At 60.9% G+C, this 57671-nt stretch carries 52 protein-coding genes (1 of these 52 only partly in view); 25 read left to right on the top strand and 27 right to left on the bottom strand.

Annotated features, from left to right (window positions below; genetic code table 11):
* The 3 genes in view from GGR39_RS09955 to GGR39_RS09945 are tightly spaced (at most 25 nt apart) and all read right to left on the bottom strand, a layout consistent with a single transcriptional unit that may run on beyond the window.
* Positions 1-1312, bottom strand: the 5' portion of a protein-coding gene (locus tag GGR39_RS09955; protein ID WP_183616984.1) for an NAD(P)(+) transhydrogenase (Re/Si-specific) subunit beta. 86 nt of this gene lie to the left of the window's left edge; only the first 1312 of its 1398 coding nucleotides appear in the window; it begins with the start codon at positions 1310-1312; the stop codon falls past the left edge of the window.
* Between the two features lie 4 nt (positions 1313-1316).
* Positions 1317-1607, bottom strand: coding sequence for an NAD(P) transhydrogenase subunit alpha part 2 (locus GGR39_RS09950; RefSeq protein ID WP_058736647.1), 291 nt, complete (start codon positions 1605-1607; stop codon positions 1317-1319).
* A 25-nt stretch (positions 1608-1632) separates the two neighbouring features.
* A complete protein-coding gene (locus GGR39_RS09945; RefSeq protein WP_183617117.1) occupies positions 1633-2775 on the bottom strand; it encodes a Re/Si-specific NAD(P)(+) transhydrogenase subunit alpha in 1143 nt (380 codons plus the stop codon).
* Positions 2776-3010: 235 nt separating this feature from the next.
* On the opposite strand from GGR39_RS09945, the gene GGR39_RS09940 reads away from it, so the two are divergent.
* Together GGR39_RS09940 and GGR39_RS09935 are read left to right on the top strand one after the other, a co-directional pair.
* Positions 3011-3706, top strand: coding sequence for a FadR/GntR family transcriptional regulator (locus tag GGR39_RS09940; RefSeq protein ID WP_058736646.1), 696 nt, complete (start codon positions 3011-3013; stop codon positions 3704-3706).
* Entirely contained in the window at positions 3627-4658 is a 1032-nt protein-coding gene (locus GGR39_RS09935; RefSeq protein ID WP_183616983.1) for an enoyl-CoA hydratase/isomerase family protein, read from the top strand. The genes GGR39_RS09940 and GGR39_RS09935 overlap by 80 nt, the downstream gene beginning before the upstream one ends.
* Positions 4659-4957: 299 nt before the next feature.
* On the opposite strand, the gene GGR39_RS09930 is transcribed toward GGR39_RS09935, so the two are convergent.
* The 4 genes from GGR39_RS09930 to GGR39_RS09915 form a co-directional block, all read right to left on the bottom strand.
* The gene (locus GGR39_RS09930; protein WP_183616982.1) at positions 4958-5269 is read right to left on the bottom strand and encodes a hypothetical protein; all 312 of its coding nucleotides are present in this window, start codon (positions 5267-5269) and stop codon (positions 4958-4960) included.
* A gap of 328 nt (positions 5270-5597) precedes the next feature.
* Entirely contained in the window at positions 5598-6032 is a 435-nt protein-coding gene (locus tag GGR39_RS09925; protein ID WP_343055851.1) for a hypothetical protein, read from the bottom strand.
* A 494-nt stretch (positions 6033-6526) separates the two neighbouring features.
* Complete coding sequence (locus GGR39_RS09920; protein WP_183616980.1) at positions 6527-7315, bottom strand: enoyl-CoA hydratase/isomerase family protein; 789 nt, start codon at positions 7313-7315, stop codon at positions 6527-6529.
* Positions 7312-8073, bottom strand: a complete 762-nt coding sequence (locus tag GGR39_RS09915; RefSeq protein WP_183617116.1) for an SDR family NAD(P)-dependent oxidoreductase — start codon at positions 8071-8073, stop codon at positions 7312-7314. The genes GGR39_RS09920 and GGR39_RS09915 overlap by 4 nt, the downstream gene beginning before the upstream one ends.
* 330 nt (positions 8074-8403) lie before the next feature.
* Between GGR39_RS09915 and GGR39_RS09910 the strand changes: the two genes are divergently transcribed.
* Both GGR39_RS09910 and GGR39_RS09905 read left to right on the top strand, forming a co-directional pair.
* Positions 8404-9198 carry an SDR family NAD(P)-dependent oxidoreductase gene (locus tag GGR39_RS09910; RefSeq protein ID WP_221226066.1) on the top strand — a complete coding sequence of 265 codons (795 nt, stop codon included), beginning with the start codon at positions 8404-8406 and terminating at the stop codon, positions 9196-9198.
* Positions 9195-10166, top strand: a complete 972-nt coding sequence (locus GGR39_RS09905) for a zinc-binding dehydrogenase (protein ID WP_183616979.1) — start codon at positions 9195-9197, stop codon at positions 10164-10166. The genes GGR39_RS09910 and GGR39_RS09905 overlap by 4 nt, the downstream gene beginning before the upstream one ends.
* 39 nt (positions 10167-10205) lie before the next feature.
* On the opposite strand, the gene GGR39_RS09900 is transcribed toward GGR39_RS09905, so the two are convergent.
* Positions 10206-12464: a molybdopterin-containing oxidoreductase family protein gene (locus tag GGR39_RS09900; RefSeq protein ID WP_221226065.1), complete on the bottom strand. Its 2259-nt coding sequence runs from the start codon at positions 12462-12464 to the stop codon at positions 10206-10208.
* 275 nt (positions 12465-12739) lie between these two features.
* Between GGR39_RS09900 and GGR39_RS09895 the strand changes: the two genes are divergently transcribed.
* Positions 12740-13639: an NADP-dependent oxidoreductase gene (locus tag GGR39_RS09895; protein WP_183616978.1), complete on the top strand. Its 900-nt coding sequence runs from the start codon at positions 12740-12742 to the stop codon at positions 13637-13639.
* A 98-nt stretch (positions 13640-13737) separates the two neighbouring features.
* Here GGR39_RS09895 and GGR39_RS09890 read toward each other — a convergent pair whose 3' ends face one another.
* From GGR39_RS09890 to cysD, 3 genes are read right to left on the bottom strand one after another with little or no spacing between them, the layout of a single operon-like run.
* Entirely contained in the window at positions 13738-14517 is a 780-nt protein-coding gene (locus tag GGR39_RS09890; protein ID WP_246388604.1) for a 3'(2'),5'-bisphosphate nucleotidase CysQ, read from the bottom strand.
* On the bottom strand, positions 14514-16430 hold the full coding sequence (gene cysN, locus GGR39_RS09885) for a sulfate adenylyltransferase subunit CysN (protein ID WP_183616977.1): 1917 nt from the start codon (positions 16428-16430) through the stop codon (positions 14514-14516). Before cysN ends, GGR39_RS09890 begins: the two co-directional genes overlap by 4 nt.
* Complete coding sequence (gene cysD / locus GGR39_RS09880) at positions 16430-17350, bottom strand: sulfate adenylyltransferase subunit CysD (RefSeq protein WP_058736636.1); 921 nt, start codon at positions 17348-17350, stop codon at positions 16430-16432. The genes cysN and cysD overlap by 1 nt, the downstream gene beginning before the upstream one ends.
* 85 nt (positions 17351-17435) lie before the next feature.
* Between cysD and GGR39_RS09875 the strand changes: the two genes are divergently transcribed.
* Entirely contained in the window at positions 17436-18524 is a 1089-nt protein-coding gene (locus tag GGR39_RS09875) for a helix-turn-helix transcriptional regulator (RefSeq protein ID WP_183616976.1), read from the top strand.
* A gap of 17 nt (positions 18525-18541) precedes the next feature.
* On the opposite strand, the gene GGR39_RS09870 is transcribed toward GGR39_RS09875, so the two are convergent.
* Positions 18542-19477: an LLM class F420-dependent oxidoreductase gene (locus GGR39_RS09870; protein ID WP_183616975.1), complete on the bottom strand. Its 936-nt coding sequence runs from the start codon at positions 19475-19477 to the stop codon at positions 18542-18544.
* A 151-nt stretch (positions 19478-19628) separates the two neighbouring features.
* Positions 19629-20477: an enoyl-CoA hydratase-related protein gene (locus tag GGR39_RS09865; RefSeq protein ID WP_058736633.1), complete on the bottom strand. Its 849-nt coding sequence runs from the start codon at positions 20475-20477 to the stop codon at positions 19629-19631.
* Positions 20478-20731: 254 nt separating this feature from the next.
* Here GGR39_RS09865 and GGR39_RS09860 point away from each other — a divergent pair, with 254 nt between their 5' ends.
* Positions 20732-21535, top strand: coding sequence for an SDR family NAD(P)-dependent oxidoreductase (locus tag GGR39_RS09860; protein ID WP_343055850.1), 804 nt, complete (start codon positions 20732-20734; stop codon positions 21533-21535).
* A gap of 213 nt (positions 21536-21748) precedes the next feature.
* Here the strand turns inward: GGR39_RS09860 and GGR39_RS09855 are convergent, their stop codons facing one another.
* From GGR39_RS09855 to GGR39_RS09840, 4 genes are all read right to left on the bottom strand, one after another.
* Positions 21749-22498 (bottom strand): UTRA domain-containing protein, encoded by a 750-nt coding sequence (locus tag GGR39_RS09855; RefSeq protein ID WP_183616974.1) that lies wholly within the window; start codon positions 22496-22498, stop codon positions 21749-21751.
* Positions 22499-23095: 597 nt separating this feature from the next.
* Positions 23096-25525, bottom strand: a complete 2430-nt coding sequence (locus GGR39_RS09850) for a TonB-dependent receptor (RefSeq protein ID WP_183616973.1) — start codon at positions 25523-25525, stop codon at positions 23096-23098.
* Between the two features lie 295 nt (positions 25526-25820).
* A complete protein-coding gene (locus tag GGR39_RS09845; protein ID WP_183616972.1) occupies positions 25821-26579 on the bottom strand; it encodes an SDR family NAD(P)-dependent oxidoreductase in 759 nt (252 codons plus the stop codon).
* A 65-nt stretch (positions 26580-26644) separates the two neighbouring features.
* On the bottom strand, positions 26645-27604 hold the full coding sequence (locus GGR39_RS09840) for a sulfotransferase (protein WP_221226064.1): 960 nt from the start codon (positions 27602-27604) through the stop codon (positions 26645-26647).
* On the opposite strand from GGR39_RS09840, the gene GGR39_RS17085 reads away from it, so the two are divergent.
* Positions 27593-27862 (top strand): hypothetical protein, encoded by a 270-nt coding sequence (locus GGR39_RS17085; RefSeq protein WP_221226063.1) that lies wholly within the window; start codon positions 27593-27595, stop codon positions 27860-27862. The two genes, GGR39_RS09840 and GGR39_RS17085, sit on opposite strands and share 12 nt — an antisense overlap.
* Before the next feature lie 184 nt (positions 27863-28046).
* On the top strand, positions 28047-29237 hold the full coding sequence (locus tag GGR39_RS09835; RefSeq protein ID WP_246388602.1) for a DUF1214 domain-containing protein: 1191 nt from the start codon (positions 28047-28049) through the stop codon (positions 29235-29237).
* 28 nt (positions 29238-29265) lie between these two features.
* Here GGR39_RS09835 and GGR39_RS09830 read toward each other — a convergent pair whose 3' ends face one another.
* Entirely contained in the window at positions 29266-30477 is a 1212-nt protein-coding gene (locus tag GGR39_RS09830; RefSeq protein ID WP_183616970.1) for an MFS transporter, read from the bottom strand.
* A 253-nt stretch (positions 30478-30730) separates the two neighbouring features.
* Between GGR39_RS09830 and GGR39_RS09825 the strand changes: the two genes are divergently transcribed.
* Positions 30731-31054, top strand: a complete 324-nt coding sequence (locus GGR39_RS09825) for a putative antibiotic biosynthesis monooxygenase (RefSeq protein WP_183616969.1) — start codon at positions 30731-30733, stop codon at positions 31052-31054.
* A gap of 551 nt (positions 31055-31605) precedes the next feature.
* On the opposite strand, the gene GGR39_RS09820 is transcribed toward GGR39_RS09825, so the two are convergent.
* On the bottom strand, positions 31606-32580 hold the full coding sequence (locus GGR39_RS09820) for an alpha/beta hydrolase (protein WP_183616968.1): 975 nt from the start codon (positions 32578-32580) through the stop codon (positions 31606-31608).
* 112 nt (positions 32581-32692) lie between these two features.
* Here GGR39_RS09820 and GGR39_RS09815 point away from each other — a divergent pair, with 112 nt between their 5' ends.
* Positions 32693-33490: an SDR family NAD(P)-dependent oxidoreductase gene (locus GGR39_RS09815; protein WP_183616967.1), complete on the top strand. Its 798-nt coding sequence runs from the start codon at positions 32693-32695 to the stop codon at positions 33488-33490.
* On the top strand, positions 33487-34161 hold the full coding sequence (locus GGR39_RS09810) for an SDR family NAD(P)-dependent oxidoreductase (protein ID WP_183616966.1): 675 nt from the start codon (positions 33487-33489) through the stop codon (positions 34159-34161). Before GGR39_RS09815 ends, GGR39_RS09810 begins: the two co-directional genes overlap by 4 nt.
* A gap of 5 nt (positions 34162-34166) precedes the next feature.
* Here GGR39_RS09810 and GGR39_RS09805 read toward each other — a convergent pair whose 3' ends face one another.
* Positions 34167-35123, bottom strand: a complete 957-nt coding sequence (locus tag GGR39_RS09805; RefSeq protein WP_183616965.1) for an SDR family NAD(P)-dependent oxidoreductase — start codon at positions 35121-35123, stop codon at positions 34167-34169.
* Between the two features lie 210 nt (positions 35124-35333).
* Between GGR39_RS09805 and GGR39_RS09800 the strand changes: the two genes are divergently transcribed.
* Positions 35334-37454: a 3-hydroxyacyl-CoA dehydrogenase NAD-binding domain-containing protein gene (locus GGR39_RS09800; RefSeq protein WP_183616964.1), complete on the top strand. Its 2121-nt coding sequence runs from the start codon at positions 35334-35336 to the stop codon at positions 37452-37454.
* Positions 37455-37623: 169 nt separating this feature from the next.
* Positions 37624-38394, top strand: coding sequence for an enoyl-CoA hydratase/isomerase family protein (locus GGR39_RS09795; protein ID WP_183616963.1), 771 nt, complete (start codon positions 37624-37626; stop codon positions 38392-38394).
* Positions 38395-38444: 50 nt separating this feature from the next.
* Here the strand turns inward: GGR39_RS09795 and GGR39_RS09790 are convergent, their stop codons facing one another.
* From GGR39_RS09790 to GGR39_RS09770, 5 genes are all read right to left on the bottom strand, one after another.
* Positions 38445-39875, bottom strand: coding sequence for an aromatic ring-hydroxylating oxygenase subunit alpha (locus tag GGR39_RS09790; protein ID WP_183616962.1), 1431 nt, complete (start codon positions 39873-39875; stop codon positions 38445-38447).
* 26 nt (positions 39876-39901) lie between these two features.
* Positions 39902-41059 carry a serine hydrolase domain-containing protein gene (locus GGR39_RS09785; protein WP_183616961.1) on the bottom strand — a complete coding sequence of 386 codons (1158 nt, stop codon included), beginning with the start codon at positions 41057-41059 and terminating at the stop codon, positions 39902-39904.
* Positions 41060-41351: 292 nt separating this feature from the next.
* A complete protein-coding gene (locus GGR39_RS09780) occupies positions 41352-43079 on the bottom strand; it encodes an FAD-binding protein (RefSeq protein WP_221226062.1) in 1728 nt (575 codons plus the stop codon).
* Positions 43080-43334: 255 nt separating this feature from the next.
* Positions 43335-44063, bottom strand: coding sequence for an enoyl-CoA hydratase-related protein (locus GGR39_RS09775; protein WP_183616959.1), 729 nt, complete (start codon positions 44061-44063; stop codon positions 43335-43337).
* Positions 44060-45160 (bottom strand): epoxide hydrolase family protein, encoded by a 1101-nt coding sequence (locus tag GGR39_RS09770; RefSeq protein ID WP_183616958.1) that lies wholly within the window; start codon positions 45158-45160, stop codon positions 44060-44062. The genes GGR39_RS09775 and GGR39_RS09770 overlap by 4 nt, the downstream gene beginning before the upstream one ends.
* 145 nt (positions 45161-45305) lie before the next feature.
* On the opposite strand from GGR39_RS09770, the gene GGR39_RS09765 reads away from it, so the two are divergent.
* The 5 genes from GGR39_RS09765 (at position 45306) to GGR39_RS09745 (ending at position 48772) form a co-directional block, all read left to right on the top strand.
* Positions 45306-45527 (top strand): hypothetical protein, encoded by a 222-nt coding sequence (locus tag GGR39_RS09765; RefSeq protein WP_183616957.1) that lies wholly within the window; start codon positions 45306-45308, stop codon positions 45525-45527.
* 140 nt (positions 45528-45667) lie between these two features.
* Positions 45668-46429, top strand: a complete 762-nt coding sequence (locus GGR39_RS09760) for an SDR family NAD(P)-dependent oxidoreductase (protein ID WP_058736617.1) — start codon at positions 45668-45670, stop codon at positions 46427-46429.
* A gap of 30 nt (positions 46430-46459) precedes the next feature.
* Complete coding sequence (locus GGR39_RS09755; protein WP_183616956.1) at positions 46460-47626, top strand: oxidoreductase; 1167 nt, start codon at positions 46460-46462, stop codon at positions 47624-47626.
* 110 nt (positions 47627-47736) lie between these two features.
* Positions 47737-48321 carry a nuclear transport factor 2 family protein gene (locus GGR39_RS09750; RefSeq protein ID WP_058736615.1) on the top strand — a complete coding sequence of 195 codons (585 nt, stop codon included), beginning with the start codon at positions 47737-47739 and terminating at the stop codon, positions 48319-48321.
* A 28-nt stretch (positions 48322-48349) separates the two neighbouring features.
* The gene (locus GGR39_RS09745; protein WP_058736614.1) at positions 48350-48772 is read left to right on the top strand and encodes a carboxymuconolactone decarboxylase family protein; all 423 of its coding nucleotides are present in this window, start codon (positions 48350-48352) and stop codon (positions 48770-48772) included.
* Between the two features lie 59 nt (positions 48773-48831).
* Here GGR39_RS09745 and GGR39_RS09740 read toward each other — a convergent pair whose 3' ends face one another.
* Positions 48832-49500 (bottom strand): TetR/AcrR family transcriptional regulator, encoded by a 669-nt coding sequence (locus GGR39_RS09740; RefSeq protein WP_183616955.1) that lies wholly within the window; start codon positions 49498-49500, stop codon positions 48832-48834.
* Positions 49501-49953: 453 nt separating this feature from the next.
* On the opposite strand from GGR39_RS09740, the gene GGR39_RS09735 reads away from it, so the two are divergent.
* From GGR39_RS09735 to GGR39_RS09710, 6 genes are all read left to right on the top strand, one after another.
* Entirely contained in the window at positions 49954-50718 is a 765-nt protein-coding gene (locus GGR39_RS09735; RefSeq protein ID WP_183616954.1) for an SDR family NAD(P)-dependent oxidoreductase, read from the top strand.
* A gap of 127 nt (positions 50719-50845) precedes the next feature.
* Positions 50846-51232: a Zn-ribbon domain-containing OB-fold protein gene (locus tag GGR39_RS09730; RefSeq protein WP_058736611.1), complete on the top strand. Its 387-nt coding sequence runs from the start codon at positions 50846-50848 to the stop codon at positions 51230-51232.
* Complete coding sequence (locus GGR39_RS09725) at positions 51229-52377, top strand: acetyl-CoA acetyltransferase (protein ID WP_183616953.1); 1149 nt, start codon at positions 51229-51231, stop codon at positions 52375-52377. Before GGR39_RS09730 ends, GGR39_RS09725 begins: the two co-directional genes overlap by 4 nt.
* 73 nt (positions 52378-52450) lie before the next feature.
* Positions 52451-53650 (top strand): acyl-CoA dehydrogenase family protein, encoded by a 1200-nt coding sequence (locus GGR39_RS09720; protein WP_058736609.1) that lies wholly within the window; start codon positions 52451-52453, stop codon positions 53648-53650.
* A 24-nt stretch (positions 53651-53674) separates the two neighbouring features.
* The gene (locus GGR39_RS09715; protein ID WP_183616952.1) at positions 53675-54775 is read left to right on the top strand and encodes an acyl-CoA dehydrogenase family protein; all 1101 of its coding nucleotides are present in this window, start codon (positions 53675-53677) and stop codon (positions 54773-54775) included.
* A complete protein-coding gene (locus tag GGR39_RS09710; RefSeq protein WP_183616951.1) occupies positions 54772-55734 on the top strand; it encodes an alpha/beta fold hydrolase in 963 nt (320 codons plus the stop codon). The genes GGR39_RS09715 and GGR39_RS09710 overlap by 4 nt, the downstream gene beginning before the upstream one ends.
* Positions 55735-55779: 45 nt before the next feature.
* Here GGR39_RS09710 and GGR39_RS09705 read toward each other — a convergent pair whose 3' ends face one another.
* Positions 55780-57351 carry an AMP-binding protein gene (locus GGR39_RS09705; RefSeq protein WP_183616950.1) on the bottom strand — a complete coding sequence of 524 codons (1572 nt, stop codon included), beginning with the start codon at positions 57349-57351 and terminating at the stop codon, positions 55780-55782.
* Positions 57352-57671 lie beyond the last annotated feature (320 nt).

Below are 57671 nucleotides of genomic sequence, written 5' to 3'. Positions count from 1 at the left end.
TATTGGCGTTGAAGTAGATGGGGTTGTCGACACCTGCGAAACCGGCGCTCATCGACCGCTTGATGACGAACACCGAGCGAGCGCGGTCAGCCTCGATGATGGGCATGCCGGCAATGCCGCTGCTGGGGTCATCGCGCGCAGCCGGATTGATCGTATCGTTCGCGCCGATGATCAGAGCCACGTCGGTCTGCGGCATATCAGGATTGACGTCATCCAGCTCCACCAGCTGCTCATAAGGTACATTAGCTTCTGCCAGCAGGACATTCATATGGCCCGGCATGCGGCCAGCCACGGGGTGGATTGCGAACTTCACATCCACACCCTTTTTGGTGAGTGCCTGATAAAGTTCGCTGACTTTATGCTGGGCCTGGCTGACCGCCATGCCGTATCCAGGGATGATCACGACGGTGCTGGCGTTCTCCATCTGCAGCGCCGCTTCCTCGGCGGAGGCGGAGCGGACGACACGATCGTCCTTGCCGCTCACAGCACCCGCCGCCACCGCTCCGAAGCCGCCGAACATGACGTTAGCAAAGCTGCGGTTCATCGCCTTGCACATGATCAAGGCCAGGATGAAGCCCGAGGCGCCATCCAGCGCACCCGCCACGATCAGCAGCTTGTTACCCAGTGCAAAGCCCATCGCCGATGCGGCAAGGCCGGCATAGCTGTTGAGCAGTGCGATGACGGTGGGCATGTCCGCACCGCCGATCGGGATGACCAGCAGAACGCCGAAGAGCAAGGCGATGGCGACGAAGATGGGGAACAGCCAGGTCTGCGTGGGATCCATCGTCAGCATCACGGCGATAGCGATGCCGGTGAGGGCAACTGCCCCGTTGACGATCCTCTGCCCGGGAAAGACCACGGCCTTGGAAGGAAGCAGGCCCTGAAGTTTGGCAAAGGCCACGACCGATGCGGTGCAGGTCAGGAAGCCCAGGATCATCTCGAACATCAGCGCGCCCATCACGAACGTGCCGGCGAACTGGGGCTGCGCATGCTTGTAGTACTCGGCCGCGCCGATCAGGCCGACGGCCAGAGCGCCGAAAGCATGGCTGATCGCTGTCCGCTGCGGGATCGCCGTCATCGGCATGAGCAACGCCATCGGGATACCGACAGCCGCACCGGCGACCATCGCCAGCACGATCAGGTCATAGCTGACGATATCATGGTGGATCAGGGCACCGATGATGGCGATCGCCATACCCGCTTCACCGGCGCGCACACCCCGGCGCGCGGTGGACGGGTGGCTCATCCACATCAGGGAGAGGATGAAGAGTGCGGAGGCCGCGATGGCGGCGAAGGGAACGAACATGTCCATCAGATCAGCCCTCCTTCCGCTTGAACATCTTGAGCATGCGGTCCGTGATCATGAAGCCAGACACCAGGTTCACCGTGGCGCAGAACACGGCGATCGTGCCCAGCGTCTTGGCGAGGGGCGTGGCGCCCTCCTCACCCGTGATGTGGATCGCCCCGACGATCACCACCGCCGCGATCGCATTGGTCAGGCTCATCAACGGCGAGTGTAGCAGCGGCGAAACCTTTTTGATCAGTTGCAGGCCAAGAAAAGCCGCCAGAATGAAAACGAAGACATAATCGGGATTGAGAGCGGTCATGGTTATGTTCCCCCCGGAGATCAGATCAGGCGGCTTCCACCTGGGCGAAGCGCGAATGGACGATGCGTCCCTCACGCGTCAGGGTGACGGCTTCCACCAGCGGATCATCGGTCGGCATTGCCAGCACCTTGTCCGCCTTGTTCCAGAATGCCTCGATGAAGTTGTAGCAGTTGCGCGCGAACAGGTTTGAAGCGTCCGCCGCCAGGCGCGATGCGCCATCGGCCAGGCCGATGATCAGCACGCCATGCCGTTCCACGACCTCGCCCAAGATAACGCCTTCGACATTGCCGCCGTTCTCTGCGGCCAGATCGACGATGACGCTGCCCTTCTTCATCGTGGCAATCTGCGCATCGCTGACAAGTCGGGGTGCAGGCCGGCCGGGGATCAGCGCCGTGGTGACGACGATGTCCTGCGTCGCGATATGACCAGAGACAAGCGCAGCCTGGCGCTCAAGGTAGGCCGGGCTCATCTCGCCGGCATAGCCGCCCGCCGCCTTGGTGATTTCGTCGCCTTCGCGCACGTCTTCGAAAATGGCCTTGGCGCCCAGAGATTGAATCTGCTCGCGCACTTCGGGGCGAACGTCAGTGGCGGAAACGATCGCACCAAGCCGACGTGCGGTGGCGATCGCCTGCAGCCCGGCGACACCCACGCCCATCACGAAAGCCTTGGCGGCGGGGATGGAACCTGCGGCGGTCGTCATCATCGGCAGGCAGCGGTTAAGCTCCGTCGCGGCGCGCACCACGGCATGATACCCGGCGAGGTTCGCCTGGCTGGAAAGGATGTCCATCGATTGCGCTCGGGTGATGCGCGGCAGTAATTCCAGGGCCATCGCCTCGATGCCGCGTTCAGCGTACGCGGACAAGCGCTGAGGATCGGCATAAGGAGCCAGGCCGCCAATGATCCTGGTGCCGGCCTTGATGCCGGCTAGCGCATCCGGAGCGGGCGGGCGGGCGGCCAGGATGATGTCAGACTGGCTGATCACGGTCTTTCGGTCGGCGATGATAACGCCTTGCGCAGCGTAAGCGGCATCGTCGAAGCCCGCGGACAAACCGGCACCGCTTTCTACCGCGATGTCGATCCCCAGCTTGGCAAACCGCGTGGCTGCTGCGGGAGCCATCGCGACACGATGCTCACCCGGTGCCAATTCCTTTAGAACTCCGATTTTCAAGGGCATTCACCCCTCCCCGTCAGAAAACTACGACCCTTGCGTCGAGTCATTTCGGGGAACGTCATAATCCAATGAAGAGATTAAATGCACTGGTATTTTTGCCATTACCACCCATTCACGGATGCGATGGCGGAAACTGATCTAATAACACGCACATTATAGGAACTTGTGATCGAGCGGTGCCCCAACGCAAAAATACGGCTATGAGCCTGGTCGAACGAGATGAAAGGTATCGATGAGCGTTCAAAAACGCACTTCCCGCGAAAGCCTGGTCAATGGGGCGGTCGCGAAACTGCGCGAGATGATTGTGGCTCAGCCGCCGGAGGCGCAGATCGGTTCTTTGCCCGATCTGGCGAAAATCCTGGGCGTGGGTGTCGTGACCGTGCAGCAGGCGGCTCGTGTTCTAGAGCATGAAGGATTCCTTCAAGTCCGTCGTGGACCGGGCGGTGGCTATTACGGCACCCGCCCCGGCGCGGAAGGTTTGAGCCGGGCAATCTCGGGATTCCTCTCGCTTCACCACTCGGACTATCCAGAGGCGATTGACATCATCACGCTTCTGGATTGCGAGCTGATGGCCGCTGCCGCGCGCACGCCGGACGAAAAGGCGCGTCGAGAACTGACGAGTTTGATCAAGACGCTAGACGATCGCAACACGCCCGCGCAACGCGGCGCGTTCGATCAAAGCATGTTGGACATCCTTTACCTCATGGTAGACCGTCCGTTGATGGAATTGCTTTCCCGCATGGCGGTCCACCACTATGCGGAATATCCACGCGGCCCGTTGTATGGTGGCTCTGAGGGTAAGCAGCGCTGGCGGCGTGAGCGCCGCGGGATCATCTCGGCCATTCTCGATGGCGATCCGGAGCGCGCCCGTTTCGAAGCGCAACGCCGTCGACGTGAAATTATGCGCAAGCTGGATGCCGGCCTTTAATCGCATCGTCGGTGCTCGCGGAACCATCCGTCCTCGCCCGTGGGATCACGCCTATGATGAATTGGAGGCTACTGGATTGAATGTTTCCAGCAATGCTGGAAGGACGTGCGCCACTCATTTCCTCTCGCAATATCACGCAGGAACACCCATGACTGAAAACTCGGACGATGAAGGCCTGAAGATCGAAGTCAAGGACGGCATCGCCATCTTGACGCTGGATACGCCCTCGATGCGCAACTCCATCCCAAACGACCTTGCGGCCGAGTACACCCGTTTCTTCAAAGAGGCCAATACCCGGCAAGACGTGCGCTCGATCCTGATCCGCAGCAGCGGTGATCGCGATTTCTGTCTGGGTGGTGCTGCGGGCAAGAACCCGCCGCCACTTGCCAACAATCCCATCGACTACCGTTTCACTTCCACGCCCCATATCGAAATGTTCAAGGCAATGTGGGAGCTGGAAAGGCCCGTAGTCAGTGCGGTGCAAGGTACTGTGGCGGGTGTGGGTTGGCTGCTGGCGTTGCTGGCCGATATGGTCGTGGCGGCCAAGGGGAGCCGCTGGACCCACGTCTTCATCAAGCGCGGCATGATCCCCCACGCGGGCGATGCATTCTACTTGCCGCGCATCATTCCATTCCACCGCTTGAACGAGATTGCGCTTCTGGGCGATGCCGTCACAGCTGAGACATTGAGCAACTGGGGCCTTATCAATCGCCTGGTTGAGCGAGAAGACTTAGAAGAGACAGCGATGGATTTGGCGCGCAAACTTGCCGATCAGCCCACCCGTGCAATCGGCTTGGCCAAGCGCCACTATCGCCGCTCGCTGGAGGCGGATTGGAATACGGTGCTGCGTGAGGAAATGACCGGCCAAGCGTTGTATTCCACTTCAACCGATCGCAACGAGATTATAGCGGCTGGTCGGGAAGGCCGCAAACCCACACTGACCGGCAATTGATCAGCGCCTGCGCGCGGCCCGCCGCGCGCACGTCGATCGTATATGATATAGGCGGCTTCGGGTTCGGCTGATCAAGCGGCGCCTAGAAGGAACACCGGCATAGTTCGTCCCGGCTCCACTTTGCCACCATTTCAGGCGTCGCGATCCCGTCGACTGGCTGGACGAGCTATCGCCCGCCGGTCGAGTGTTGGACCGCTCAAATGTGAAAAGCCCGCCAAGCGTAACGCTGGCGGGCTTTCGTATAATCTCGCCCTGCGGCGATCTGTTGGCGCCCGGAAGTCTTGTTCCGGGCTGCCCAATCAGAGCTTGTTGACGTCTGCCGTGGTCAAGCTGGTCACCAGGACCTTCTCGGAAGGCGTGAGCGTCGAAGCCGGGATCATCACGAAGCGACCACGATAGATGATCTGTACCGATGCGGGCTGGCCCGATGCATCGTTGATCACGCGATCGATCGAACCCACGCGGCCGCCGTTGGAGGTCTTAACCAGCACGCGCGGCTTGATGACTGCGGTGGCGGCAGCGGTCGCGGTGGGCGAGGAAGCAGGCACTTCAGCGGCGACGGCGGCAGTGCTCAGCGAGAAGACAGCGGCGGTGAGAATCAGATGCTTCATGGTGAAAATCCACTTCAAATTGGGCTGGTCCGCAAAGCGGCACCGGATGACCGTTATGCCGCATCTGCGAATTAATCTCGCAAATGCCATAACTACTCACCAAGTCAAGGATTATGCGGGGGCTGAAAAAGGCGGACACTTCTTTGTCGAACCGAACGCGGTTTTGTAGCGCCAGATTATTCCAATTCGTCAGCCTTTTAATCCCCGTATCTCATAAGCTAAACGAGAATTCTGCGGCCACACCGGGGGGTTCCACGGCGACGTCAAACACGCGAAAATTAGCCGTCTCGCCATGATTTCCCGTCGAATCAACTAAGCTGATCGATATCTAGGCAGGAAGGCCGCCACGTCCCTGCAGGATCGCGCTGGCCTCTGCGGTCAGTGTGTAGACTGCCTCCCGTTGCGCGCCACGATTGTGGTGATCCACCCGAAAGCCTTGATAATGCCGCCTCAGCAGACCGGCTCGCACCAGATCGGAAACGGCGGTGCTCACGTTGCAGCGACCGGACTTGCGCACATGATCGCGTGTCGCCTGCTCGATCGTGGCGTCCGCGGCTGCCGCGTCTTCGGGCAGTTTGCCGTCCGACTTCAACTGCTCGCGGACCTTGGCGATGACGGCTTGCCGGCGCTGATCGCGGTGCGCCAGAGGCAGCAATGCATCACACAGCCAGTCGCGGATGGATACTCGTTCACCCGGCGTATCGACATACGGCCCTGCGCTACCATCCGACCGCGCAATCTCGGCGATCAGATGCAACACCATGAAGGCGTACCGAGGTCGCCGCGAGTGCGCCGCGATCCGCTCGATGGCCACTGCCTGGCTTGGTGGTGCTGCAGGCGCGGACCTGGGAACTGGCACCGCGGCTACCTTCGCGAAGAGATCCATTTGTTGGAACATTGGGTGAATCTAGCAGGCTCGGGCGAGATGTGAATCCCTTCCGAGCACAGGGCGTCCCCTTTTTCAGCCCTGAAACTTTAGCAGGGGCAGCACGGTGTCGACTGCGTTAGCCGCGCAAGCTCTACCGTTACCGATCAACTTCAGCGCCATCGACCCCAGCCGAGTTTCGCCGCTGAAACTTAACCCGAAAATTTGGTAAAGTTTCACGGTTGAAATCTGCCTCTAGACCGGGATTGCCTCTGCTGGAATGTCTTCCGTAAATCGCAGAGGGCCCTGTCAGCGCCCTAGGCAGGGCACGTGTTTCCACTCTCCCGGCTCGCTCAGCCAGAAGACGCCCTGAACTTCGGGATGAACAGAGATTAGACGCCGCTAAAGTCAGGTTTGCGGCGATCGAGGAAGGCGCTGACCCCCTCTTTGGCCTCCCCAGCGGCTCCTGCCTGAGAAATGGCCACTACTTCCTGCGCGAGATGCGCCACCAGATCATTGGCGCTGCCCGCCATTAGCAAGGACCGGCTCGTTCCGATCGCGCGCACCGGCATGGACGCCAGGCGGCTCGCAAGCGCCGCGCCTTCCGCTTCGATATCGTCGGTCGATATCACGCGCGTCGCCAATCCAATCGCGACCGCCTCCGTGGCGGTAATCCGTTCGTTGCCGATCACCATCCGCTGCGCTTGCCGCATCCCGACGAGCTTGGGCAACAGCCAGCTCATCCCGCCGTCGGGCGTCAGGCCAATGCCCCCATAAGCGGCGGTGAAGTGCGCCTTGTCTGTGCACAGCACGTAGTCGCCCATGATCGCCAGGCTCAATCCGTACCCCGCCGCCGGGCCATGGACGAGGGTGATCATCGGCTTAGGCATCGTGAGGAAAATCCCGGCCGCTTCGTTGGCCGCCCCAGCCAGCTTGCTCAGGAAGCCGGACAAGTCATCGCCTGCGCCGGAGAAGCCAGAGATGTCTCCGCCTCCGCAGAACAACTTGCCACGGGCGCGAACAACGACGCAGCGGATCGCGGCATCGTCCCTGCACTGACCTGCCACATCTACGAGGCCGTTGGCCAGCTCCTGATTCAGCGTGTTCCCGCTGTCCGGCCGATTGAGCGTGATCGTGGCGATCCCATCCTCGATCGCGAAAAGAATAGGAGCCTCGCTCATCGCGGAGCCATCCGGATTGCGCCATCCAGACGGATGACTTCACCATTCAGCATCGGATTGGTCACGATTGCCTCAACCAGTTGCGCATATTCATCGGGCCTGCCCAATCGACTGGGATGCGGCACTTGGGCCCCCAACGCGTCCTGCACGGCTTGCGGAAAGCCCTCCATCATCGGCGTCAGGAACAGGCCCGGTGCGATAGTCATCACCCGGATCTTGTGCTGGGCAAGGTCCCGCGCAATCGGCAGGGTCATACCGACAACACCGCCTTTTGAAGCACTGTAGGCGGCTTGCCCGATCTGCCCATCGAACGCTGCAGCGGATGCTGTATTGATGATCACACCGCGTTCCCCTTCTTCCTCGTCGAGCGTCGCGGTCCGCGCCGCGAACTTCGCTATGACATTGAAGGTGCCGATCAGGTTGATCGCGATCGTGCGGCTGAAGGCATCAAGCGCGTGCGGTGCATTGCCCTTGCCAACGGTCCTGATCGCAGGCGCTACGCCGGCACAGTTCACCAGGATGCGCGCAACGCCATGCGCTTGTTCGGCTCGGTCCAGCGCAGCCGCCACGCTGGCATCGTCGACCACATCAACCCGGACATAACGCCCGCCAATCTCGGCAGCCACGGCCCTCCCCGCCTCGTCGTTGAGATCAAAGATCGCCACTTTCGCGCCACCGGCCGCCAGCCGCTGCGCGGTCGCTCGGCCCAGGCCCGAGGCGCCCCCCGTGACGATCGCCGCTTGCCCTGCAATTTTCACGTCCGTCTCCCGCCAAGGATCGCGCCCGGCATTTGACGGCGTGGGCTGCGAGTGGTCAGCGCGTGGGTTAAGTTTCATCCTTGATAGTGTCAACAAACCCCGGGGCTGGTCTTATCCCGCTTATCGAGAGCGGGCGTGAAACGGACACCCACGGTGCGATATCATGACGGGATGAAGTCGAGAGGAGCATTGGTGATTAACCCTCTCAAATAACTAAAAAGGATCCCAACGTCGAAAAACGCCTCAATATCGTGTAGGCGCTGCTGCGGCTGTCGGATTGCACACGACGATCAGCTCGGTCATCCTGCTTTAAACGATAAGGTGCGGCAGATGGGCAGTATCGATCTTTTTCGGTTGAACGACCGGGTGGCGATCGTGACCGGAGCATCACGCGGTCTTGGCCGGGCGATCGCATTGGGATTCGCCGAAGCAGGTGCGTATGTCGTCCTTTGCGCGCGCGATCGAGCGAGGCTGGAAAGCGTGGCGGAGGAGATACGCGGCAAAGGCGGAAGCGCCAGCATCATCAGCTTCGATCTTGCCGACCACCAAGCTGTCGAAAACGCCATTCCCGCGATCGTCGCAGGGCATGGCCGGGTCGATATTCTGGTGAACAACGGCGGCATCAGCGAGTGGAGTGCCTTTACCGAGTCGACTACCGAGCGATGGCAGACCGTTTTCGATACGAACGTGAAGGCGATGTATGTGCTTTCGCGCGAGGCGGCAAAACCGATGATCGCGCAGGGGAAAGGGCGGATCATCAACTTCGGTTCCTACGTTTCCACCATCGGGCGTGAACGGCTTGCCGCCTATACCGCCAGCAAGCACGCCGTCGCCGGTCTCACCAAATCGATCGCGGGAGAACTGGGCCGCCACAACGTGACCTGCAATGCCATCGCGCCCGGCTTTTTTGATACCGACATGGCCGCTCCCACCGTTGCCGATCCGGAGCGCGCGCGCGTATTCCGGTCGGCTATCGCGATGGGAAGGTTCGGCGATCCTTGCGAGATTGTCGGAGCGGCGATCTTCCTCGCCTCCGACGCGGCGTCCTATGTCACGGGTCAGATTCTTCATGTCGATGGCGGCGTTGCCAATGCCCTGTCGCTGCCCGTCTCGGTGACCCAATGAAGGCAATCCTTGGGGACGGCGATGGCGGCGTCGTGATCCGCGACGTCGCGGATGCGCCGGCGCCTGGCGCAGGGGAAGTGCGCGTGACGATGGCGCTGGCCCCCGTCAATCCGGCAGATCGGATGCTTGTTGCCGGGGCATATTCACTCGCGGTCGCGCACGACGAGATCGTCGGTGCTGAAGGGGTAGGACGGGTCGACACGGTGGGCCACGAGGTGGCGGGCCTACTCCCGGGAGACCGCGTGATCTGCCTTGATCGCGGAAACTGGACGCAGCAGCGTACGATTGCAGCCGATCGTGTGATCCGCGTGCCGGATGCCTTGGCCGATCCATTGGCAGCCGTGCTGCGCATCAATCCGCCAACGGCCGAGCGCATGCTGGGCAAAGGCGATCTCCATCCCGGCGATTGGGTGATCCTCAACGGTGCGGCATCAATGGTGGGTCGGTTGACAGTGGTGCTGGCACGCGAACGTGGCGTGCGCACCTTGTGCCTCGTGCGGGATGTCGGCGCGGCTGCGCCGGTGCTGTCCAATCTCGGCGCCGATGCGATCATCGCGGATGACGGCGAAGTGCCGCAGCGCGCTGCCGCGATTATCGGCGAAGCTGGCGCCAGGTTGGCGCTGGACTGCGTGGCGGGAGAAGCGTCGGGGCGGTTGGCCGCCTGCCTGGGCCATTCCGGTCTACTGATGGTCTATGGCAACCTTTCCGGCCAAGCCTGCGCCATCCCCTCCAGCCTGCTCACCGGGCGCGGTGTCAAAGTGCGGGGGTTCAGTTTGCGGCCAGACGAAGGCCGGGCCGCTCGTGCAGAGCTGCAACCGATGTTCGCGCGTTTGGCGCAACTTCTGGCAGACAATCCTGCCATCGTTCCCCCGCACACCGTGTATCCTGCCGCTCGGATCGCTTTCGCTCTTGATCACCCCGGGCCGGGACGCGCGCTGATAGCGTTAGACCGCGCGGCATGGACCTGAGTGACCCGCGCGCCGATAGACAGCGGGTTGAAGCGGCCTCTACAAGGCGACCGGAGAATTAACCCTGCGGATGTTGCAGCGAAGGCCGCGCAGGGGTTGATCACCAGAAAAGCTTGAGAGGCGCGGGTCCGTGGGCGTGATCATGTTGGCATTGGCCTCCATCGCGCCTGACAAATCCCTGCCCGGTCCTCGCTTGGGATCCCACCAGTAACCCGCCAGGTTCACCACGCCGGGGCGCACCGCATCCGTCAGCGCCGCCTTTTGCCGGATGGAGCCTTCGGGCCGCAGGATCTCCAGCCAGTCGCCCTCCGCCACGCCGAATTCCGCAGCCGTGTCAGGATGCATTTCCACCAGCGGCTCCGGATGGCGCGCGCTCATCTTGCGCGAATGGCGCATCGTCGATCCCATGAATTCCAGCACGCGGCTGCCGGTCAACATCTGGAGCGGATAAGCCTCGGGATCATCGACATCGGGCCGGGCGTAGGGCGGGCCGGTATAGACCGGGGTGGGCTCAATCCCGAACTTCGCGAACATGCTGGGCACCAGTTCCACCTTGCCGGAAGCGGTGGCGAAGCCCTGCTGGCGATACCTCTGGTACGTGCGGCCTTCCGGCAGGAAGCTGTTCTGCTCGGCCTCCGTCCATTGCTTGTGCGTCATGCCGCTGGGTTCCAGAAAGCGATCCAGCATCGCCGTCACATCCTCGGGCCACTCTGCCGGATCGAGCAGACGGCGGCCCAGCCCAGACCACAGATCGTAATCGTCGCGTCGCTCGTATCGCGGGCTCACGGTGCGCTGGCCAGTGTTGAACATGCGGGTAAAGCCCCAGCGCATCGCCATTTCGTGGCGCTCCAGGAAATCGGCGGCGGGCAGGATGTAATCGGCCAGCTGCGCCGTGGGCGTCTGCCAGTGATCCATCACCACCAGCAATTCCAGTTCGTCGCTGGTGAACGCCTCTTGCGCAAGCTTTGCGCCACCATAGTTCATCAGCGGTTCGCCATTCTGGACGATGATGGCGCGCACGCGATAGGGGTCGCCCTCCAGAACGGCGCGGTAGAGGTGGGGCTGGCTGGCGAAAAGCATGTATTGCGCGGCGTAGTGGCCATCGGGCTTCACGTTCGCCATCGCCTCGCGAAAGGCGGCATAGCCTTTGACCGATGAGATCGGAATATCGTGCGCGTTCACGTTATCGCGCTGGCGGACGGGGTGGTCGATCAGCTTGCCGAAGTCGATCAGGTCCCAATAAGCCAGGGTGCGATAAGGATCATCCTCGAAGGTCTCGCCGCCCAGGACATCGAGGTTGCCGGTAATGGCGCGTAGGATCGCCTGCCCCAGCAAGGCGGAACGCGATGCACCCTCCCCGATCTGGGTCGCCGCGACGCCGAACGAAAGCCGCGCCGGCTTGCTGGTGGCATATGTCCGCGCTGCCGCCACGATCAGTTCGGCGGGAATACCGGTGACTTCGCTGGTACGCTCCGGCGTCCACTCCGCAGCGATGTCGCGCACTTGGTCGAAAGCGAGGCACCAGTCTTCGACGAATTGTTTGTCGTACAGCTCTTTGGCGATGATCGTTTGGATCATGCCCAATGCCAAGGCACCATCCGTGCGGGGCTTGATCTGCAGATGCATGTCGGCGATCGCAGCGGTCTTGGTGCGCCTTGGATCGATGACGATCAGCTTCATCGCGCCATCCGCCACCGCCTTTCGCAACGGCCCCCACCCCATCGGGTTGCTTTCCGCGGGGTTTCCTCCCCACACGATCAGGCATTGCGTGATGCCCGGGATCGGCGGCACCGTGATCGTGTCCCAACCATAGACCGAGCATTCGGTGACGATCGGCCCCGCCCCGCAATTGCGGCCACAGTTGATGAAGTTGGGCGTGCCCCATTGCGTGATGAAGCGCCAGGTGGCCCAGTCACGCGAATGCTGCGTGCCGCCCAGCGTCGCCAAGGCTTCCGGCCCTTCGCGCTCCCGGATGTCGGACAGCTTCGCGGCGATCTCGTCCATCGCCTGCTCCCACCCGATCCGTTCCCACTGACCGTCTCCGCGCTTGCCCACCCGCTTCATGACGAAATTGACGCGATCGGGATGCTCATGGATTTCGATCGCGGCGCTGCCCTTCGGACAGAGTTTGCCTTGGTTTACCGGGTTGCCGGGATCGCCATGGAAGCGCACGGGGCGGTCATCCTCGACCTCGACGAGCATGCCGCAGTTCGTTGGACAAAGCCCGCACAGCGTGCGCTTGGTCGATCCGCCGAACTGCAGCCGGCCCGTCGCTCTTTCCGCCTCGGCCATGCTCATCCTCTCGATTGCTTAATCTTGGCCACAGATCATGCGCCTGGCCATGACCACGTGGCAAGAACGCACTAAAACCGTCCCATGTTTAGGATCACCAAACGTGTAAGTGCGCGATATTGTTTACAGGTGACCCCAACTCGCTGCGTCATCTACGGCAGGGAATGCGCGTGAGACGCTTGACCGATAGTCCGTGTTCGCCCACATTTTCAGCTGTGTTCAGGCGATCCGCCTGTCCTTCTTCCGCTCATCCCCGATAGACCGACAGGAATGATGCCATCATGCGTGCAGTAGCGATCAATCAGTACGGTGGCCCCGACGTTCTGGAGCTAACCGACCTACCCATGCCGCAAGTTGCCGACGGGCAGGTCCTGATTGCGGTGAGGGCAGCCGCCGTCAATCCGGCTGACGGCAAATGGCGCGCCGGGATGTTCGAACAAATCGCTCCGGTGCCGATGCCGCACGTCTTGGGCTATGACGTCGCCGGCACGATCGAGGCTGGCAGTGGCTTTGTGGAAGGAACGCGCGTGGTCGCCATGCTCAATACCTTCACCAAGGGGGGCTACGCCGAGTTCGCCGCAGTGAACGCCAGCGACGTGGCGACCATTCCAGACGACATGAGCTTCGAAACGGCCGCCGCACTGCCCACCGCAAGCCTCACTGGTGTCCAGCTCGTCGACAAGGCCGTGAACGCGCAGGCGGGGGATCGGATACTGATCACCGGCGCTTTGGGTGCTGTTGGCAGTGTCGCGGTGTGGGCGGCGCTGGAACGCGGCGCACATGTCATCGCCGGTGTCCGCGAAGGCAGGGCTGATGACGCAAAAACGATCGGCGCTTTGGAAACGGCAATCATTGGCAAGGACTGGCCAGGTGAGCCGTTCGACCATATCATCGACACGGTGGGCGGCCCGGGCGTTGCGGTGCTGGCCAAGCATCTGAAGCCCGGCGGTAAATTCATTACCGCAGCCACCGACCCGATCCCGTCAGACGGTTTGCCGGTTCAACCCGAATTCTTTGGCGTCAGTCCGAGCGGAGATGACCTAGCCCGCATCGTAGGGGCGGTGTCGACCGGCAAGCTTGCGATCGCGATCGCGAAAACCCTGCCCTTGTCAGCAGCGGCCAAAGCCCAGGCGATCGTTGATGCCGGGGGAACTGGTGGCAAGGTGATCTTGACGCCCTGATACCAGACATCGGCGACACAAAATGCAGCGCGGTCGTTCGAATCACGATCGCGAAAAAGCGGGGATAGGCAATTCCACCTCTCCCCGCTTTTCAAAATTTAGGCGTCAGCCTTGGTTTCGGCGTTGAAGGCGCGCAGCGCGTTCATCACCAGATCCACATGTTCTTTCCGGCAGATCAACAGATCCGGCAGATAGACGTCAGACTGATTGTACACCAGCGGCGAGCCGTCGATGCGCGAACAGTGCAGGCCGTGGGCTGCGGCCACGGCGACGGGCGCCATGCTGTCCCACTCGTACTGCCCGCCGGAGTGGAGGTAGATATCCGCTTCACCCAGGATAACCGCCATCGCCTTGGCACCGGCTGATCCCATCGGCACCAGTTCCGCATCGATACGCTCAGCAACGCCGGTCGCTTCCGCGGCCGGACGCGTGCGGCTGACGACCATGCGCAGTTTCTCCGGCGCTGCCGGAATGGACTGCGGCTCATCCGTGCGCAGAACACGACCCGCACCCGGTAGCGCCACCGCACCGATCACCGCTTCACCGTCGATCGCCAAACCGACATGGACAGCCCAGTCGGCCCGCTCTTCGCCGTATTCGCGCGTGCCGTCCACCGGATCGACGATCCACACGCGGCTCTTTTCGAGCCGCGCCGGATTGTCTTTTTCCTCTTCGGACAGCAGACCATCCTCCGGACGAGCACAGCGCAAGGCATGGACCAGAAACTGGTTGGCGGTCTGATCGCCCGCCTTGCCCAGCGCCTTGGCGGGGAACACGCCGGAGGCGCGAACCTCCAGCAGGATCCGCCCCGCGACCTCGGCCAGATGCGCCGCCAGAGCAGCATCGCTCATCGCGGCGGTATCGATCGGGCCGCTCATGGGATTAGCCTCTTCACGATCTCTTCAGCCGCTTCCTCGGCGGTCATCGAGGTGGTGTCGACGCGGATTTCCGGATCTTCTGGCGCTTCATAAGGACTATCGATCCCGGTGAAGTTCTTCAGATCACCCGCACGTGCCTTGGCATAGAGCCCCTTCACGTCCCGCGCTTCGGCATCGGCCAGCGGCGTGTCGATGTGGACCTCGATGAACTCACCCGGCTTCATCATCTGGCGCACCATCTCTCGCTCCGAACGGAACGGCGAGATGAAGGCGGTGATGACGATGAGACCCGCGTCGGTCATCAGCTTTGCCACCTCACCTACGCGGCGGATGTTCTCCACGCGGTCGGCATCGGTGAAACCGAGGTCCTTGTTCAGCCCGTGGCGCACGTTGTCGCCGTCGAGAAGGAAGGTGTGGCGGTTCATGCGCGCCAGCTTCTTCTCGACTAAGTTGGCGATCGTCGACTTGCCCGCACCCGAAAGCCCGGTGAACCACAACACCGCGGGGCGCTGGTTCTTCAGACCCGCATGGAACTCACGGCTGACGTCGGTGGCCTGCCAGTGCACGTTCTGTGCCCGGCGCAGCGAGAAGTGCAGCATGCCCGCAGCGACAGTGGCGTTCGTGATCTTGTCGATCAGGATGAAGCCACCCAGCGTGCGGTTCTTCTCGTAAGGCTCGAACACGATCTGCTTGTCGGTCGACAGGTTGGCGACGCCGATCGCGTTGAGATCCAGCGTCTTGGCCGCCAGGTGCTCCATCGTGTTGACGTTGACCTGGTACTTGGGCGCCTGGACAGTCGCGGTGACCATCTGCGTGCCCAGCTTCAGCCAGTACGAACGACCCGGCAGCATCTCTTCGTCGGCGAGCCACACGATGGTGGATTCGAACTGGTCCGCCACCTGCGGCGGATTGCCGGAAGAGGCGATGACATCGCCGCGCGAACAGTCGACTTCGTCTGCAAAGCACAGCGTGACCGACTGACCGGCCGCCGCCTGCTGCAGATCACCATCCAGCGTGACGATGCGGCTGATCGTGCTGGTCTTGCCCGAGGGCAGGACGCGGATAGCATCGCCGACCTTGACTACGCCGGTCGCGATCTGACCGGAGAAGCCCCGGAAATCCAGATTCGGACGATTGACCCACTGCACAGCCATGCGGAAGGGCTTTTCCTGGTCCGAAACCTGATCGACCTCGACATCCTCAAGATGCTGGATCAGCGCCGGCCCCTTGTACCAAGGCGTATTTTCGCTCGGCCCCGTGATGTTGTCACCCTTGAATCCCGAAATGGGGATCGGAGTGAACTGCTTGATGCCGATCGAATGCGCGAACTCGGTGTAGTCCTTGAGGATGCCGTCGTAGACCGCTTGATCGTAATCGACCAGGTCCATCTTGTTGATGGCAAGGACGATGTTCTTGATGCCGATCAGGTGCGCCAGATAGCTGTGGCGGCGCGTCTGCACCAGCACGCCCTTGCGCGCGTCGATCAGGATCACGGCGAGGTCGGCGGTGGAGGCGCCGGTCACCATGTTGCGCGTGTACTGCTCGTGTCCGGGCGTATCGGCGACGATGAACTTGCGCTTTTCGGTGTTGAAGAAGCGATAGGCGACGTCGATGGTGATGCCCTGCTCACGCTCGGCGGCGAGGCCGTCTACCAACAGCGCGAAGTCGATTTCTTGGCCCTGCGTGCCGACCTTCTTGCTGTCGGACTCCAGCGCTTCCAGCTGATCTTCGAAGATCATCTTGGAATCGTAAAGCAGGCGGCCGATCAACGTCGACTTGCCATCGTCCACCGACCCGCAGGTGATGAACCGCAGCATGGTCTTGTGCTGATGGGTTTCGAGGTACTTGTTGATGTCCTCGGCGATGAGGGCGTCGGTCTGGTAGACCGACTCGTCTGCGATAACGTCCGACATCAGAAATACCCCTCCTGCTTCTTTTTCTCCATGCCGGCGCCGCCGGCGTCCTTGTCGATCACGCGACCCTGACGTTCGCTCGTGGTGGTCAGCAGAGTTTCCTGGATGACCTCCGGCAGGGTCTTGGCCGTGCTTTCCACAGCGCCGGTCAGCGGGAAACAGCCCAGCGTACGGAAGCGGATCGAGCGGTTTGTGATCTCGGGCCGCTTGCCCATGACCTTTTCCAGACGCTCAATATCGTCGGCCATGAACAGCTGGCCTTCCCACTGGAACGTCGGACGCTCCGCGGCGAAGTACAGCGGCACGATCGGCACGTCGTTCAGGTGGATATACTGCCAGATGTCCAGCTCGGTCCAGTTGCTGATCGGGAATACCCGGATCGATTCACCTTTGTTCTTGCGGGCATTGTAGAGGTTCCACAATTCCGGGCGCTGGTTCTTCGGGTCCCAGCCATGGCTGGCGGTGCGGAACGAGAAGATGCGCTCCTTGGCGCGGCTCTTCTCTTCATCGCGGCGCGCGCCGCCAAAGGCGGCATCGAAGCCGTAAAGATTCAGGGCCTGCTTGAGACCCTCTGTCTTCCACATGTCGGTATGCAGGGCGCCGTGGTCGAACGGGTTGATGCCGCGCTCTTCGGCTTCGGGATTGTGATAGACGAGCAGTTCCATGCCGCTTTCCTGCGCCATGCGATCGCGCAGGTCGTACATCGCCTTGAACTTCCACGTCGTATCGACGTGAAGGAGCGGAAACGGCGGCGGCGAGGGATAGAATGCCTTGCGGGCCAGGTGCAGCATCACCGCGCTGTCCTTGCCTACCGAATACAGCATCACCGGCTTCTCCGCTTCGGCAACCACTTCGCGAAGAATGTGGATGCTCTCTGCCTCGAGGCGTTCGAGATGCGTCAAAGTCTGTGGATCGACCATTTACCTCTCCCATTTGATTGTGGAGCTTGTTTCATGTTCGCATCAGGAGTTGACCCCCCATATGGGGGTGCAATAGATTATCGTCATGAGGCTTCAGGATGATCGTCTTCTTCGCGCTCTTTACGATGGCATTTTTGAGCAGCCGCTGTGGCAGAGCTTCCTTGATATCCTGCGCGATACGTCCCAATCCGATTTCGTCGTTATGTCTTTCCGGTCTCCGGACGATCCCACCCTGACAAGCCTGTACTCCGGTGAGCAGGCGGGCGAGGAAGTGGATATCATCTTCACCAGACGCTTCGCCGACAAGCCGATGCCGTTCTGGGAGATGCGGGAAGACCGCGTCTATTCCATGGCGGAACTGGTCGATCGCGCCGATCCGCTGCAACGCGCCTACCATGATGAGGTGCTAACGCCATGGGGGATGACCAGCCAGTATTCCGTACGCGTGGCGGAAAAGGGCGGCACTGACGTTTGGCTGAGTTGTTTCGGACGACGGCCGTTGAGTGTCTCGGTCAGCGCCAGGCTCTCCACGTTGGCGCCTCATTTACGCACGGCCATGCGTATGTTCATGGCGCTGGAGCAGGAGCGCTTCCGCTCGGAACTTTCGGCGGAAGCCTTTCGCAAGCTTAACTTCGGGTGGTTGACGCTGGATGCCGAGTGCCGGATCATCGACACCTCACCGCACATGGAACGGATATTCGAGCGAAGCCGCGCGTTGCGCCGGGGCCGGTACAATCGCTTGGTGGCGCAACGGCCCGCATTGGATCGGGAGATTACCGCGGCCGTCAAGATGCTCGCGCTGGACGCGGCCGCGCGTCCGATCGCTTTCAACCTGTCCCGCGATCCCCTGATGGACGTCCTGATCGCCCCGCTGAGGACCAAGGCGCTCGTATCGCAGAGCCGGCCGGTCGCCATCGTCTATGTAAACGGCGATAGGGAATCGCAGGCCGACCGATGCGAGCAGCTTGTCGAACTTTTCGGCCTGCTCCCCAGCGAGGCCCGGCTGGCCTGGGCGATCGCGCAGGGGCTGACGATCAGCGAGGCGGCCGAGCAACTGGGCCTGACGGTCGAAACCGCACGCAGCTACTCAAAGAAAATCTACTCCAAGACCGGCGCGCGCGGACAGGCCGAACTGGTGCGCAACATTCTGACCAGCGTGTTGGCGATGGCCTGAGTGGTCAGGAAAGCCGCTCAGGCCGCGATTTCCGTGTCGCCGAACTGCGGCAGTATTTCGGTCGCCAGCCATTGCACCAGGGCGAACATATCGGCTCTGTCGCGAGCCATGGCGTTGAGGGAGACCTGCCCCACCCCGAGGGCCTGATAGGCGCGCAGGGTGTCAAAAACCTTCTCGGGCGCCTTAATCGCGCCATGTTCGAACCGGACGTCGATGCTGGTGAACCATTGCAGCGCGTCAGGATCCCGACCCGCCGCCACGGCTGCGGCACGCGTATCTTCCATCCCGCTCGCCTGCGCTTCTGGATCAAGCTTCGACGTTATCCAGCCATTGCCGACGCGTCCCGCCCGCCGGCGAGCGACAGGGGCGTGGCCGCCGATCAGAATCGGCAAGGGTCGCTGCAAAGGGTGCGGCTTGGGATCGATCTCCTCGAACTCGTAGAACCGCCCCTTGTAGGAAACATAAGAATCGTCCGATTCCCACAGGGTGCGCAATACCGCGATATGTTCGTCCGTGCGCGCGCCGCGCTCATCCCACGGCATCTGCATGGCCGTGGCCTCCTCCTCCAACCAGCCCACGCCGATGCCAAGGTCCACGCGGCCACCCGACATCGCATCCAGCGTGGCGATCTGGCGAGCGTTATAGATCGGATTGCGCAGCGGCAGCACCAGTATACCGGTGCTGAGCCGTACCCGCTTGGTCAGGCCCGCAACGTAACCCATAACGGTGAGGCACTCGTAGAGCGGCGTCAGCGTTTTCTTCAGGTTGTCTTCGGGAATGCCGGTTGGCTTGGCCCCCAGGTTATACTCTGATTCAACCGCCCGCGGCAGCGCCAGGTGGTCGAAAAAGCCCAGCCCGTGAAAGCCCGATTCCTCGACCGTCTGCGCGAAATCGCGGATCATTTCAGGCGATGCGAGCGGGCCGCCATGCGGCATTACGATATGGATCTGCATCAATCTCTCCTGTCGCGGCTGCATACCTTAAAACCCGACAGGCCAAACCGTCACGCGCTCCTAACCACATATGTGAAAAGCGCGTGCGAGGCGAAAATGAAGGGAGCGCGAGTTCGACCGCAGCCCCCTTCGTCGCGATTGACGCGCTCGCTCAGTCGCCCTTGTAATCAATGTCCTTGAAGGCGCCGTCTCGCCATTCCAGCGCGCCTTTCAGGCCCTTTTCGGCCGCAACCTTCTGGAAAGTGCCCGCCGTCGGCCTGACCCGCGCCATACTCACCATGTGCCAATGCACACCCATTTGCAGGCCGTTCTTGAAACCCATCATCTCGTAGTTTTCGTTCAGCGCCCCCTTGTTAACCGCCAGCAAGTCCACGGGGACGCTGGCCAGCGCGGCGACTTCTTTTTCGACTTCGGCATCAAGCTGATCGGCGGGGAAGCTCTTGACGATCCAGCCCCATTCGGCCGCCTGCTTGCCGCTGATCACGCCACCGGTCAGCTGCAGATATTTCGCGCGGGCCATTCCCATCTTCCACGGGAAGAACGAGGTATCGGGCGAAGACATGCCGCGCGTGGCCGGATAGCCGATCTTGGCGTTGTCTGCGGCAAAGACGATGTCACACAGCGACATAAGCTCTGTGCCGCCCGCGAGACACGCGCCCTGCACCTTGGCGACCACGGGCTTCATCAAGTCCCAGATGGTCAGCCAGTCCTTCACGCAATTTCGTGCGTACTGATCGCTCCAGGTGTCGAAATGCTGCTCGGAAATATAGCCACCCTCGGGGACGGAGTAGCCCTTCAGGTCGTAGCCCGCGCAAAAGACAGGGCCTGCACCGTCGATTAGCACCACGGAAACGTCATTATCACGCTCTGCCGCCTTCAAGGCGGTTACGATCTCCGCCCGCAGGACGGTGCCAAGCGCGTTTCGGTTTTCCGGTACGTTCAGCGTGATGCGCGCGATCTTGTTCTCCACCCGGTACTGAATCTTGGTGTATTCTTCCACGGTATCATCCTCTTCTTAGCGGGGTGGCGGGCGACCTTTCACCGGCAACTCCGAGGCAGCGAAACGTCACGGTATCCCTGATCGCCGCAAGTGGGCACCCAGACCGGGAAAGATCATGTACGCGAAGCGCACGCCTTCCCAGCGGCCTGCGCGGGGGTTGATATCAGGGTTGAAGTGAATGGATCGGCAGGGTTGTAAGACGATGTATCACCGTGCGAACAAACCCCAAACGACGTCAATAAGTTGGAGAGCAGATGATGAATGGGCCGCGGCGATGGTTGATCACAGGTGTATCTAGCGGCATCGGCGCAGCGCTAGCTGATCTGGCGTTGGCGCGAGGGGATACGGTGATCGGCTGCGCTCGTGATGCGCAACGGCTTTCCGAGTTCGAAGCGTCAGCGCCAGGTCGGGCGATCGGCTTGCGATTGGATCTCAGCGTGGCAGACGCCGTGGGGCCAGCGTTGCAGCGCGTGATCGCCGCGGGGCCGCTGGACGTCGTCGTCAGCAACGCAGGTCAAGGGCTGTTCGGCGCATTCGAGGAGACGTCCATTTCCGAAGCCAAAGCGCTATTTGATATCAACGTGTTTGGACCGTGGGCCGTGGCGCAAGCGGTATTGCCGCACATGCGCGAACGCCGCGCCGGGCAAATCGTCCATATCTCCTCGGGCGTCGGCCTCACCGGCATGGCCGGCATGAGCGCCTATAGCGCCAGCAAGTTCGCCCTCGAGGGGTTGAGCGAGGCTTTGGCGCAAGAGATCGCAGCGTTCGGGATCAAACTCCTGATCGTGGAACCGGGTGCGGTCAAAACGCCGTTCATCACCTCCGGCACAAAGGAAACGGCCTCACGCATTGACGACTATGCCTTCATATCGGGTGAGGGCCGCTCCTCGTTGGCGGGATATTATGAAGCGTCGGCCTCAACGCCTCAAGCCGTGGCGGACGCCGTATTGGCCGCGATCGACAAGTCCGATCACCCGCTGCGGTTGCTCGTCGGCGACGATCTCAAGCAAGCGGTTCATGGCAAAGGCGAACACCTGGTCGCGATCGCCAAGGCATAAGGCAGTCGCAGGTCGCTCGGGCCGACTTGGGGGATCATCATATACCCGGCCTGTCTCGATGCGCCGGTCGTACAGGCTCGGTCAGTATCGGCATGGCTCGCCGGAAAAGGTCCGGGCGTCACTGCCAAGGAACTTTCCCCCCGCGCTTCGCCGCATCCACCTCAGACAAACCAAAACCACAGTCCCGGTCCTCTGGAACGGCGGCGGGTTCCTTCAACCCTTGAAATCAATCGCATAGCGGTAGCGTTCAGGGTGATAGCGAACGTACGCCACTTCGATCGGCGTATCCGGCTGTGCGTAATAGATACGCTTGACCCGCAGGATCGGGCGGTCTGCTGCGATGCCAAGATGCCGTGCCGCTTCGGCGCCTGCCACGTCCGGCTCGATGAACTGCTCGGCACGCGTCAGTTTCGCTTCCAGCGCCTGCTCGACCTGCCGCACGATCGGCACCTCGCTGCGCAACGAGGTGGCAAAGCCGGTGCCGACGGCTAGTGGCACCCAAATGTTCAGGAATGCGACCGGCCCCTGCCCCTCCAGGCTACCCACCAACTTGAGCCGAAACACATCCTCTCCGGCGGGTACCCGCAAGCTCTTGGCAACATCGGCAGGCGCCGGCTCACGCTGAATCGATAGTGGCGTAGTATCCAGCGCGGCGGCGGCGGCAAGGAACTCGCGCAATGATCCCGTGAGCTGGTTGTTCATGCCGCCCTTGATATCAGCAACGAACGATCCGACGCCGCGCCGCCGTTCGATAAGGCGATCATCCTGCAGCGCACTGAGCGCGCGACGGACGGTTATCCGGCTGACACCGTACTGGCTGCAGATCGCATCCTCAGTCGGCAAGCTAGCCCCAGGCTCAAATTCACCGCCGACGATCCGCTCTCGCAGATGTTGCTCAAGCTGATAATAGAGCGGAACCGGCCCCTCTTTTAACACTTCCTTCAACGCGCTAACAATTTGCACGGTCTTATGCCCTTATCGTCGCGCCATCCAAACGTGACATACTAATCACTCTTTACATCCGCGCCTAGCCGCCAGTCGGCGCAAACGCGCAAACCATCGCAACTTCGGCAGGCTGATTTCGCAAACAGGCTATCGTATCTTCTCGTTGCAGGGTCTGACCTGCCGTTTCTCGCTTATCAAGAGGATGGTAACACGCTTCACTCCGACGGTCCGCTCCCCGCTCTCATCCGGCTCGGGCACCAACGGGGGCGTCGGCGGACGTGGCGACCGCATCCGCGGTGTTCGAAGCAATGAAGGTGGGAGCTGCAGCACCATTCTGGCGCCAGCCGACTATGGCTCTAGTCTCTCGTCCGCGCCGTTGAGGCTTCGATGAAAGCCGGCTAATTCTCATCTTTTCGCCCCGGATCACGTCATTTCACGCTCCAAACTGCGGGTCTTCTGTGCAAACGCGATGAAAAGAAACGTGTTTCATCTCAGATTACTAGACCATGCACGAACCCGGTAGATCGGACATACAAAAGGCCGGCCCCCGTCAGAGAACCAGCCTGATGCATGCTAAATCGATCTTGCCTTATCGCTTGAGGCGAAACGACAGGATCAGAACTTCACCGATGCCTCGATACCATACATGCGCGGTTCACCGAAGGTAGACGCGGCATAGCCGGGGCCACCGTCCGGTGCATTCGGGCCGTTGCTCAGGAGATAGATGCCGCCCTGCTTGTAGTATGCCTTTGTCAGGTTGGTAACAAAAAGTGCGGCTCCGAACGGGCTACCACCGATGCGATCGAGGCCAATGCGCGCGTTGACGAGAGCGTAGCCCTTTTGATTTCCGATCGCATCGAAGTCATCCAGCGGAGTTTTGCTCCGATAGGTCGCGTTGACGTTTGCGGCCAGTTCGCCCATGCCTTCAAGTTCATGGGCATAGGTCAGGCCGCCGCCAAGCTGGTGCTTCGGCACGCCCTGCAGCGGGTAAGAGCCGTTGTCGCCCTTGATTACCTTGGTGTCAACGAACGAGTAGAACAAATTAGCGGAGAAACCGCCCGGCACGGTCAGATTTGCTTCGAACTCCCCGCCGTAATTGTGACGCTTGGCGATGTTGGTGGTGATCGTGTTCACCTGTCCATCGATCAGCAGCGCATTCTGTTGCTGGACGTTTTTGTAGTTCTGGAAGAATGCGGCGAGGCTGGTGGAAAGTCGCGCACCACCGAAGAAGAAGTTCTTCTTGATGCCGCCCTCGTATTCATCCACCTTTTCGGGCTGGAACGGCCGGAAAGTGACGTCGTTTTGAGCACGCAAGCTGAACCCGCCAGCACGATAACCGTGACGGAGTGCGGCGTACATGGTCAAGTCGCTGCTTGGTTCATATTGAATAGTAGCGTCATAGGTGACCGCGTCGTTCTTGAGAATCCGAGATTCCGAACAGTTTTCGATCGGGCGAACACCAAACCCGCCGTAGACGCACGTCGGTGCGCCAAGCAGGCTAATATAAAATGGATTCACCCGCGCATTGCGGACATCGTTGTTGTAGCGGATGCCGCCAGACAATTTAAGTTCGTCGCTAACTGAGAAGGTGCCGGCAGTATACACGGCCCAACTGCTCGCCTTGCCATAGCCGATTGTCGACTGGCGGTAATTCTCCGCAGGCCGGTTCAGGAAGAATCCGGCTTGCGCAGGCGCTCCACTGGCGAAGCCAATCGAGGTCAACTGCGGGAAGGAAAGCGGCTCGGCGCCATCCTGGCCCTTTTCACGAAAATAGAATGCACCCAACGTAAACTCCAGGCGCTCACCAAATGGTTTGCCCTGCATCTGAAATTCTTCGCTGATATTGTTGGTACGCGAAAACTGTACGGGTCCAATCAGTGCCGCCGCAGTCCCATCGTAGTCACTATGGTTGACGTAGCGGATTTTGCGATAACCAAAGATGTTTTTGAACGTTACATCTCCCGCTTCAAACGTAGTTTTGTTTGTAATGCCCCAGTTCTTAATGCGGTTGTAGGGCTGACCAGCCGTACCATCCAGCGTGTTGCCCGGCGTCCCCATGCCGCCGGTGTTGAAGCGATAACGGCCCAGCGCCAGGTCGCGGCTCAAGATGGCGTTGAGATCCTGCGTCGGTGCGCCCGCCGATACGGGGAAGAACGGCGAAGCGGCGATCTGTTGCCCGATCACTGTAGGCTGTCCGTTCAACGGATCAGTTAAAGAATACCCAATCAGCTTCAACGCGGAACTGTGTTCATTCTGTCGCAGGCGGTCGAACACTGTGAAGCTTGTGAACCGATCGAGGTTCAATTCGGCAGAGACACGAAAGGCATAGTAATGCTGGTCGTCATAATCGCGACCCGTGCTAACATCCCTGGTAAAGCCCGTGCGATCGCGGAACTTGCCGGCGGCGCGGATGCCAAACACACCTTCCACGACAGGGATGTTCACCATGCCGGTGATATCCTTGAGATCATAATTGCCGTACTGCCCGGTCAATTCGCCATGGTACTCGTTGAGATCGGGGTGATTCGGCTCAACCAGCACGGCGCCACCGGTCATGTTTCGACCGAACAATGTACCTTGCACACCCTTCAACACCTGCACGTTTTGCAGATCGTAGAATGCCGTGCCGAAGCCGTAAGTGCGAGGCGACACCACTTCGGCGAAGTAGGTGCCGACCGGCGGATCGGTGAGCAGCTGCGCTTCCTGCGTGCGCTGGCCGCGAATGGCATAGGACAAGCTGTTACGGCTGGTACCGTTTGCGGTCACCGAAAGCGAGGGCGTCTGATACTGCAAATCGAGTGCGTCGCGCACGCCACGAGCGGCCAAGGCCGCGCCGGAAACCGCGGTGATTGAGATCGGCACGTCCTGCAGGCTTTCCGCGCGGCGGCGGGCGGTGACGACGATATCACCCGTTGCAGCCGTGGCGTCAGTTTGCGACGTAGCGTCTACTGGCGCCTGTTGCGGCGCCGGGACGACATCCTGAGCGAACGCCGCTTGCGCCAGCACGATCTGGCTAACGCCTAAAAGAACAAGAGGAACCCTCATTACCACTCCTGAGATGTTTGTATCGCTGACGGATCAAAAATGTGATGGGGGCGGCTAGCGCAAATCCACCCTATGTTCACGCTGCGGCGCGGAACATCGTGTCGGCGATATGAGGGCGGGCACGAGCTTGGCAGGTGAACTGGCTTGACTGCGGCATTTCCGCATCAGCCTATATGATCTGCTTACGGTCGCTGAGCGAACATGATAGCGAAGTAATATAAAAGGCAGCGGGCCCTATGAGACCCGCTGCGAAAAGTAATCCTGGCCGGAATGGATTAACATCACCAACATACTTTCAGGGCATTACCATTCCGCCCTCGACGTTCAAGGTCTGGCCGCTGAGGTATGAACTGTCATCGCTGGCCAGGAATACGGCGACGGGGCCGATATCCTCCTTGGCGCGACCCCAGCGACGCAACGCTACGGTCTTCAGATTCTCTGCCGCTTCGTCAGGGAAGTCCACCAGCCACTTCGCTGCCGTCTCGCTGATGGCCGAAGGATTGATGACGTTGACGCGAATATTGTATTCGCCCAATTCCCGCGCGGCGGCCCGCGATAGCCCGCGTACCGCTTCCTTGGCTGCGGCATAGGCGGTGTAACCTGGAGCGCCGTACGTGCCCTGGCGCGAACCCATGTTGATGATCGAACCACCTCCGCGTGCTTTCAGATGCGGCAGCGCCGCCTGCATATGCCAGATCGAGCCGTATACACCCGAGTGGAACGTTTCATCTAGCACGCTGGTATTATTGTCCTGCAACAAGACGTTCTGGTGCGAGATTTGCGCGTTGTTCACCAGCACGTCGAGGCCGCCGAAAGTATCCACGGCAAGCTGAATTGTGCGAAACGCGTCTTCGCGCTGGCGCACGTCTGCCTGCAGGACTGCAACCTTGCCGCCTCGCTGCTCCAGATCACTAACAACCGCCTCCAATTTCGCCGACGAGCGGCCGCTCAAGACAAGGGATGCGCCTTCATCGGCAAAGGCCTGCGCGATGCCAAGGCCCACGCCTTGGCCACCACCCGTAATCACGGCCACTTTATCCTGCAATCTACCCATCGCATTTCTCCATTGTTCCCATCGCCTGAGATGAGGCGTTTACCTAAGTTTCTCTCAGTGATACTTTATTCATAAGTGTCGCCCAAATAGCGGCTTCGGTACTCGTCATAGTCGCCACTGTGTTGCGCCCAGTCTATGCCGAATGGTTCGAAGGTATAGCGATGGCGACCATAGCGATCGCCATTGTTCGCTGAATTTGCGAGCCAGGCGCGCATTGCTTCCTCCGCTTCGGCGGTCCACTCAAAACCCCAAGCCTCATAACAGCCGCGAAGGGAGGCAATCGGATCGCGGATGAAGGCGTTGAAATTGACATGGCGCACGCGCGGGTCGTCCATCCCGGGTTCTGCGATCACTGCATCGATGCGTCGCTTGAAATCAGCCAGATAGCCGGCGGCCATGCTGCGCCGATCCATCGCACCATCGGTGATCCCATCGTAGACGACCGCCGCGATCGCAAGATTGGAGGGAAGAAATGTGGCCGGCTCGCGGTGCGGAAAAAGGCATCGGGCATCCGGGAAGATACGAAACAAGGTAGACAAATGTCGCTGATGCTCGATCCCCTTCATGATCCAGCGCTTCTTGGGCAACTTCCATTGCTGATGCTGCATGAAGAGTTTGAGGAAGCGATAGGCATCCTCGAAATCATCGCTCCCCACGCGCACGGAAATCGCTGGGGCATCGCACAGCGCGACGGGATAGATATCGTGCAGGTCGAGAAGCAAAATCTCCTCATCCTCAATCAAGGTGTCGGCCAATTCGTCCCAATAGGGGTGCAGACTGAGGATGCCGGGGCATCGATCGCAGTAATGCTGCACCACGCCGGCAGCTGCCGCCCGTCGCCCTGGTGCGACTGGCATCTGCCCCGGCGGCGGCGAAGGTTCATGGACTTGCCAGGCCGCCACGGTCCGGTTTGCCGGATCCGCGCCGAGCAAGGCCTGCTGAATCGAGGTTCCTGTGCGCCCAAAGCCGATAACGAAGATGGGATCGACGATTTCTTCATTGAGGATTTCCGGGTGATTGGCCACATCGCGGGCTATACCCAGGCGGCGCGCCATCAAGCGCACCAGTTGGCGGCGTGTGGCGATCTGTTGATCCGTGGTGATGTCCGTATTGCTGCGGAAGCTGGCAAGAAGCGCATCCAGCCTGGCGCGCAGCCCATCTTCAATCAGGCCATACGTACCAGAGGCGATCTCTGCCGAAGCCAGTATCGACGCGGTATCAAGAATGCGGTCGGACATGATCTCTCCATGACGATTGAGCACCACCTCGCACGGGCGGTCTAGCCAGCTTTATGCAGGAACTTACGCAGGCCTCAAGCAGGATGCGAAGGGCTACAAATTGCTTTACCAGGTAAAGTAATCCGATATGACCAGAGCTGCCCTAGCGCAAGATTTTTACGCGCTTCCAGACCCGACCACGGGTGGTTTCAATGCACGGGCGAGAAGATTCCAATCAAGGAGCATTGTCATGATGACAACGACAGCCGATCAGGCATGGGAAGATTACCAAGCCGCGATCGATGAGGCGCGCCGCGTTGCGCTGGAGTGGAGGTTTGCGCAGTCTCCGCAGATGCGCACGCAGGGGATGTACTTCATTTCGATGATGCAGGCCTTCGGTTTCAACACCTACATGGCGCCGCGCACGGCGTATCCAACGTTCTTCTCGCACCTCATGTTTACCCCGGTGGAATACAACTGGGGCGCACCCAGCCCGGACTTTCGGTATCACTGGACCAAGATCGACGGGGCGCGCGATTATCGGATTTGGGGCAAGCGGGGAAACACCCCGTGGCTGCACATCCAGGCCCAGAAGGGGTGGTGGGGCGATGCCGATCAGATCAACATCGGTTCTTGGGATGTCGATCAGTTTGCCTTGGAAGACGATGGCACTTTCGAGATCATTGCCTCCCCCGACCAACAGCCAGGCAATTGGATGAAGCTTGATCGCAACGCGCCTAACACTTGCCTGCTCGTCCGCGACATCTGGGACCAGTGGGAAGGAGCGGAAGGCGCCACGATCCACATCGAACCTCTGGAGATCCTGCCGGAAGACAGCCTGCTGCTCAGCGAAGACGATATCAATCGGAGGCTGATGGGCATCGCCTATCAGACACGCTTCTCATTAGACACCTGGATGCGCATGATCGAGGAGGTTGACGACGCGGTCGGTCGCAACCGTTTCTGGCTGCCGCATGAGGATGTTTCAAAGATCGGTGGCAATCCCCTCGCTGCCTATGTGAAGATGCTTTATGACCTCAAGCCGGACGATGCCCTGATCATCGAGGCCGAAATTCCCGATGTGAAGCACTGGAGTCTGCAGCTGGCAGACTATTTCTATCAGACGACCGATTATCGGTTCCACCAGTCCTCCATCAACAACAAGCAGGCCGTCGTCGATACGGATGGCAAGGTCCGTATCGTGCTGTCGATCAAGGATCCCGGCGTACCCAACTGGGTGGATACTTCCGGCTTCCCGGAAGGTTACGCGCAATGGCGCTGGTATCTGAGCGATCGCTTCCCGGTGCCGGAAACCAAACTGGTGCCGCTGGCCAGCCTGCGCGATCACCTGCCGCCGGAAACGCCGATCGTCACACCTGAGGAGCGGAAGGCGGCACTTCTAGCCCGACGGAACGAAGTTGGGCGGCGCTTCCGCGTTTGACGATACCGTCTGCCGTGGGACTGCCTGATCAGGCAGCTCCCATGGCGACGGCGGGCCGGGCGTGTCGCCGCGATGCTACCAAGGCGAACCCGGCGGTGAGCAACACGGCCAACATCAAGTAGACGCTTGCCGGGCCGAACCGCGTGCCGATCGCCGTCGCCAGCATGGGAAACAGTGCTTGTGGCAGATAAATTGCAAAGCTCATCATCCCGGTCGCCGCGCCGCTGTCGCCCTCGGGACCGACCGTCTCCACCGCCGCCGCATATGCCGCAGAACCAAAGAGGGAGAGGCCGACAGAAATCAGCGACAATCCCACCATGGCTAGAAAGGACGATGAGGCGAGGAAAACGATCACACCGCCTGCGGCACACAACACGGGTGAAACCAAGACTACCCCACGCGTGCCGGCTAGTTTTTGAACTAAACCGTAGCTTCCGGAACCGACCAGCGAAAAGGTCGAGGTGATGGCCAGCATATTGCCAACCGCCGACGGGTCGATGATACCCACTGAGGCGAGGAGAAACGGCGCATAAAGGGTACTGCCCACCATCGTCCACCCCACGATCGCAGCGAGAAGCAACAGGCTGGGTGGCACTCCGCCCAAGCGCGGAGCGACACGGGGAACCGCCTTTTCGGATGCCTGCGGCGTGCCCTTATGACGCGGCAGGGCAAGCGCGAAAAAGCCTATCGGCAATAGCAGCAAGCATGCCAGAAAACCCAGTTGCCAGCTCTGCGCGGCCAGCGCGCCGACCATGGGAAATGCCACGATGCTGATCCCGCCGCCGATGAATGCGGCCAGACCGTAGAGGATATGGCGCTGACTTTCCGGCAGCCGGGCAATCCCAGACATCCCGGCCGTGAACGCACCCGCCACACCAAGTCCCATCAGAACGCGGAAAGGCAGAATCTGGATAAGGGAACTGCAGATCATCGGACCAAGGCCCGCCAGCAGGAACAGCGCCAGGGACGCTAGATAGACCGTCCTCACGCCCAAGCGTGTGACCAGCCGCCCTGCGAACGGTGACGCAAGGGCGAAAACCGGGGGCACGATACCGCCCACGAATTGCACCAGAAGATCTGCGTTCGGGGCCTGACTGAAGTGATCTTGGAGAACCGGCAACGCCGGTCCGATTGCGAATAGACCGAGCGCGATGAAAGTACCCGAAAACGCGAGAGCGACTTTGGCCGAAAAACCGACATGGCTCCAGGAATCGTCCTGCGCCGCCATCAAAGCTGACATATATCGCTCTCCCACGGCCGCCAGATCATGCCATTGACCCGCTTTTCACCGTATATCGCAGCAACACTGTCGCGCATCCCACACTTGCGCAAGCTGCCAATGCTCCACAATCAGCATGGCGATTATTCGAAAAACAGGCTTGTCTGGTTTAGACCCTGCCTGCACGTTGCCGCCAATTAGGCGACATTAGCCCGGCTGCATTGGCTCGCCCTGCCGCTGCGGTTCTGGTCGGGCAAGGAAGAGGAAAGATACGATGCGCTACCTGTTTGAAGTTTCATCGCGTGCGGTCGCGGGCCGTGAAGCGGAATATGAAGCCTGGTATGATCAAACCCACGTCCACGAAGTACTCGCCTTGCCCGGCTTCCTCAGTTGCGAACGGTTTGAGCGCAGTGCGCCGGACGGATCGGTGCAGGAGTTCGTAGCGATCTACGAAGTGGAGACGGACGATCCGCAGGCCCTGTTGCATTCCTTGTTCGCGGCGGCGCCGACGATGAAAATGACGGATGCGATCGACCAGACCTCTGCCCGCTTCGACGTTCTTCGGCCACTGGGCCAGAAAGTCTCTGCAAAGAACTAAGAGAACCGCGAGGCTCGACATCGTCGGCGCGAATTGTCGGGCCTCGGCTTGCCCTTCGCGCTTCGTGGCGAAAAAGCGGATGCGAAAGGCACAAATCGATTGCAAGAGGCAATCGATCTGAGCGCGCTGCGCGATAGCAAGGCAGAAATACTGGCCGATCAAGCCACGCCCGAGATCATGCTGCGGCACCACGGGAAGGCCTAAGGGAGGCTCGCCGCCTTATGAACAACCGCTACCGAACTAGGCGGGGCCACGCTTTTTCTTGCAGGGAACCACGGCAGCCTGGGCCCGGGGATCGATGCGCTGGTTCCGATCTAAGAAGTAATAGGGCGGGCAGCCGCGCCCGTGCTCTATCTGGCCACCATCCTAGCCGCGCAGGCGATCAGCGCTTGCAGTACCAGCCAGCAGTCCGAGATCTGGCTGAGTCGTATCTCTATGGATGGACGATCGCGGGCGGCAGCAATGCAGTGATGCGCAACGTCATCTCAGAACAACTGCTGGGAATGCCGCGCTAACGCGGTGCTAACGGGGGCTTAACGCCCCCTGCCCGCCTACCTGGGGGATAACACGCTCTGGATGAAGCTAACCTGCTCTGCCAGCATTTCCGCATCCTCAGGTGCGCCGAAGAACCCGCCATGTGGCATCGCCTCCCACACATGAAGCGATGCCTGAACTCCGTCACGCCGCATCGCCCGGTGTAATCGTACGGTATTAGAGAGAAACAAGTCGCGCGTTCCGCTCAGCAGCATGACCGGTGGAAAGCCATCGAACGTACCGTACACGGGCGAAAGGTAGGGATCGCGCAAGTCATGCCCGTTCGCGTAAAGCAAGTTTGCCGGCATCAACCGTTCCACCAACACGCGATCGAGCCCGTAGTTGGTGTGAAACGTATCACCCGCCTCGGTCAGATCCGCCTCGGGTGTGGCAAGGATTGCCCCCGCCGGCATTGTGACGCCTATGTCCCTCAGCTTCAGCAACGAGGCGGCGGCAAGGCCTCCACCGGCCGAATTGCCTGCAATCAGGATACGAGCGGGGTCAACCCGGTCAGCCAACCATAGATACGCCGCAATTGCATCATCCAGGGCCGCGGGGAACGGATGCTCTGGTGGCATCCGATAATCGGGGCAGAAGCACGGCAATCCGCTCGCTACCGCCAGAGACGAGGCCATCTTCGCGCCAGCGTCTCCTCGTCCATAGATATAGCCGCCACCGTGGAAGTACAGGATCGCCCCATCGTCAGCCACGCCGCCTTTCTGCGGCGTGGCCTCATAAACCACGCACTCTTCGACCGAATGCGCCGTCACATCGACCGGAAAAGTGACGGCTGCTAGCATTTCAGCCATCCGCTGATCCACAGTGGCGATATGCGCGGCCCAGTCCGCGGGCTCGTTCGTCTCGGGCAAGGGCTCCAGCGCGAAGGAAGGTGTCGCCAGAAACTCACGCGCTTGCTGGCTGATGGTTTCAGGAAGGGGCACTACCCGCTCCGGCTGCCGATAACCCTCTAAATCGGCCTGCTGTGTTTCCATCACCCTACCTTTCATCTCAATTGCGCAGGCGATGTCATCGCGGCTATGATACCGCCGGCGCCTTCTCATACTATCCCTTGCGCTCCCTTCGGAGCCGATGGAGCATGGTGGCATGACACAACTTGCAGGCAAGGTCGCCATCGTTACCGGCTCTACTCAGGGTCTGGGCGAAGGCATCGCAGTGGCGTTGGCAAATGCGGGAGCAAGCGTGATCGCGAATGGCCGCAGTGCCGCGCGAGGTGCGAATGTGATGTCGCGGCTCGGCGAGATCGGCGGCGATCATCGGTTCATCGCAGCCGATGTCTCGATCGAGGCCGAAGCCAAGCGCCTGGTCGAAGAGGCCGCCGCACACGCCGGCAGGATCGATATCCTGATCAACAACGCCCAATCGATCGCGCCATCGGCTCGGCTTGAGGACGGCGGACGATCGGCCGCTTTTGCCGAAACCCTGGCGAGCGGCCTCTACGCCTCTCTGTGGACCGCACAAGTCGCCCTACCATTCATGCGGACCACAGGGGGCGGACGGATCGTAAATTTCGGTTCGATCAATGGGGTTTATGGCGCAAAGTTCGGGTCGCACTACAATGCTACAAAAGAGGCGATGCGGGGCCTTACCGCTACGATGGCCAATGAGTGGGGCCAATATGGCATCACCGTCAACATGGTGCTGCCGGCAGGACTAAGCCCCACATTCGAAGCCTTCATCGCGCTTGATCCGGCCCGCGGAGAAGCAATGGCGCGCCAGCATCCCATGCGTCGCCATGGCCGGTCAGAGGAGGACATCGGGGCCGCCGTCGTCGGCTTGGTTTCCGATCATGCCCGTTTCATCACCGGGCAGGCGCTGTTCCTGGATGGCGGCGCGAACCTGCTGGGATTGCCGCAATTCAATGTGCTGGAGGATGCGGTATGACGCTATTGCTGGAAGGGAAGCGTGCAGTCGTGGTGGGCGGTGACGCGATCGGATGCGGCATCGCGGAAAAGCTGCGTTCGGCGGGCGCAGAGGTCCACGTGCTCGCCATCACGGACACGTTCTATCCCGCCGAGCTGGACATTCTGGTTTGCAACACGCTGGGCGAGCCCCATCCTGCCTTCCTCGTCGATTGCGACGAAGAGGCGCTTCGCCGATCCCTGGACGGCGTGGTCGCCGCCGCATCGGCGATGCGGACGGCACTTCCGGCTCTACAGAAGGCGCGCGAAGGCCGCATCATCCTCATTGGCCATCGCTATGGTATCGCCACGGCAGAAGGATTGGCCGCATATGGCAGCGCAGCCTGGGCATTGAACGGACTGATGCGGTCAGCCGCCGTCGAATGGGGCCAGTACGGCATCACCACCAATCTGCTGCTCCCGGCCGCCTCCACGCCGGAACTGGAAGTGGCACAGCAACGCCGTGCGCGCCTGATCGACGTGATGACGGGCCAACTCCCCCTGGGCCGAATGGGCGACCCTGTGGAGGACATCGGCGGCGCAGCTCTCTACCTCGCATCTGGTGATGCGCGCTTCGTCAACGGCCAGGTCGTGCACGCGGATGGAGGCCAGCATGTCGCCGGCCCGGTGCTGAGCCCGATCCGTTATATATGATCCGATCATGTCAGCGCATCGCGCGCCAAACCCGGTCCTGATTCCCGTCCAAAATCCGCCGCGACCGTATAGAGCGCCATCTCGTCGCCTTGCGACCCGACCGGGCGGGCATCGGCAAGATCAACCACCTGCTTGATCGACGTGCGGACTCGCTCGGGATCGATTGCGTGGGCGATAATGCCGTCGTTCTCGACGAAGCCCAGCCTGGCAATCCGCCCCGCCCCGGCGGAGAATACCATGCCGGTCACGTCAGATTGCTCGGATAGCAGGTAGAGAGCCGCCGCCACGACCTTCTCGGCCTGAAAGTTGTCTCGCATCCAGGCGACGAACTCAGGGTCGGGCACTGCTTCGATCATGCGCGAATAGGCGCATGGCATCAGGGCGTTGACCAGGATGCCATGCCCCGATCCTTCCAGCGCCGCATCCAGCGACAGCCCGATCATGCCCGCCTTGGTGGCGGCATAAGGTGAATTGCCACCGATCCCCAGCGCGGCATTGGAGCTGATGTTCAGGATGCGGCCGTATCGCCGTTCCGCCATCACGGGCCAGGCGGCGCGCATCAGTAGATGCGGACCGATTAGATTGGTCGCATAAACCGTGGCGAGGCGCTGAGCGCTGGTCTGCGTGATCGGTCCCGGCGCGGCGATCCCGGCATTGTTGATCAGAATGTCCAATCGACCGAAATGCTCCTGGGCCAGCGCCACCATACCTGCAGCCGCTTGCTCGTCACCCACGGCATCCCCGTTGGCCACGGCCTTACCACCGGCGGCGCGTATTTCGTCGACCACACCTTGCGCACGCGCGACATCGCCCGGCACCCCCATCATCGAGCCGCCATAGTCGTTAACGACGATCGCCGCACCACGGCGCGCAAGTTCAAGGGCGTAAGCGCGGCCCATGCCGCCGCCCGCCCCCGTGACGAGCGCGACGCGTCCGTCAAATCGCACCGGATTGCTCTCCATGGCCGTGCATCCTCTCGCGCGTCTCAGCCGCTATCGCGTAGGGATGACCCAGCCTCGCCCGGTTCGCAACCCACGACCTCTCGGGCTTGATCGCACACGTGATGTTCGTCAGTCTGGACCAGATTACATGCGGTGCAAGCTGACAAGAGCCATCGGGTTTGGCAGGCCGCAATGCATCATTTGTTGTCATTCCTGGAGCGAAGCGACCCCATGTCCCTAAATCCTGAAGACGCCGTCCGTTACGATGTGCGCGGCGATGTAGCGGTCCTGACGATCGATTTCCCGCCGGTCAACGCGCTCGGCTTTCCGATGCGCGAGGGCATGGTCCTGCGTCTGAAGCAGGCACAGGAAGACTCGGCAGTGAAGGCCATCGTCGTGATCGGCGCGAACGATCGCTTCGTCGCCGGCGCGGATATCCGCGAATTCGGCAAGCCCAAGCAGGGCCCGGAATTGCTGCAGATCCAGGAGATGATGGAGAACAGCGAGAAGCCGGTAGTCTGCGCGATCGATGGCCATGCGCTGGGCGGCGGCCTGGAACTGGCACTGGCGGCGCCTTTCCGCGTCGCCGCTTCGCGCGCCAAGATTGGTCTTCCCGAGGTCAACCTGGGCCTGCTGCCCGGTGGTGGCGGCACGCAGCGCACCACGCGCATCGCCGGCCCCGAGATCGCGCTGGATCTGATCCTGAACGGCAAGCACATCAGCGCCGCCAAGGGCAAGGAACTGGGGCTGATCGATGAAGTGACCGATGGTCCGGTGCTGGACGCCGCGATCGAGTTCGCAAGGGCTCGCGCGACAGAGGGCGGCCCCTTCCCCAAGACGGTGGAGCGTACTGACAAAGTGCAGAACGTCGATCCTGCCATCTTCGAGAAAGAGCGCAAGGCGGGCGCGAAGAAGTGGCAGGGCATGGTCGCTCCCTTCAAGATCGTCGACTGCATCGAGGCGGCCTGCACGTTGGGTCCGCGTGAAGGCCTGCAGTTCGAGAAGGAGGCGTTCAAGGTCTGCTTGGAAGCACCGAGCCGCGCCGCGCAGGTTCACCTGTTCTTTGCCGAGCGCCAAGCGGCCAAGGTCAACGACCTGCCTGCCGACGTGAAGCCACGCCCGATCAAAAAGGTCGGCATCATTGGCGCCGGCACCATGGGCGGTGGCATCGCGATGAGCTGCGTCAACGTTGGGCTGCCGGTCGTGCTGCTCGAAGTGAAGCAGGAAGCGATCGACGCCGGCCTTTCGAAGGTGCAGCAGAACTACGACATCTCGGTCAAGCGCGGCTCACGCAGCCAGGCGCAGGTGGACAAGGCCATGGGCCTGATCACACCGACCCTGGACTATGCCGACTTCCGCGACTGCGACATCGTGATCGAAGCCGTGTTTGAGAACATGGCCGTGAAGAAGGAAATCTTCGCCAAGCTGGACGAAGTGTGCAAGCCCGGCGCGATTCTTGCCACCAACACCTCTGCACTGGATATCGATGAAATCGCTTCGGCCACGAAGCGGCCCGAAGATGTCATCGGCACGCACTTCTTCTCGCCCGCCAACGTGATGAAGCTGCTCGAGAACGTGCGCGGTTCCAAGTCGTCGCCCGAGACGATCGCCACGGTGATGGCATTCGGCAAACAGATCGGCAAGGTTCCGGTTCTGGCGGGCAATTGCGAGGGCTTCATCGGCAACCGCATGCTCAAGGCCTATGGCACAGAATCCGAGCATCTGCTGGAACAGGGCGCCACGCCTTCGTCGATCGACAATGCGCTTAAGGCCTTCGGCTTCCCCATGGGCATCTTCCTGATGCGGGACATGGCCGGGCTCGATGTCGGCTATCGGATGCGGCAGGGTCGTATCGAAGCCGGTACGCTCGATCCGAATTCGCCCAGCTATACCCCGCTTGCCGACCGCATCGTTGAGGCGGGACGGTTGGGCCAGAAGACCGGCGCGGGCTACTACAAGTATGACGGACGCGATGCCACGCCCGATCCGCTGGTCGAAGACATGCTGATCAAGATCGCACAGGACAAGGGCATCACCCGCCGCGAAATCAGCGACGAGGAGATCGTCGATCGCATTCTGGGCGTGATGGTCAACGAAGGCGCAAAGATTCTGGAAGAAGGCATCGCACAACGCGCCAGCGACATCGATGTGACCTATGCGTTCGGCTATGGCTTTCCCAAGTATCGGGGCGGCCCGATGTTCTGGGCGCAGCAGAAGGGCCTGGACAAGGTGCTGGAGATCGTTCGCACCAACCACGCCGCTTCCGGCGATCGCTGGAAGCCGGCCAAGTTACTGGAAGAGCGCGCTGCTGCCGGTCAAGACTGGGATGGCAAGCCAGTCGCCGCGGCCTGATAACGCAAGGAGCCGACCCGCTATCCAAAGCGGATCGGCTCCCTACCGAAAGCATCGATTTCGGGGAATGCTCCGAATTCGTGATGCCACAGCGTAGGGCGTACCGAATTCATTGCATTGCGGCGCAACGAACGTCTTGGGTGCGATACGTATCAGGAAAGATCTGAAGATGCCCCAACCCGATTATTTTAGCCGCTATGACAATATCGCGTTCAGGCGCGAAGACGGCATCCTGGAGATGCGTCTTCATACTCGGGGTGGCCCCGCACTATGGGGCTTCTGGGGCGGACTTCACCGCGACCTAGGCTTGGCCTTTCGGGACGTGGCGGAAGACACTGCCAATCGCGTGGTCATTCTGACAGGGACCGGCGACAGCTTCATCGACGGCTTCGATCTGGAAAGCGAGGCGATGCCGCCGATGGGGCCGGACGCTTGGGACACGATCTTTCGCGAGGGCCGACGGCTCCTGCGCAATCTGTTGTCTATCGAAGTGCCAGTGATCGCCGCAGTCAATGGGCCAGCAACGATCCACGCGGAACTGGCCGTGATGGCGGATATCGTGCTTGCATCGGATACGACGGTATTCGCAGACAAGCCGCATGCGTTGGCCGGCGTGGTGCCGGGCGACGGCGTCCACGTGATCTGGCCGATGCTGCTTGGCCCCAATCGCGGACGATACTTCCTGCTGACGGGGCAGGAGATCGATGCACGGGAGGCCTTGCGCCTGGGCGTGGTGGGCGAAGTTCTGCCCGCGGGCGAACTGAATGCCCGGGCTTGGCATCATGCACGCACTTTGGCCGCGCGCCCGGCAATGGCCAGCCGCTATACCCGAATGCTGCTGACCCGCGCACTGTCCGCCGGCTTGGAAAGCGAGCTTGGCCAAGGGCTGATCATGGAAGGCATGGCCATTCTCGGTGCGAGTGCCCAGCAATCACAGTGACAGGAACGGGGCCGGTTTCTTGGTCCGGCCCCTTCTGCACTACACCACGATCAATCCCAATATTTGACGGGCATGTCGATCGCTCCGGAGACGGTTTGCATGCCCTTCACCAGACTCTCTTGATCGGCACCGCCGAGGAAGCCGTCTTCCAATCGGTGGAAGTTGCTGATCAGGCCTTCCATCTGGTTCGACAAACGCATGAATTCGAAGCCCGCGCTATGTAGTCCACGCTGCTGGCGTGGAAGATTGGCATAGTCCTGCCGCGGGATGGGCGGCCAGCTGGGATCGTCATGCGGCTTGGGCTCCGGCATCTCGGGTACGGGAGGCTCCTGACCTTCGGGATAGCGCTTGAGCGACCACAGCTCGAAGATGCACTCCTCCGGCCCGGTCGGCCTGATGCGATAGGACGATGCAGCTCCGTGCACCGGCAGCATGAAGAAGTGCGGGAACAGGAAATTGACGTTCGTCGCCAGCTGCTGCTTGTCCAGCGCGTTGAAGTCGCCGCAATCCATGCCATTGTCTTTGTAGTACTTGGTAATGGCGTCGTTCAGGATCACGCGAAACGCGGCCGCCGCTTCGGCAGGATGCTTGGGCAACGGCGTATCGCGCAGCGAACGCACCACTTCCACTTCCTCCGGACTGGTCATACCCGCCATGCCCTCGCTCAGCGTCTGCATGACTTCGGCGTAAGCGTCGATGAATTGCCGAGAGTCCACCTCCTCAGGCATCGTCGACCCGACCGTCATCCAGAAGGTCACGGTGACCGTGTCATCCGGAAGCTTGAGATAGCGCGCATCACCGGGCTTGTTGGTGACGCCATAGGGCAGAAGCTGGGGATGCGTCGTGGCGACGTGGTAGCCTTCCATAAAAGCTTCCATGGCCAGCTTCCAGTTGACCGGAAGTTTCGCCGCCAGCCACCATTCGGCGCGCAGCTGTTCGGCCTTGAAGCCGTCCATCTTGCGGCCGAACTCGCCCAGCGTATCGCGCAGCGGCGGAGCGTCGTTATCAAAGTTGATGAACGCGCAACCCATCCACGTTTCCAACCGGACCGGCACCAGATCGAGGTCGGCCTTGCACATGTTTTCGGCAGAGAATGCCGTTTCCTCATAAGCGAAGGTGTTGTTGCCGTCCTTATCCCAGCGCCAGCCGTGGAAGGGACAGATAAAGCCGCCGCGCGCCTTGCCGCGCTTCTGCACCAGTTCCACGCCGCGGTGGCGACAGTGGTTCTGATACGCCTTCACTTCCGTCGCGGAAGTACGCATCACGATCACGGACTGGTCGAGATTGCGATACACCGCATAGTCGCCCACTTCTGGAATCTCTTCCAGTCGTGCGGCCATCTGCCACACGCGGGGCCAGAGGTGCTTGCACTCCAGATCGTAGAATTCCTGGTCGTAGTATCGCTTGGCCGGGATGCGATCGGCCTGCGTCACGGCAAACGGCACTTCGCCGCGCAGTCCCTTCGTGCTCAGTTCGCTCATGTCTTTTATCCTCTCCCGCGCCGTCCTCAGTCGATGCCGAGTTCCTGACGGATAGCATCTGCGACGATCAGCGCGGTATCGTCGTCGCGAGTGTAGGGTGATTGCAGGCGGTTATGCGTGAAAGCGACGGCCAGTTTGGTTGCGGGATCGGCAAAGCCGATCGAGTTGCCCGCCCCGGGGTGGCAGATCGCACGCGTGTGCTTGGCAGCGGCGACCGGGGGCTGCTCGCCGCCCAGCCAGAATCCGGCGATCCCCAGCGGGACCGGCTGACCGAACATCACAGGATCGGGCTCATCGCTCATCGGGCGCGGTGTGTTGAAGGTGCGGACGAGATCCTCGGACAACACCCGTACGCCATCTAACTCGCCACCTTGGGCCAGCATTGCCCAGAAACGGGCGCAGCTCTTTGCGGTGAATACGCCGCCGACACCCGCGATTTCCGCCTTCCGGACATCGGTCCGCTCGAACACCGCAGGGATAAGGTCCACCTGCGGCGGCATCGAAGCCGTGTAAAGCGGCGGCAAATGCTCGGGCGGTAGCGACGGTCGCGCTTCGATCTGCTTGGCAACACGGGGAAACTGGTCCTCGGGCAAGCCAACCCAAATATCCGGCGCATTCAACGGCGCCGCGATTTCGTCGCGGATGAATCGCCCGATGCTGCGCTGCTGCGGATCGGTGCGGCGCACGATCTCACCCACGATCCAGCCGAACGTCATCGACAGGTAAAGCGCCTTCTCCCCTGGAGGTGCGAGGGGAGTGAGGGCGGCGATGCCCTTTGTCATCCAGTCCCAGTCCACCATCGTTTCCGGCGTCACGCCTTCGGGCATCTGGGGAATACCGGCGCGGTGCGTCAGAACATCGCGAACGGTGGTCGCCTCCTTGCCGTTGGCGGCATACTCGGGCCAGTAGTCGGCAACCTTGGCATCGTAATCGACCAAGCCGCGATCAACCTGGATATGAAGGGCAGTAGCGGCGAAGGGCTTGGTGACCGAATACATGTTGAAGAGCGTATCGCCCGTCACCTCACGCCCGGTATCGGGATCGGCGATGCCCGCCGCCACATCCACCACCAGCTTGCCATCCAGATAAGCGGCGACCTGAACGCCGACTTCGCGTCCATCGTCAATCAGCTGACGCACGGTCTGCTCGACTAAGGGTGTTTTGGGAGCGGCGGCGGTGCTCATATCTGCTTTCCTTCCTGCACGCCCAAAGGCGCCTTAAACTTCGCGGGTCCGATCACTTTTTCTACCTTTCAACCAGAGGTAGGGGACGGTGACCAAATTCCGAGCTCGAACGATGCAGCATATCGAACCTTCATGCGTGCTGTACAAGCGTTCGCCCCGGCAGATATCATGTAGACGTTGATTTGCATCCCTGTCGCTGCCGGACTTGAGTTGGGCCGTGGCGCGACCTGGCTTAAGCCCTCGCTACCCCTTCGCGAGCCTTATACCGAGCATCGATCGTTCCCATCCGAACTTAATGCATAGAGGCGTTGTGGGATTTCTTCAGAACATCCTTGGCGGCGATGTATCCAAAGACGAACGATGGCGCGATGCTGGCGCCGGCCCCCGGATAGGTGCGGCCCATTACCGACGAAGTGGAATTACCCGTCGCGTAAAGGCCTTCGATGACCGAACTGTCCTTGCGCAGCACCCGAGCTCGCTCGTCGGTGACGACGCCACCGAAAGTGCCGACGTCGCCCGGATACATGCGCGTGGCATAGAAAGGCCCCTTGGAGATCGCGCCGACGCACGGGTTCGGCTTGTGCGTCGGGTCGCCGCGGAAGCGATCGTATTCTCGTTCTCCCTTGTGGAATTCCTCGTCCACACCGGTTTTAGCGAAATGGTTGTAACGCGCCACTTGCGCGGCCAGACCCGCCGGATCGATCCCCGCTTTCTCAGCAAGTTCCTCAATCGTATCTGCCTTGACGAGGAACCCTTCCTCAAGCCACTTCTTCACCGGCTTCATTCCTGGCAACAAGTTGCCGTAGGCATAGTTCTTCATCGCGCGATCATCGAAGACGGCAAACGCCGGGATTGCGCCCTTCTCATACATCTTTTCGCCTAGTTCCATGTAAGAGCTGGCTTCGTTGACAAAACGATTTCCGGTCTTGTCCACCCACATATAATGCGGAATGGCGACATCGGCGTTATGCATGAACGGGAAAGGTGATCCGTCTTTGCCAATGGCGCCGGTCGGGTTTTTCCCATCGGCTGTAAGAGACGTCGGCACCCACACGGCAAGGTCCAGATTTTCGGTATCCGCGCCCAGGCGGATCATCTCTTCGATCATTTCGCCCGTGTCACCGGGATTGGCGTTCGTCCATTTCGCCGTGATTGGCCCGCGCTGATACTTCTGGCGCATCTCATGATTGCGTGAGAACCCACCGACATTCAGCAGGATGCCGTGGCGGCTGCGTACCATCACACGCTTGCCCTGGTACATGCCCTCCACCGCCACGACGCGGCCGTCCTCTTCAACCAGATGATCGGTGGCGAAACCGGAGAACACCGGAATACCGCGCTTCAGCGTCATTTGCAGCATCCGGGACTGGATCGCCCCGCCTGCCGCCACGATCCGCCGACCCAACACCTTGTTCCGCGCCATCGCAAACAGCACTTTGCCCAACGTTCTCTTCGCCGCCATCGTCCGCTTGAACATCAGCATCTTCATCATCGTCAGCGCGTTGAACGGCACTCCGGTGAAAGGCGCGTAGAGCGAGACCTTGTCCGCCCACGGCCCGAGATCACGCAAGTCGAAAGGCTCGGCTACCAGAGAGCGACCACGGGGCTGGCCACCATCGCGTTCATCGTAGTAATCCGCCCAGCCATCCGGAAACTCAAACTTCATGCCTTCGTCTTCCAGGAACTGGACCATTTCCGGCCCCTCTTCCAGGAAGGCTTCGCGCCGTTGCGGCGTAGTGCCCTTGCCGACAAAATCGACAGTGGCATCCATGTAGCGGTTTGCCAGTTCCTTCGTATCATGCACGCCGTGCCGCTTGATCACGTGATTGTTGGGAACCCACCATACCCCGCCGGAAAAACCGGTCGATCCGCCGATCTTGTCGAGCTTTTCCAGAATCACGGGATTGAGCCCCGCCTTTTTGGCAAAGAGCGCCGCCGCCATCGAACCGCCGCCGCTGCCGACGATGATGAAGTCATACTCGTTTTCGAGCTTCAGGGATTCGGGGGCGGGCAGTGCCACGGGCAACCTCTCTCTAAATGTGTTCATTGATTTAATCACCGATATGCAGTGAACGCAACATTACTCCGCGCGCGGTGTCTCATCCTTGATCTCAGCGTATTCGCTGGTGATCCGGAACGGATGGCAGTCCGTCTCCAGAGGGTGACAAGGCGAACTTCGCGCAAGCGTGGGATAATGCGTGCCCAAATTAGCCAGGGCTTCAGACGAAAGCGGGTCGAAGCTCGATGCGAACGTCATCTTGTGCCTTTTCAGGCCTTAAAGCGTCGTATTCCAGGACATCGCGCCGCGGGCTTTGCGCTTGGCCAAGGCTGCCTGCTCGATCCGAGTCGCCTCGGCCAATGTCAGGTTGGCCGCATCATCCACCACACCTCGCGCAGTTGCGATCAATTCGGGATCGTGCGCAGCGATCTGCGTGGCCAAAGTCACCGCCCGGCTGACCAGCGCCTCGGCGGGCATGACTTCGTTGACCAAGCCGATGCGCAACGCGGTAGCCGCATCGATCGGGGCACACGTCAGCATCATTTGCTTCGCCCAGGCCGTGCCGACCCTGTGCGGCAGCCGCGATCCCATGCCACTTCCAGAAAGCGCGCCGATCTTGGCATGGGTATCAGCGAAGCGCGCTTCTTCTGCTGCGATCGCGAAATCGCAGGCCAGCACCATCTCTAGTCCGCCGGTAAATGCCGATCCACTGACCGCGGCGATAATCGGCTTGCCCAGATGGGGGATCGACGTGATTAGCTCGGTCACCAAATGACGCGGCGCGTCGGGCACGGAGAAGGTTTTGAGATCCAGCCCGGCGCAGAACGCGGGCGGCGTACCCGTGAGGATAGCGACACGCCAACGCGCATCGTCTCGAAAATCGGCAAAGGCGTTTGTCAGAGCATCAAGAAGCCCAAGATCGATCGCATTGCGCGCGGCCGGACGATTGAGCGTCAACATCAGAACGCCCTCAGCCGGCTCCTGTTTCAGCAAGACTTCGGTCATGAGCGACCTCCAAAAAAAGCGATCACATCTTCCGCGAAGGCCTCGGGCTCTTCCATCGCGGCGAAATGCCCACCAGCGGACATCTTGCTCCAACGCTGCACATTGTACGCCTGTTCAGCCAACCGGCGCGAGGGCATCGGGTAGAACTCGCCGGGGAAATGCGCGAGGCCGGTTGGCACCTCGACCCTGCCCCCGGCGCGGGCCTCATGGTTGCTGCCGTAATACATCCATAGGGAGGAAATGACGTTTTCCGTCACGAGATAGGCCATCATATTGGTGATCAGATGATCCTTCTCGAATCGGCTCTCAATATCGCCGCCGGTGTCGCCCCACCGGCGAAATTTCTCCAGAAGCCAGCTGGCCCAGCCTACGGGGTTGTCGTGAAGGGCCAGCCCCAAGGTCTGCGGCCGAGTACTCTGCTGATGGTGATATCCGCTTTCTTCCTGCATGAGCGCGCCGACGGACCGCCAGTATTGGGCGAGTTCGGGATCGTCCGAAGATTTGGGCGACGGCCCCATGAAGAAATTGAGATGGATCGCGGCGACAACGTCCGCGTGGGTCACGCCAAGCTGATGGGTCACTGCAGAGCCCCAGTCCCCGCCCTGTGCGAAGAAGCGCGGGTAGCCCAACACATCGACCATCAGCTTGCGCCACATGGCAGCCACTGTTGCCGGGCCGATCGGCGTGACCGGGCGTCCGGACCAACCGTATCCGGGAAGGGAGGGCACCACCACGTCGAACCCCGCCGCGACCAGCTTCGGGATCACAACCAGAAATTCGATCACCGAGCCCGGCCACCCGTGCGTCAGGATGATCGGCAGAGCTTGCGATCCGTCGCCCCGAACGTGGTAGAAGTGGATATCAATACCATCAACGTCCGCCATGAATTGGGGATATTGATTCAGCAGCACTTCCTGCGCGCGCCAATCATAATGTTCACGCCAATAGGCCACGAACTCGGCCAGGTAGTCTCTGTCCGTGCCCCAAGTCCAATCCCTGGCCTTGGGGGCATAGCCGATCTGCGTATCAGCGAGGCGTGTTTGTATCCGGGCGAGCACTGCCTCTGGCACATCAATCTTAAACGGCCGCACGCTCATACAATCTCTCCTGTCCATCTTGCCTGCCCCGCCGAACGCGATGGGGCCAGAGGTCCGCGCCAATGATCGCGTCGGCGATGAAATTTGCCCGCAAATATCATATCCCATGGGATGAGATTGCCGGTACGCGGACGGAAACGTAACGGTGAGCCTTTCCGGCATATCATCTTGCTTCCTGATCGAAAGCGAGATCAGAGATAAAGACCAGGCGCGCGCGTCACACAGTGTCGCACTGCTGGAAAACTTCCCGCCGCGGTGCAATCCGGTTGATGATCCTGTTACGCGCGGCCTGATGGAATGTCTCCGCCGCGTTGAAGCGGCCGGCGACATGGCACGTCGTTCAAGACGCGAGCCGCTACCGGCCTGATCGTCACAGAAGCAGGGCCGCGCCCATTTCCACTCGCGTACGATCGCAATGGCGATCGTGTGGGGCATGGAAGCGTGATAGTCGGCTGCAGTTGGCTTGCCGCCGGCCGGTGAGCGTTCCTGACACGAGCATTTAGACTTATGACTGACCTTTCCAATCGCGTTGTTCTCATCACCGGTGCCTCGTCCGGCCTGGGCGCCTGCTTCGCCCGTGCCGCTTCGGAGAATGGCGCTGCCGTCGCCCTGGCCGCTCGCCGCGCGGATCGTCTGGCTGACTTGAAGGCCGAGATCGAGGCCAAGGGCGGCCGTGCAGTCGCCGTAGAAATGGACGTCGCCGATGAAGCTTCCGTCAGCGCGGGCTTTGACGCCGCTCAAGCCGCGCTCGGTCCGGTCAATTCGGTCATCGCCAATGCAGGCATGAACTATCCCAGTTCGGCCCTGGGCATTCCGATCGCCGAGTTCGACAAGGTGATGGACGTCAATCTGCGCGGCGTGTTCATCACCGCTCGTGAAGCCGCCAAGCGCATGATCGCGGCGGGTTCGCCCCAATCGGGCGACGGGCGTATCGTCCTTGTCGGCTCGGTGGGCTCGCACCGTGTGCTGGAAAAGCTGGTCGCCTACAACGCCTCGAAAGCCGCCGTGCTGATGATGGGCAAGGCTCTGGCGAAAGAGTGGGCGCAGAAGGGCATCAACGTGAATGTGGTCTGCCCAGGATGGATCGCGACTGAGCTGAATAGTGAGTGGCTGGCATCGCCTGCCGGCCAGGCCCTGATCGAAAGCTTCCCGCGCAAGCGGGCAATGGAGCCGGCTGACTTGCTGCCCCCGATCATGCTGCTGTTGTCGGACGCTGCGCGCACCATCACCGGCGCTTCTTTCGAACTGGATGACGGGCAGTCGCTCTAAGCCATAATTTCCGTTCAACAGGATCAAACCATGGCTGATGCCTTTTCTCCCGCCGACATCCAGGATCGCCTTCGCCCGTTGATGACCCCGCTGTCGGTACGCGGCCTTAAAGTGGCCAACCGCATTGTCATGGCGCCGATGACGCGGGAGAAGGCGACCGGCCGGGTCCCTAATGACGAAATCGTCGGCTATTATCGCCGTCGCGCAGAAAACCATGTCGGCCTTATCGTCACCGAGGGCGTCGGGATCGACGATCGTGCTGCAGTCGATATGCCGGGTGTTCCGGTGCTTCATGGCGATGCCGCCTCGGCCGGGTGGCGCAAGGTTGTGGATACGGTACACGATGCCGGCGGCAAGATCATCCCCCAGCTATGGCACCAGGGCGCGATGCGCGATGCCGCCAACAGCACGGACCCGGAGGTCGGCCCGCGCCGCCCCTCAGGCGTTTTGGGCCCGCTTGGCAAAGTGAGCCTGGAGCCCGGCCACGTCGAACGGTTGCGACCCGATACCGAACCGATGAGCGAGAATGACATCGCCGATGTCATCGCTGCCTATGCCCGCAGCGCCGCCAACGCCGCACGACTAGGCTTTGATGGCGTGGCGATCCACGGCGCGCATGGTTACATGATCGACAACTTCCTGTGGGCGGGCACCAATCAGCGTACCGACCGCTGGGGCGGCGACCGTCGTCAACGCGCCACCTTCGCCGTTGAAGTCGTCCGTGCGATCCGGCGCGAGATCGGCGAAGACCTCCCGATCATGCTGCGCTTCTCACAATTCAAGATGCAGGACTACAACGCTCGCCTTGCCGATACGCCGGAGGAACTGGGCGAAATTCTGGGCCCGATCGCCGACGCCGGCGTCGACATTTTCGACGGTAGCCAGCGTTATTTCGATACACCGATCTTTGAGGGATCGCCCCTGAACCTGGGTGGTTGGGCCAAGAAGCTGACGGGCAAGATCGGGATGTGCGTAGGCGGGGTCGGCCTGGACCAGGGCAAGCGTGACCATCACATCGATTCCGGTTCGGGTGCTGCCGACAATCTCGGCAAGGTGATTGCTCGTTTCGAGATGGGGGAGGTCGATTTGGTCGGCGTGGGCCGCTCACTGCTGAACGATCCCGCATGGCTTACAAAGGCGCTACGCGGTGAGCCGTTTTTGCCGTTCGACAACGGCAGCCTCCAGCGCCTGACCTGAGCGCTTGGTTTTCTGGCTCGTATCGCGCTTGTGATCATCGGCAAGGCCGATGGCAATGGCTCGCCTGCGAAACTAGTGACCACAAAAGCATTCGGAAAGATGGAGAGCAAATGGCCGAGGCAACATCGCTGGAAAAGCGGATCGAGCGCATCGAATCGCGTATGGAAATCGCGGAGTTGCCCACCCGTTACGCGCGCGCAGTCGATGCCCGCGATATTGACACCTGGATCGGGCTGTTCGTTGAGGATGTCGATTGCGGCAGGCGCGGCAAAGGCCGGGAAGCCCTGCGCACTTTCATCGATCCCAGCGTCCGCACCTTTTACCGCTCGATCCACTTCATCTGCGGACACACGGTAGACTTCATCGACGATGATACTGCGACCGGCACGGTCTATTGCCGGGCAGAGCATGAAGATGGTGACGAGTGGGTGACCATGGCGATCATTTATTTTGATCGTTATGTGCGCCGCGATGGCCGCTGGTATTTCGAACGGCGTAGCGAAAAGCATTGGTACTCGGTGGACGAGCTGGACCGCCCGCGCGCGCCTTTCCAGTTGTGGGATCGATGGTCGGATCGCTTGCCGCATCTGCCACAGGATTTCCCGACCTGGGCCGGCTTCTGGGAAAAATCGAGCGCGGAGGATGTGGCGAAAATCACGCGTCTTCCGGTCGGGCATTCAGGGGACAAGGCATGACAGGGTTCACTGCTTCAGGAGCAATGATATGAAGAACGACCGGACCGAGCGCGGCCTGCAGGTCTTCGACGAATTGATGGGCGAAGGTGCATCGGCAAAAATGCGCGATGCGATGGCTTCCAACGGCTTTGGCAGCGCCATCGCGCAAATGGCCACGCATTACGCCTTTGCCGATGTCTGGGGCCGTGACGGTCTGGAACGTAAGCAGCGTAGCCTTGTGGTGATCGGCGTGCTGATAGCCCAGCGCCAGATTCTCGAACTGAAGAACCATATCCGCATCGGCATCCGCAATGGCTTGACCGCGCGCGATATCGAAGAGGCCTTGATCCAGACTTTGCCCTATGTAGGTTTTCCCGCCGTAGCTTCCGCAACAACAGCGATCGTCGAAGTGCTGCGCGAACTGGGCATCGATACCGAAACAAGGACCTCGGAAGAGCGCGGAATGCTGTGATTAAGTCGGGATTTGCTTGATCTCGTCAAGCCTATGTCGGGCGCACTGCTACGATCCCATCACGTCTTGGGAGGTACCCGCAGTGCACGGCGGACGATCTCCTCGCTAGCGGCGAGGATGTGATCGCGGGCGCCATCGCCAGGTGGGAACAGCCAGTCCCGCATCAAGACCGCACTTCCCATCATTCCAAACGTCAGCCTTATCCCGATATCCAGGTCGAAAGGCGGCGTGATGCCGGCAGCAGCGTACTCCGCATTCAGGCTCGCAAGCCCGGCTTGAAAAAACGGCTCGAAGCTGGGGGAGTGATGATCGGCCGCCGTGGCGCCTTGCGCACGACCAATCACGATCGCAGTGAGCAAATCGCGGTTTTCCGTGAGAAGATCGAACACGAGGCGATAGAGGTCCGGTGCGTCTGGGCCATGAAACGAAGTTTGCGCCATCGTGAATTTGCGAATGACCTGATTGAATGGCTCGATGATCACGGCGTCGAATAACTGCGCCTTGTCGCCGAAGTAGCGGAACAGCAGCGTCTCGCTGACGTCGGCTTGCTCGGCGATTTCGCGAGTTGTTGTGGCGGCATAGCCCCGGTCCGCAAAGAGACGACGGGCAGCCTCGCGGATGCATCCTTCCACATTTTCTCGGGAGCGCCGTGCCCTTCGTTGACGGACGGGCGGCGCCGATAAAGAGGCCTTTGCGATAGCCGGGTCGGCTACCATCACGTCTTTCATCGATCGCCCCCTAACAAAAATCCTGACGCGCCTTAGACCAAATGGCGACGTGCCGATCGTCGATTTTGCCCTGTGATCCCCTTGCCATCAAGTAGCGGCTTTATGGGAGACGTCCATCCTTCATGATCTGGCGGCGGCGACCGCGTTTCCGATTTCCGCAAGAATGCCACCTATCATACCGTCCGTCTCCATTCGGCCCAGGTGATCCGGGAGGACAGGATGAAGCGAGGCGGGGTGCTGACGATCCATTCGGCAGGGACAAAGGAAGATAGCTTCACCCCAATAATTTCGTTTCTCCTGCTTCCTCTACGGCCTCGGCCGATGGTTCAGAAGCGTCGGCATGCCGTACCGCTTGCATCTTCAACTATCGAACAATCGCGCGAAACCCATCGTGGCGACGATACTGGCGGCCAGGTGTTGACAGCGCGAAGGTCTCGCTCATGTGTATAGCGTATGATCAAGACGACATATGACTTTGCTGGGAAAGTGGCTCTCATCACAGGCGCCTCCTCCGGGATCGGCAGGGCGACCGCGCTGGGCTTTGCTGCCAACGGTGCGACCGTGGTTTTAGCGGATATCGATGCCGATCGCGGCGAAGCCGTGCGGCAGGAGATCGAGAACGCGGGCGGCTCCGCCGTCTTCCACCAATCCGACATGACCGATCCTTCGCAGATCGACGCCCTATTCGGCATGATCAAGCACCGCTTTCCGCGTCTGGATTACGCACATAACAATGTAGGCTTTTCGTGGGGCCAGGGGCTGCTTGATATTTCGATCGAGGACTGGAACCGCACGATCGATCTGTGCCTTAAGTCGCCTTTCCTGTGCATGCAGCATGAAGTGCGGATGATGCGCGAAACTGGTGGCGGTGCGATCGTGAACACTGCGTCGATGGCCGGCGTTCGCTATGCCGAACCGGCGAACGCAGCGTATTCGGCGGCCAAGGCCGGCGTCATTCACATGACGGCACACGTCGCGGTTCGCCATGCCGCGGATAAAATTCGCGTAAATGCCGTTTCCCCGGGCCTGGTGCGGACGGAAGCGATCACGAAGCTGATGACTGCCGACCAAGAAAAAGCGCTCGCCAGTGAAACGCAGCCGATTGGCCGTTCCGTCCTGCCCGAAGAAATCGCAGCCAGTGTCCTTTGGCTGTGTTCGGACGGCGCGGCGATGGTGACGGGTGAGAACATTCGCGTCGCGGGTGGCGGTCAGATCTGAAGCTTAACGGCGTGATCAAGACGCGCGAACCGCGCCGTTCCATCGTCCATCTGATCTGCTTGGCACGGACTCGACAAGCCGGGGTAATTCACCACTAAGGGGAACAAAGCTTCTGCACAGGTTGACCATGACAACGACGACGGAAACAGGCGGGCCGGACCTTCAGTACCAAGCGCATCTTGCAGCGGGGCGGTTCATGATCCAGCGGGGCGTGAAGACGGGCAACGCGGTGTTTTTTCCGCGCGCTGTGGCTCCAGGTACGGGCGAGGACCTCGAATGGTTCGAGCCATCGGGCCGTGGCACCGTGTACGCCTCAACCTGCGTGCGCAAACGTCCCCCCGAAGCGGATATGAACATCTCCCTGATTGATCTGGAAGAAGGCCCCCGCATGATGGCGCGGGTGGAAGGTCTGCCGGCAGATGCCGTGCCGATCGGCCTTGAGGTGCAGGCACGTATCATCCCGCATGAGGATGGCCATATTGTAGTCTTCGATGCGCGGGAGAACGCGCGATGAACGGTCGTTTTCCGCGCGCCAGCACCGCAATCGTCGGCGCAGCCACTTTTGGCGAAGGCCGCTGCCCCGGCTATGAACCGTACGACATGGCCGCCATCGCCGCACGTAATGCCTTGGCGGAAGCAGGGCTGAGCTTTGCGGACGTGGACGGCGTATTCGTGACCACTTCGAACGACACCTTTGGCGGCGGCATGAACTTCGCCCAGTACTGCGGTATACAGCCCAAGGTGGCGGACAACAGCCGCACAGGCGGCAACGTGTTCGAAAGCTATGTCGAGCGCGCGGCCTGGATGCTCGATGCCGGCCTGATCGATTGCGCGTTGATCGCCTATGGCAGCAACCAGGCGTCATCTATCGGCAAGCTGAGCCGCACATCGCAGCCGTTCGTATACGAAGCCGCCTACAACCCGCTCATGCCGATGACGGGATATGCTCTCGCGGCGAAGCGACACATGCACCTGTATGGCACCACCAAGGAGCAGTTGGGCGAAGTGGCACTGGCCGCACGCGCCTGGGCACAGCTCAATCCCTACGCCTACAGCCGCACGCCGCTGACGATGGAAGAGTACATGGGCGCGCGTATGATCGTCGACCCCTTCGGGAAGCTGGATTGCTGCCTTGTCACCGATGGCGCGGCGGCGGTCGTCATGACTCGCGCCGATCGGGCACGTGATCTGGCCCGCCCGCCCGTCGCGGTCCTGGGCGCTGCCAGCATGACCACGCACGCGAACATCGCGGCCATGCCGGAACTGACAGAAACCGCCCTGGCCGAATGCGGGCCGCGTGCATTGGCACAAGCGGGACTGACCACCGCGGAAATCGACGTCGTCCAACTATACGATGCATTCACGATCAACCCGATCCTGTTCCTGGAAGACCTGGGCTTTTGCCCCAAGGGCGAAGGCGGTCGCTTCGTGGCCGATGGCGCGATCGCCCCAGGCGGGAAGCTGGCGGTCAACACCAACGGCGGCGGATTGTCCTGCGTCCACCCTGGAATGTACGGGCTCTTCACCATCGTCGAGGCGGTGCGCCAATTGCGCGGCGAATGCGGGCAGCGGCAGGTCGGCAACGCACGCACCGCGATCGCCCAAGGCAACGGGGGCGTTCTCTCCAGCCAGGCCGTGGCGGTCCTTGGGGTAGAATGACGGCCCTGATTTTCTAACTTATGTCAGAGATATCGGCGGTGCGCAGCTTGCCGAAGAGGATTGGATAACGATCATGGATTTAGCACCAGACCCCACGCTAGACGATTTTCGCAAGGAAGTGCGCGAGGCAATCCGGGCCGACCTGCCGAAGGACATGGCAGCACGCCAAAAGGCCTTTAGCGGCAACCAGTCTGAAGCTGAGGACTCATTGAAATGGATGGGCATCCTAGAAAAGCGCGGGTGGTCCGTTCCCCATTGGCCGGTCGAACACGGTGGCACCGGCTGGTCGCCGATGCAGTTGCACATCTTTAACGAAGAATGCGCAAACGCATGGGCTCCGGACAGTTGCTGGGGAGCGACGATGATGTGCGGCCCGGTGATCTACGAATTCGGATCACAGGAACAAAAGGATCGCTTTCTTCCTGCGTTCCGCCGCGGTGACTACTATCTGTCGCAAGGCTTCTCCGAGCCCGGCAACGGCTCAGACCTCGCCCGGCTGCGCACCGCCGCGCGCCGCGAAGGCGATAAGTATATCGTGAACGGCCAGAAAATCTGGACCAGCGTGGCCTACGCCGCGGAATGGGGTTTCTTCCTGGTTCGCACCAACCCCGACGTGAAGCCGCAGGCCGGAATCTCGTTCCTGATGATCAAGCTGGACTCCCCCGGAGTCACCATTCGCCGCATCCCGCAACTCAATGGTGAAGCGGATCTGTGCGAGGTGTTCCTGGACAGTGTCGAGGTGCCGGCCGAAAACCTGATCGGCGAGGAAGGGATGGGGTGGACCTATGCCAAGTATCTGCTCGATCATGAGCGGACGACAAGCTCCTTCATCTTCTTCAACAAGCGCGAAATGGCGCGGGCGAAAGAAATTGCGCGCACCGAGACTCGCCATGGCAAGCCACTGATCGAAGACCCGGTCATTCACGCGCGCCTGATGCATCTGGAAGCGGAAGTGATGGCGTTGGAATGGTCCGTGATGCGAGAGCTCTGCCGCGAAGAGTTCAAGTACAACTCGACCGCTGCTGCCTCGACACTGAAAATCGCCGGATCGCGCCTGCAGCAGACGATCAACGAATTTCAGGTTGATATGATCGGGGTGCGCGCGATGCGCAAATTCCCCTTCGAAGTCGCGGATCGAACCGAAGCACCGCTGTGGCCGGACTACACAGAGAACGCTACGCCCCGCGCGCTCGTGATGCGGGCCGCCACGATTTATGGCGGCACACTGCAGATTCAAAAGGGCATTATCTCAAAGCTCGCCTTCGATCTTTAACGACAGGCAAAGCAGGAACGACACATGGACTTCAATCCTTCCGATCTGCAGCGCATGCTGCTCGATAGTGCTGAACGCTACCTGTCAGAGCGCTTCACGCTGGAACATCGCCGCTCTCTGCGCGAGACGCCGGACGGTCTTGACACCGATGCCTGGGAGAAATTCGCCGAACTGGGATGGCTGGCCCTGGCGATACCGGAAGATTTGGGCGGGCTGGGCGGCAGCATGGCGGATGTCGCCGCACTGGCCACCGCGCTAGGATACAGCTGCGTCTCGCAACCGTTCACCAGCACCGCCGTCGTTGCGCCGATCATCCTCGCGGGCGCTGATGATGTGCAAACAGATCTCATCGAAGAGATTGTCGGCGGCAGCGCACGCATTGCCTTGGCGCATGACGAGATCGGCGATCGCTACGACTATTCCGAACCGCGCGGCACATCGCTGACCGGGGGCGGCAATGGGCAGGTGCTCAACGGGCAGAAGATGGTCGTGATCGATGCACCTTCCGCCACCCACCTCATCGTGTCGGCCAATGAAGGCGATGAACTGGTGCTCGTTCTCGTACCGGCTGATGCGGCGGGGACGGAACAGTCGCCCTACCCGCTCTACGATGGTACCCGCGCGGCCGACATCCGCTTTGACGGCGTAGAGGGTGGCGTAGTTTTGGCCCGCGGCCACAAGGCGCGCGATCTGCTGGCGAAGGCCTTGGATCACGGCCGTGTCGCCTATGCGGCACAGATGGTTGGCTCGATGGAAGCAGACCTGGCGCTGTGTTCCAGCTATCTCAAGGAACGGCAGCAGTTCGGCCAGCCGATCGGCAAGTTCCAGGCTTTGCAGCACATCATGGCCGATATGTTCGTCGCGACCCATCAGGCACGATCGATCCTGTACTTTGCCCTCTCGACGATCGACGCATCCGCCGAAGAACGCGCCCGCGCGATCTCGCTGGCAAGGATCAACATTTCCGAGGCCTATCAGATCGTCGCACGGCAGGCGATCCAGCTTCACGGCGGTTATGGCATCACCGATGAATACGACGTCAGCCATCATTACCGCTACCAGATGGTCCTCGAAAAACTGTACGGCGACGCTGCCTTTTACGAACGACGGCTGGCTTCACTTTGAGCGAAGCAGAAACCGGCCTTCAGCGTGTAGGTCTCGACAAATGGGGCAAATTGCCGCGCCCCCTCGCTCCCCTGAAGGGCCGAAAGCCAGAAGCCCCGGCATGGTTCGACGAGGCGATGGCACTGCCCGTCAACGAGCATCGTATTGCTGTGGATGGCGCCGAGATCGAGGCTCTTTCGTGGGGTGATCCCAAAGCACCGCCGGTTCTGCTGCTGCATGGGTCCATGGCCCATGCCCGTTGGTGGAACCCCGTCGCGCCGTTGCTGTCGAAAGATCATCACGTCATTGCCATGTCTTTCGCGGGTATGGGTGGCTCGCAGTGGCGGGATAAGTACTCGACCACGCAGATGGCACGTGAAGCCATGGGCGTCGCCGAAGCGTTGAGCATGTTCGATGGACCTGTAAAACCCGTACTCATCTCGCACAGTTTTGGTGGCAAAGCCGCTTCCATCGTCGCTGGAGATCACGGAGAGAAATTTGCAGGCACGGTCTTTGTCGACTCGTTCATTCTCCCCGGCCTGGAAATTGGTGGCAACCCACCACCCTATCGCCACCGGGAATATGAAACGATCGCGGATGCCATAACCCGCTTTCGGCTATCGCCAGATCAACCCAGCGGCGAACTCTATATCCTGGACGCGATCGCGCGAGGCGGCATAGTCAAACGTCATGGTGCCTGGACGTGGTGCTTCGATCCGGATTTCTTTCATAAGATCGAATTCGAAAACACCTGGGATGAAGCGCGGCGATCGTTATGTCCGCTCGCCTTTATTCGTGGGGAGCACTCCCCGATCGCAACGCGCGCTGACTTTGCGTTGCAGCGAGCGAATATGCGCTCTGACAGTATCTTCATCGAGATACCGGAAGCCTACCACCATATCATGGTCGATCAACCGCTGGCACTGACTGCTACATTGCGCGCGATCATCGCGTTCTGGTCGTTGCCTGACGCGAAATGATGGGTAGCGGGAGCGGGGCTGGCCCGCTCCTGCCGTTGCCTCTCCTCACGCCATCGCGCGCAGGTCGGCCTTGATGACCTTGCCAGTGGCGTTGAGCGGCAGGCTGTCCACTATGCGGACCGAGCGCGGCACTTTGTAATTGGCCAACTCTTCCCGGCACCAGGCAATGATTTCGGCTTCCGTCAGATCGTGATGGGCGACCGGCACGACGAAAGCCCGGCCCACCTGGCCTAGGCGCGTATCATCGACACCGATGACAGCGACTTGGGAAATACCCGGCATCATGCTCATCACGCGCTCGATCTCGGCCGGATAGCAATTGAAGCCACCGCACAGATACATGTCCTTGATGCGATCGGTGATGTGCAAATTGCCTGCCTCGTCGATCCAGCCGGCGTCACCGGTCAGCAGGAACCCGTCTTGCGTAAAGGCCTTTGCCGTCGCTTCCGGGTTGTCGAGGTAGCCCAGCGTCACTTGCGGGCCGCGAACCGCGACTTCGCCCGGTTCGCCGATCGGCACCTCCGCTTGATCGGGCCCGACGATCTTCATCTCCATATTGCTCAGGATATGGCCGACTGTCTGGGCGATGACTTCAGGGCCATCACCCTTGCCGGTGGTCGTAACCGAGCCCGCGGTCTCGGTCAGGCCATAACCGGTCTGGATCATGGTATTCTTGCCGAAGCTGACCAGCATATCCTCGATCAAACGCACGGGGACAGTGGTACCGCCGGTGGAAACGATACGCAGGCTGGACAGATCGGTCTTCTTGCGATCGGGATGATCGATAAGTGCCTGGGCGATAACCGGAACCGTTGGCAGCATCGTGACCCGCTCACGCTCGATCATGCGAAGCAGATCGCCCGCATCAAAGCTGCTGACCGGCAGAATGCGCACGCCATACAGCAAGGATACCTGCCAGCCCGCGCGATATCCCGCGTTATGTGCGAAAGGATAGGTTACGCCGAAGACATCGTCCGAGTTGAAGCCGTTGACCTCTGCGGCCTGAATATCACAGGCGATCAGGCTCTGCCGCTGCGTCATCAACACGCCCTTGGGGCGTCCGGTGGTGCCGGACGTGAAGATGATGTCCGCCAGATCGTCGCCGGAGCCTCGCGCGATCCTGGCATCCACGGCAGCGTCGTTGGCGCGGTCAGACCAGTTGCGCAATGCATTCAGCGATAGCACTCGATCGCCTGTTGACCCGCCCGTTTCCCCAAGCACGACGATATGCTCGACTGCCGGCAAATCCTGCGCGCCAAGCGCATCCACGTAGCTGTATTCACCAAAGCCGCGATCGGTAAAAACGAGGCGTGCCTTTGCATCGCGCAGGATGTCACCCGCTTCCCGTCCCCGCAGGCGCGTGCCGATCGGGATCAGCACACCGCCCGCGGCCTGGATGCCCAGCGCCGCGATCACCCATTCGGCGCTGTTCACGCCCCAGATGCCGATGCGATCCCCATGTTCGATGCCAAGCGCGATCAGGGACGCGGCCACCTCGCGGCTTGCCTTCTCCAAGTCGCGATAGGTCCAGTCCTGCCCCGCGAAACGGATGCTGATATGATCGGCGTAGATCGCAGCAGCCTGTTGAAACCGATGGTACAGGGAAGGATTTTCCATAAGCCTCGTCGCGCCTTTGGTGTTTGGACAAAACGCTTGCGGCGGCGGCACGGCAGACGCAAGGCTGAGCCACATTGGGGCACGCAGGATCGCATTGGCGATCCATGCTGACAGCATGTCGCAGCGGGCAGCACCGGGCAATCCGCCGGCTCGTTCTCGTTTGCCGGCACCGATCTGCAACGCGCCGCCGGTCACAAGGACAGCGCGGATCGCCTGGCCGCAGACCGGCTGCGCGCCCGTAACGGGCGCAACGATCGCGAACTCGTGGATCGCTTTGCCGAATGTCAGCTCGACACCTACGAGTGGTTATGTCGCCACGG

Source organism: Novosphingobium fluoreni (assembly GCF_014196615.1).
Taxonomy (GTDB): domain Bacteria; phylum Pseudomonadota; class Alphaproteobacteria; order Sphingomonadales; family Sphingomonadaceae; genus Novosphingobium; species Novosphingobium fluoreni.
The sequence above is the reverse complement of the archived record's forward strand: the minus strand, read 5'-3'. Positions and strand labels throughout refer to the sequence as shown.

Excerpts from the sequence above, each read along its gene's own strand:
- GGR39_RS09950 (WP_058736647.1), bottom strand. The coding sequence starts at position 1,607 with ATGACCGCTCTCAATCCCGATTATGTCTTCGTTTTCATTCTGGCGGCT.
- GGR39_RS09940 (WP_058736646.1), top strand. The coding sequence starts at position 3,011 with ATGAGCGTTCAAAAACGCACTTCCCGCGAAAGCCTGGTCAATGGGGCG.
- GGR39_RS09935 (WP_183616983.1), top strand. The coding sequence starts at position 3,627 with ATGGCGATCCGGAGCGCGCCCGTTTCGAAGCGCAACGCCGTCGACGTG.
- GGR39_RS09930 (WP_183616982.1), bottom strand. The coding sequence starts at position 5,269 with ATGAAGCATCTGATTCTCACCGCCGCTGTCTTCTCGCTGAGCACTGCC.
- GGR39_RS09925 (WP_343055851.1), bottom strand. The coding sequence starts at position 6,032 with ATGGTGTTGCATCTGATCGCCGAGATTGCGCGGTCGGATGGTAGCGCA.
- GGR39_RS09920 (WP_183616980.1), bottom strand. The coding sequence starts at position 7,315 with ATGAGCGAGGCTCCTATTCTTTTCGCGATCGAGGATGGGATCGCCACG.
- GGR39_RS09910 (WP_221226066.1), top strand. The coding sequence starts at position 8,404 with ATGGGCAGTATCGATCTTTTTCGGTTGAACGACCGGGTGGCGATCGTG.
- GGR39_RS09905 (WP_183616979.1), top strand. The coding sequence starts at position 9,195 with ATGAAGGCAATCCTTGGGGACGGCGATGGCGGCGTCGTGATCCGCGAC.
- GGR39_RS09900 (WP_221226065.1), bottom strand. The coding sequence starts at position 12,464 with ATGAGCATGGCCGAGGCGGAAAGAGCGACGGGCCGGCTGCAGTTCGGC.
- GGR39_RS09895 (WP_183616978.1), top strand. The coding sequence starts at position 12,740 with ATGCGTGCAGTAGCGATCAATCAGTACGGTGGCCCCGACGTTCTGGAG.
- GGR39_RS09890 (WP_246388604.1), bottom strand. The coding sequence starts at position 14,517 with ATGAGCGGCCCGATCGATACCGCCGCGATGAGCGATGCTGCTCTGGCG.
- cysN (WP_183616977.1), bottom strand. The coding sequence starts at position 16,430 with ATGTCGGACGTTATCGCAGACGAGTCGGTCTACCAGACCGACGCCCTC.
- cysD (WP_058736636.1), bottom strand. The coding sequence starts at position 17,350 with ATGGTCGATCCACAGACTTTGACGCATCTCGAACGCCTCGAGGCAGAG.
- GGR39_RS09875 (WP_183616976.1), top strand. The coding sequence starts at position 17,436 with ATGAGGCTTCAGGATGATCGTCTTCTTCGCGCTCTTTACGATGGCATT.
- GGR39_RS09870 (WP_183616975.1), bottom strand. The coding sequence starts at position 19,477 with ATGCAGATCCATATCGTAATGCCGCATGGCGGCCCGCTCGCATCGCCT.
- GGR39_RS09860 (WP_343055850.1), top strand. The coding sequence starts at position 20,732 with ATGATGAATGGGCCGCGGCGATGGTTGATCACAGGTGTATCTAGCGGC.
- GGR39_RS09850 (WP_183616973.1), bottom strand. The coding sequence starts at position 25,525 with ATGAGGGTTCCTCTTGTTCTTTTAGGCGTTAGCCAGATCGTGCTGGCG.
- GGR39_RS09845 (WP_183616972.1), bottom strand. The coding sequence starts at position 26,579 with ATGGGTAGATTGCAGGATAAAGTGGCCGTGATTACGGGTGGTGGCCAA.
- GGR39_RS09835 (WP_246388602.1), top strand. The coding sequence starts at position 28,047 with ATGATGACAACGACAGCCGATCAGGCATGGGAAGATTACCAAGCCGCG.
- GGR39_RS09830 (WP_183616970.1), bottom strand. The coding sequence starts at position 30,477 with ATGTCAGCTTTGATGGCGGCGCAGGACGATTCCTGGAGCCATGTCGGT.
- GGR39_RS09825 (WP_183616969.1), top strand. The coding sequence starts at position 30,731 with ATGCGCTACCTGTTTGAAGTTTCATCGCGTGCGGTCGCGGGCCGTGAA.
- GGR39_RS09820 (WP_183616968.1), bottom strand. The coding sequence starts at position 32,580 with ATGGAAACACAGCAGGCCGATTTAGAGGGTTATCGGCAGCCGGAGCGG.
- GGR39_RS09815 (WP_183616967.1), top strand. The coding sequence starts at position 32,693 with ATGACACAACTTGCAGGCAAGGTCGCCATCGTTACCGGCTCTACTCAG.
- GGR39_RS09810 (WP_183616966.1), top strand. The coding sequence starts at position 33,487 with ATGACGCTATTGCTGGAAGGGAAGCGTGCAGTCGTGGTGGGCGGTGAC.
- GGR39_RS09805 (WP_183616965.1), bottom strand. The coding sequence starts at position 35,123 with ATGGAGAGCAATCCGGTGCGATTTGACGGACGCGTCGCGCTCGTCACG.
- GGR39_RS09800 (WP_183616964.1), top strand. The coding sequence starts at position 35,334 with ATGTCCCTAAATCCTGAAGACGCCGTCCGTTACGATGTGCGCGGCGAT.
- GGR39_RS09795 (WP_183616963.1), top strand. The coding sequence starts at position 37,624 with ATGCCCCAACCCGATTATTTTAGCCGCTATGACAATATCGCGTTCAGG.
- GGR39_RS09790 (WP_183616962.1), bottom strand. The coding sequence starts at position 39,875 with ATGAGCGAACTGAGCACGAAGGGACTGCGCGGCGAAGTGCCGTTTGCC.
- GGR39_RS09785 (WP_183616961.1), bottom strand. The coding sequence starts at position 41,059 with ATGAGCACCGCCGCCGCTCCCAAAACACCCTTAGTCGAGCAGACCGTG.
- GGR39_RS09775 (WP_183616959.1), bottom strand. The coding sequence starts at position 44,063 with ATGACCGAAGTCTTGCTGAAACAGGAGCCGGCTGAGGGCGTTCTGATG.
- GGR39_RS09770 (WP_183616958.1), bottom strand. The coding sequence starts at position 45,160 with ATGAGCGTGCGGCCGTTTAAGATTGATGTGCCAGAGGCAGTGCTCGCC.
- GGR39_RS09760 (WP_058736617.1), top strand. The coding sequence starts at position 45,668 with ATGACTGACCTTTCCAATCGCGTTGTTCTCATCACCGGTGCCTCGTCC.
- GGR39_RS09755 (WP_183616956.1), top strand. The coding sequence starts at position 46,460 with ATGGCTGATGCCTTTTCTCCCGCCGACATCCAGGATCGCCTTCGCCCG.
- GGR39_RS09750 (WP_058736615.1), top strand. The coding sequence starts at position 47,737 with ATGGCCGAGGCAACATCGCTGGAAAAGCGGATCGAGCGCATCGAATCG.
- GGR39_RS09745 (WP_058736614.1), top strand. The coding sequence starts at position 48,350 with ATGAAGAACGACCGGACCGAGCGCGGCCTGCAGGTCTTCGACGAATTG.
- GGR39_RS09740 (WP_183616955.1), bottom strand. The coding sequence starts at position 49,500 with ATGAAAGACGTGATGGTAGCCGACCCGGCTATCGCAAAGGCCTCTTTA.
- GGR39_RS09735 (WP_183616954.1), top strand. The coding sequence starts at position 49,954 with ATGATCAAGACGACATATGACTTTGCTGGGAAAGTGGCTCTCATCACA.
- GGR39_RS09730 (WP_058736611.1), top strand. The coding sequence starts at position 50,846 with ATGACAACGACGACGGAAACAGGCGGGCCGGACCTTCAGTACCAAGCG.
- GGR39_RS09725 (WP_183616953.1), top strand. The coding sequence starts at position 51,229 with ATGAACGGTCGTTTTCCGCGCGCCAGCACCGCAATCGTCGGCGCAGCC.
- GGR39_RS09720 (WP_058736609.1), top strand. The coding sequence starts at position 52,451 with ATGGATTTAGCACCAGACCCCACGCTAGACGATTTTCGCAAGGAAGTG.
- GGR39_RS09715 (WP_183616952.1), top strand. The coding sequence starts at position 53,675 with ATGGACTTCAATCCTTCCGATCTGCAGCGCATGCTGCTCGATAGTGCT.
- GGR39_RS09705 (WP_183616950.1), bottom strand. The coding sequence starts at position 57,351 with ATGGAAAATCCTTCCCTGTACCATCGGTTTCAACAGGCTGCTGCGATC.